This window comes from Salipiger aestuarii, assembly GCF_003259905.1.
In the GTDB taxonomy this organism is placed as follows: domain Bacteria; phylum Pseudomonadota; class Alphaproteobacteria; order Rhodobacterales; family Rhodobacteraceae; genus Salipiger; species Salipiger aestuarii.
In genome coordinates this window covers 1-42862 of record NZ_QLMG01000038.1, presented here as the reverse complement: position 1 = coordinate 42862, position 42862 = coordinate 1, and the positions used below count along the sequence as shown (strand labels likewise).

Annotated in this window: 41 protein-coding genes and 1 pseudogene; 18 read left to right on the top strand and 24 right to left on the bottom strand. The window is 64.8% G+C overall.

What is annotated here, in order from left to right; genetic code table 11:
• Window positions 1–638: 638 nt before the first annotated feature.
• From ATI53_RS16940 to ATI53_RS16895, 10 genes are all read right to left on the bottom strand, one after another.
• Entirely contained in the window at window positions 639–1427 is a 789-nt protein-coding gene (locus tag ATI53_RS16940; RefSeq protein ID WP_111550928.1) for an amino acid ABC transporter ATP-binding protein, read from the bottom strand.
• Window positions 1428–1439: 12 nt separating this feature from the next.
• Window positions 1440–2756 carry an amino acid ABC transporter permease gene (locus ATI53_RS16935; RefSeq protein WP_111550927.1) on the bottom strand — a complete coding sequence of 439 codons (1317 nt, stop codon included), beginning with the start codon at window positions 2754–2756 and terminating at the stop codon, window positions 1440–1442.
• A gap of 28 nt (window positions 2757–2784) precedes the next feature.
• The gene (locus ATI53_RS16930; RefSeq protein ID WP_009506344.1) at window positions 2785–4017 is read right to left on the bottom strand and encodes an amino acid ABC transporter permease; all 1233 of its coding nucleotides are present in this window, start codon (window positions 4015–4017) and stop codon (window positions 2785–2787) included.
• 248 nt (window positions 4018–4265) lie between these two features.
• Window positions 4266–5285, bottom strand: a complete 1020-nt coding sequence (locus ATI53_RS16925; RefSeq protein WP_009506345.1) for an amino acid ABC transporter substrate-binding protein — start codon at window positions 5283–5285, stop codon at window positions 4266–4268.
• A 198-nt stretch (window positions 5286–5483) separates the two neighbouring features.
• Window positions 5484–6197, bottom strand: coding sequence for an ATP12 family chaperone protein (locus tag ATI53_RS16920; RefSeq protein WP_111550926.1), 714 nt, complete (start codon window positions 6195–6197; stop codon window positions 5484–5486).
• Window positions 6194–6874, bottom strand: a complete 681-nt coding sequence (locus ATI53_RS16915) for an HAD-IA family hydrolase (protein WP_009506347.1) — start codon at window positions 6872–6874, stop codon at window positions 6194–6196. The genes ATI53_RS16920 and ATI53_RS16915 overlap by 4 nt, the downstream gene beginning before the upstream one ends.
• Window positions 6871–7929, bottom strand: a complete 1059-nt coding sequence (locus ATI53_RS16910; RefSeq protein WP_009506348.1) for an RluA family pseudouridine synthase — start codon at window positions 7927–7929, stop codon at window positions 6871–6873. The genes ATI53_RS16915 and ATI53_RS16910 overlap by 4 nt, the downstream gene beginning before the upstream one ends.
• The gene (gene crcB / locus ATI53_RS16905) at window positions 7926–8303 is read right to left on the bottom strand and encodes a fluoride efflux transporter CrcB (RefSeq protein ID WP_009506349.1); all 378 of its coding nucleotides are present in this window, start codon (window positions 8301–8303) and stop codon (window positions 7926–7928) included. The genes ATI53_RS16910 and crcB overlap by 4 nt, the downstream gene beginning before the upstream one ends.
• A gap of 69 nt (window positions 8304–8372) precedes the next feature.
• Window positions 8373–9692: a replication-associated recombination protein A gene (locus ATI53_RS16900; protein WP_009506350.1), complete on the bottom strand. Its 1320-nt coding sequence runs from the start codon at window positions 9690–9692 to the stop codon at window positions 8373–8375.
• Window positions 9693–9695: 3 nt separating this feature from the next.
• A complete protein-coding gene (locus tag ATI53_RS16895) occupies window positions 9696–11084 on the bottom strand; it encodes a trypsin-like peptidase domain-containing protein (protein ID WP_009506351.1) in 1389 nt (462 codons plus the stop codon).
• Between the two features lie 121 nt (window positions 11085–11205).
• Here ATI53_RS16895 and ATI53_RS16890 point away from each other — a divergent pair, with 121 nt between their 5' ends.
• Window positions 11206–11661, top strand: coding sequence for a host attachment family protein (locus tag ATI53_RS16890; RefSeq protein ID WP_009506352.1), 456 nt, complete (start codon window positions 11206–11208; stop codon window positions 11659–11661).
• A 68-nt stretch (window positions 11662–11729) separates the two neighbouring features.
• Here the strand turns inward: ATI53_RS16890 and rplQ are convergent, their stop codons facing one another.
• The 4 genes from rplQ to rpsM form a co-directional block, all read right to left on the bottom strand.
• Window positions 11730–12152 (bottom strand): 50S ribosomal protein L17, encoded by a 423-nt coding sequence (rplQ, locus tag ATI53_RS16885; RefSeq protein WP_009506353.1) that lies wholly within the window; start codon window positions 12150–12152, stop codon window positions 11730–11732.
• Between the two features lie 138 nt (window positions 12153–12290).
• Window positions 12291–13307, bottom strand: a complete 1017-nt coding sequence (locus ATI53_RS16880; RefSeq protein WP_009506354.1) for a DNA-directed RNA polymerase subunit alpha — start codon at window positions 13305–13307, stop codon at window positions 12291–12293.
• Window positions 13308–13422: 115 nt separating this feature from the next.
• Window positions 13423–13815, bottom strand: coding sequence for a 30S ribosomal protein S11 (rpsK, locus tag ATI53_RS16875; protein WP_009506355.1), 393 nt, complete (start codon window positions 13813–13815; stop codon window positions 13423–13425).
• A 15-nt stretch (window positions 13816–13830) separates the two neighbouring features.
• Window positions 13831–14199: a 30S ribosomal protein S13 gene (rpsM, locus tag ATI53_RS16870; protein WP_034453323.1), complete on the bottom strand. Its 369-nt coding sequence runs from the start codon at window positions 14197–14199 to the stop codon at window positions 13831–13833.
• A gap of 277 nt (window positions 14200–14476) precedes the next feature.
• Between rpsM and ATI53_RS16865 the strand changes: the two genes are divergently transcribed.
• Window positions 14477–14884 carry a BLUF domain-containing protein gene (locus ATI53_RS16865; RefSeq protein WP_111550925.1) on the top strand — a complete coding sequence of 136 codons (408 nt, stop codon included), beginning with the start codon at window positions 14477–14479 and terminating at the stop codon, window positions 14882–14884.
• Between the two features lie 78 nt (window positions 14885–14962).
• Here the strand turns inward: ATI53_RS16865 and ATI53_RS16860 are convergent, their stop codons facing one another.
• The 4 genes from ATI53_RS16860 to ATI53_RS16845 all read right to left on the bottom strand — a co-directional run bounded on the left by ATI53_RS16860 (window position 14963) and on the right by ATI53_RS16845 (window position 17879).
• Complete coding sequence (locus tag ATI53_RS16860; RefSeq protein ID WP_009506358.1) at window positions 14963–15541, bottom strand: adenylate kinase; 579 nt, start codon at window positions 15539–15541, stop codon at window positions 14963–14965.
• Window positions 15538–16905 (bottom strand): preprotein translocase subunit SecY, encoded by a 1368-nt coding sequence (gene secY, locus ATI53_RS16855; protein WP_009506359.1) that lies wholly within the window; start codon window positions 16903–16905, stop codon window positions 15538–15540. The genes ATI53_RS16860 and secY overlap by 4 nt, the downstream gene beginning before the upstream one ends.
• Window positions 16906–17015: 110 nt before the next feature.
• A complete protein-coding gene (rplO, locus tag ATI53_RS16850) occupies window positions 17016–17486 on the bottom strand; it encodes a 50S ribosomal protein L15 (protein ID WP_009506360.1) in 471 nt (156 codons plus the stop codon).
• 147 nt (window positions 17487–17633) lie between these two features.
• Window positions 17634–17879 (bottom strand): accessory factor UbiK family protein, encoded by a 246-nt coding sequence (locus ATI53_RS16845; protein WP_009506361.1) that lies wholly within the window; start codon window positions 17877–17879, stop codon window positions 17634–17636.
• A gap of 96 nt (window positions 17880–17975) precedes the next feature.
• Between ATI53_RS16845 and lgt the strand changes: the two genes are divergently transcribed.
• The 5 genes from lgt (at window position 17976) to ATI53_RS16825 (ending at window position 22026) form a co-directional block, all read left to right on the top strand.
• Window positions 17976–18863: a prolipoprotein diacylglyceryl transferase gene (lgt, locus tag ATI53_RS16840; RefSeq protein WP_111550924.1), complete on the top strand. Its 888-nt coding sequence runs from the start codon at window positions 17976–17978 to the stop codon at window positions 18861–18863.
• Complete coding sequence (locus ATI53_RS16835; RefSeq protein WP_111550923.1) at window positions 18860–19936, top strand: class I SAM-dependent methyltransferase; 1077 nt, start codon at window positions 18860–18862, stop codon at window positions 19934–19936. The genes lgt and ATI53_RS16835 overlap by 4 nt, the downstream gene beginning before the upstream one ends.
• Window position 19937: 1 nt before the next feature.
• Window positions 19938–20693: a peptidoglycan editing factor PgeF gene (gene pgeF / locus ATI53_RS16830; protein WP_009506364.1), complete on the top strand. Its 756-nt coding sequence runs from the start codon at window positions 19938–19940 to the stop codon at window positions 20691–20693.
• Window positions 20694–20842: 149 nt separating this feature from the next.
• Window positions 20843–21004, top strand: coding sequence for a hypothetical protein (locus ATI53_RS23390; protein WP_009506365.1), 162 nt, complete (start codon window positions 20843–20845; stop codon window positions 21002–21004).
• A 341-nt stretch (window positions 21005–21345) separates the two neighbouring features.
• Window positions 21346–22026: a Hint domain-containing protein gene (locus ATI53_RS16825; protein WP_111550922.1), complete on the top strand. Its 681-nt coding sequence runs from the start codon at window positions 21346–21348 to the stop codon at window positions 22024–22026.
• Here the strand turns inward: ATI53_RS16825 and ATI53_RS16820 are convergent, their stop codons facing one another.
• Window positions 22027–22527, bottom strand: coding sequence for an Lrp/AsnC family transcriptional regulator (locus ATI53_RS16820; protein WP_009506367.1), 501 nt, complete (start codon window positions 22525–22527; stop codon window positions 22027–22029).
• Between the two features lie 204 nt (window positions 22528–22731).
• On the opposite strand from ATI53_RS16820, the gene trxB reads away from it, so the two are divergent.
• From trxB to ATI53_RS16780, 7 genes are all read left to right on the top strand, one after another.
• Window positions 22732–23736: a thioredoxin-disulfide reductase gene (gene trxB / locus ATI53_RS16815; protein ID WP_009506368.1), complete on the top strand. Its 1005-nt coding sequence runs from the start codon at window positions 22732–22734 to the stop codon at window positions 23734–23736.
• Window positions 23737–23973: 237 nt separating this feature from the next.
• Complete coding sequence (locus ATI53_RS16810; RefSeq protein ID WP_009506369.1) at window positions 23974–25692, top strand: bifunctional sulfate adenylyltransferase/adenylylsulfate kinase; 1719 nt, start codon at window positions 23974–23976, stop codon at window positions 25690–25692.
• Window positions 25693–25980: 288 nt separating this feature from the next.
• Complete coding sequence (locus ATI53_RS16805) at window positions 25981–26340, top strand: VPLPA-CTERM sorting domain-containing protein (protein WP_111550921.1); 360 nt, start codon at window positions 25981–25983, stop codon at window positions 26338–26340.
• A 797-nt stretch (window positions 26341–27137) separates the two neighbouring features.
• A complete protein-coding gene (locus ATI53_RS16795) occupies window positions 27138–27875 on the top strand; it encodes a class II aldolase/adducin family protein (protein WP_009506373.1) in 738 nt (245 codons plus the stop codon).
• Window positions 27876–27994: 119 nt separating this feature from the next.
• Complete coding sequence (locus tag ATI53_RS16790) at window positions 27995–28513, top strand: flavin reductase (RefSeq protein WP_111550919.1); 519 nt, start codon at window positions 27995–27997, stop codon at window positions 28511–28513.
• A 168-nt stretch (window positions 28514–28681) separates the two neighbouring features.
• Entirely contained in the window at window positions 28682–29968 is a 1287-nt protein-coding gene (locus tag ATI53_RS16785) for a flavin-containing monooxygenase (protein ID WP_111550929.1), read from the top strand.
• 16 nt (window positions 29969–29984) lie between these two features.
• Window positions 29985–30401, top strand: a complete 417-nt coding sequence (locus ATI53_RS16780) for a RidA family protein (RefSeq protein WP_009506376.1) — start codon at window positions 29985–29987, stop codon at window positions 30399–30401.
• A 78-nt stretch (window positions 30402–30479) separates the two neighbouring features.
• Here the strand turns inward: ATI53_RS16780 and ATI53_RS16775 are convergent, their stop codons facing one another.
• The 3 genes from ATI53_RS16775 to ATI53_RS16765 form a co-directional block, all read right to left on the bottom strand.
• Complete coding sequence (locus ATI53_RS16775) at window positions 30480–31427, bottom strand: LysR family transcriptional regulator (protein ID WP_111550918.1); 948 nt, start codon at window positions 31425–31427, stop codon at window positions 30480–30482.
• Between the two features lie 96 nt (window positions 31428–31523).
• The gene (locus tag ATI53_RS16770; RefSeq protein ID WP_111550917.1) at window positions 31524–36320 is read right to left on the bottom strand and encodes a translocation/assembly module TamB domain-containing protein; all 4797 of its coding nucleotides are present in this window, start codon (window positions 36318–36320) and stop codon (window positions 31524–31526) included.
• Complete coding sequence (locus ATI53_RS16765) at window positions 36317–38119, bottom strand: autotransporter assembly complex protein TamA (protein ID WP_009506379.1); 1803 nt, start codon at window positions 38117–38119, stop codon at window positions 36317–36319. The genes ATI53_RS16770 and ATI53_RS16765 overlap by 4 nt, the downstream gene beginning before the upstream one ends.
• 344 nt (window positions 38120–38463) lie before the next feature.
• On the opposite strand from ATI53_RS16765, the gene ATI53_RS16760 reads away from it, so the two are divergent.
• The gene (locus tag ATI53_RS16760) at window positions 38464–39363 is read left to right on the top strand and encodes an NAD-dependent epimerase/dehydratase family protein (protein ID WP_240778618.1); all 900 of its coding nucleotides are present in this window, start codon (window positions 38464–38466) and stop codon (window positions 39361–39363) included.
• A gap of 6 nt (window positions 39364–39369) precedes the next feature.
• Here the strand turns inward: ATI53_RS16760 and ATI53_RS16755 are convergent, their stop codons facing one another.
• Window positions 39370–41145, bottom strand: a complete 1776-nt coding sequence (locus ATI53_RS16755) for a DNA polymerase III subunit gamma/tau (RefSeq protein ID WP_111550915.1) — start codon at window positions 41143–41145, stop codon at window positions 39370–39372.
• A 34-nt stretch (window positions 41146–41179) separates the two neighbouring features.
• On the opposite strand from ATI53_RS16755, the gene ATI53_RS16750 reads away from it, so the two are divergent.
• Window positions 41180–41848, top strand: coding sequence for a protein-tyrosine phosphatase family protein (locus ATI53_RS16750; RefSeq protein ID WP_311136007.1), 669 nt, complete (start codon window positions 41180–41182; stop codon window positions 41846–41848).
• 42 nt (window positions 41849–41890) lie between these two features.
• On the opposite strand, the gene ATI53_RS16745 is transcribed toward ATI53_RS16750, so the two are convergent.
• Window positions 41891–42073: an integrase core domain-containing protein gene (locus ATI53_RS16745; RefSeq protein WP_276613122.1), complete on the bottom strand. Its 183-nt coding sequence runs from the start codon at window positions 42071–42073 to the stop codon at window positions 41891–41893.
• Window positions 42074–42227: 154 nt separating this feature from the next.
• On the opposite strand from ATI53_RS16745, the gene ATI53_RS23660 reads away from it, so the two are divergent.
• A complete protein-coding gene (locus ATI53_RS23660) occupies window positions 42228–42383 on the top strand; it encodes a hypothetical protein (RefSeq protein WP_190323962.1) in 156 nt (51 codons plus the stop codon).
• 217 nt (window positions 42384–42600) lie between these two features.
• Window positions 42601–42862, top strand: a pseudogene (locus ATI53_RS24465) (hypothetical protein); the annotation flags it as partial.

Below are 42862 nucleotides of genomic sequence, written 5' to 3'. Positions count from 1 at the left end.
TCGCAGTCGGCATTCCAGCCTCCTGCTCCTTGATCATTCCAATGATTTGCGCCTCGGTGAAACGGCTCTTTCGCATGTGTCTGCTCCTTCAGAGTCGGCGCAGACTCTACATCACGGTGACGGATTTCGCGGGGGGCAGGTCAGGTGCAGTAAATGCTATCAAAGGAGCGGCATCAAACCGCGACAGGTCCAGAGCGATACACAAGGCTCGGCTTGTCGGGGTAGGTATGAAGATTGTGCCGCGAGGCAAAAAGGGTATCCGACGCGTCCTGTTGGGGCATGCGCGTGATCGCGGGCGCTATGGCAACGGGGCGGACTTGGAACGGCTGCGGTGCGTTCTTGATCCTGCGGCATTGCGATGCTTGCCGACGAGTGCCCCGCTCGCCAATGATGACTGCCCGGAGCCGGAATTTTCAGGCTGTTTCACGATGACGGGCTGGTGGCGCCACCGGATAATGCAGTTCGATCGGAACGTTGTAGCCGAACGCGCTAAGTGGTTGCGCTTCGTGGCAAATGTGGATGCCAATCCTTCGGCTTTTCGCGAGCATCCGCTTGCCAGCGCCTGGCAGGCAAGCCGATGCTCGCGACAACATTGGCGCCGAAGGGGGGGGGCGCCGCGCCACGCCCGCCCCCCTTTGTCAGTGACCGAGGATCTGACTCAGGAACAGCTTTGTCCGCTCGTGCTGCGGATTGTTGAAGAACTCCTTCGGTTCGTTCTGTTCGACGATCTGGCCCGCGTCCATAAAGATCACCCGGTTCGCCACCGCTTGCGCAAAACCCATCTCGTGGGTCACGCAGAGCATGGTCATGCCTTCTTCGGCAAGGCTGACCATCGTGTCGAGCACCTCCTTGATCATCTCGGGATCAAGCGCCGAGGTCGGCTCGTCAAACAGCATGATGCGCGGCTTCATGCACAGCGACCGCGCGATGGCGACGCGCTGCTGCTGTCCGCCAGACAGCTGACCCGGGTACTTGTTGGCCTGCTCGGGGATCTTCACCTTTTCCAGAAAGTGCATCGCCGTTGCTTCGGCTTCCCTTTTCGGGATCTTGCGGACCCAGATCGGCGCCAGCGTGCAGTTTTCCAGGATCGTCAGATGCGGGAACAGGTTGAAGTGCTGGAACACCATCCCGACCTCGGAGCGGATCTTGTCGATGTTCTTGAGATCCGACCCCAGTTCGGTGCCGTCCACGATGATCTTGCCGGCCTGGTGTTCCTCGAGCCGGTTGATGCAGCGGATCATCGTCGATTTTCCGGACCCGGACGGGCCGGCGACGACGATCCGCTCGCCGCGGTGCACCGTCAGGTCGATGTCGCGCAGCACATGGAAGCTGCCGTACCACTTGTTCATCTTGGTGATCTGGATGGCAATTTCATCGGAGACCTGCATGTGGCTGCGGTCGACGGTCTCGGTCGCTTGATTTTGCATTGTCAGGTGTCCTTAGCGGTGCTCACGACGGAGCTTTTTCTCAAGAAAGAGCGAATAGCGGCCCATGCTGAAGCAGAAGATGAAGAAGCACAGACCGATGAACACGAAAAGCTCCCAGTAGATGCCGTTCCATTCCGTGCTGGCGCGGATGGCGTTGGACAGCCCGATGGGGTCCAGAAGGCCGATGAACACCACCAGGGTGGTATCCTTGAAGAGACCGATAAAGGTGTTCACGATGCCCGGTATCGAAATTTTCAGGGCCTGCGGCAGAACCACAAGCCGCATGGATTTCCAGTAATCCAGGCCAAGCGCGGCGCCGGCCTCGTACTGGCCCTTGGGCAGGGCGGCGAGACCGCCGCGCACGACCTCGGCGATATAGGCCGAGCTGAACAGGGTCACCATGATGATCACCCGCAGCATAAGGTCAAAGTTGGTGCCCGGCGGCAGGAAGTAGTTCAGCAGCAGGGACGCGGTGAACAGCCAGACGATCAGCGGCACGCCCCGGATCACCTCGATAAAGATCACCGACACCTTGTTGATGAGAAACAGATCCGACTGCCGCCCCAGCGCCAGCACGATGCCCAGAGGCAGCGACAGCACGATCCCCGCGATGCCGATGATCAGCGCCAGCATGAACCCGCCCATGTCGCGCGACGCCACCTGGTCCAGCCCGATGGGCAGGATCGCCGACAGCCCCGACGCCAGCGGCCCCGCGATCACCACCCAGTACAGAACCGGCACCAGGATCGCGAGCAGGATGCTGCCCAACGCGCCGATCCGTGGCCCGGCAACACGGATTGCCGCCCAGCCGATCACAAACCCCAGCGCGATGCAGATCGGTGCCCAGACCGTGCCGCCCCAGATCAGCCAGAACATCACGAACGGCGACGCAACCGTCAGCCACAGCATCTTGCGCGGCAGCGAGGCGAACAGGATGGGCGCGATGGCGGCGATAAACAGCGCGAAGGCCAGCACCGGGCGCCAGTAGCCTTCGGGCGGGTAGAACCCGAACAGCAACTGCGGCCAGCGTTCCGAGATCACCGCCCAGCAGGCGACCGACGCATCGGCCCCGTAGATCTCAGTCCGGATGGCGCGGCATGCGCTCAGGCTGTCGGCGTTCCAGATCCCCAGGACCGCCCAGGGCAGGACGTGGCTTAGAACCGACCAGATGACCCAGAGTGACCCGATCGTCAGGATCACGTTCAGCGGGGTCGACAGCATGTTCCCGAGGATCCACTTGTAGGCTCCGGTTTGCGAAAGCGGAGGTTCGCGCTGTTCGGTCATGGTGTCGCGAACATAGGCGACGGTTTGTGCATGGGTGTCAGACATCACTGCGCTCCTTTGTACCGGCCATGACTCACCGCTCCTTCAGCTTTACGGAGGTGTTGTAGACGTTCATCGCGCCCGAAATAACGAGGCTGAGCACCAGATAGAACAGGCCCAGCAGCAGCATGCCTTCCAGTTCGCGCCCGGTCTGGTTGATGGTGATGCCGCCCAGGGTGGACCGCGCATCCATGTAGCCCACGGCGATGGCGAGCGAACTGTTCTTGGTCAGGTTCAGGAATTGCGAGATCAGCGGCGGTATGATGACGCGCAGCGCCTGCGGCAGAACCACAAGCTTCATCGTGGTGCCGGGGCGCAGGCCCAAGGCAAAGGCCGCCTCGGACTGGCCCTTGGAAACGGCAAGGATGCCGCCGCGGACGATCTCGGCGATGAATGCGCCGGTATAGAGCGACAGCGCCAGCCACAGCGCGATCAGCGAGCCGCGCAGGTGGATGCCCCCCTGAAAGTTGAACCCCTGAAGCGAGGGCAGGTCCAGAAAGGCGCCCATCAGCGCGAACAGGATCGCGACGGGCAGCACCAGGATGCCCAGCGTCAGATACCAGGTGGTGGGGCGGTCGCCGGTCGCTTCCTGCTTCACCGCGGCCCAGCGAGACAGCCGTTTGACGGCAAAGACCGACGCCGCAAAAGCGATCAGCACGATCAGCCAGTTGTAGAGGCCGTTGTCAAAGAACGGCGCTCCGAAATGGATCGCGGGGATGTAAATGCCCCGGTTGGTCACCGCCACACCGTCCAGCAGCATCGACGCGCTTGGCGTGTCACCCCGGAATGCCGACGGGGCAGGGGTGCTTTCGCTCATCAGCGCAAAGATCAGCACGATCCACAGCAAAAGCGGGACGTTGCGGAACCCCTCGACGTAGACCGCCATCAGCCGCGACACCAGCCAGTTGTTCGACAGTCGCAGCACGCCCGCCACGACGCCCAGAACCGTTGCCAGCGCACAGCCCAGAACCGCCACAAGCAGCGTGTTCAGGATGCCCACGACAGCGGCGCGGCCATGCGTGCTTTGGCTGTCATACGCGATGAGGCGCTGGTTGATGTCGTATCCGGATGGCTGCGTCAGGAACCCGAAATCGAAATCCTTGCCAAGCGCGTGCAGGTTGGTGACGGTGTTCGCCACAAGCCACGACACAAGGAGCATCAGCAGGATCATCGCCACGACCTGGATGGTCAGTGACCTGTAACGTGTGTCGTAGATCAGCTGCGACAGCCGGAATCCCTGCCCCGGCGGGTCAGTCATGGTGGTCATTTTGTTCTCCCCGGTGGCTTCCGTTCTTCCCGGGTCTTGCACCGGTTTGTCCGGTGTCGCGCCCCCATTGCGGAAACTCGTGCCAGCCCTTCGGGCCGTGATCTTGATGTCGAGCCCTGTGGGGCCGGTGGTCGTTCAAACGTGGTCTGTCAGGTGGTGCCGCGGACTGTCCCCAGGCTTCGGACGCACCAGCCCGAAGTGGTCGGGGCGCGGGGATTGATCCCCGCGCCCCGTATGTCTGGTGCCGATCAGCGGAACGGCGGGCTGTAAAGCAGACCGCCTTCGGTCCACTGCGCGTTCAGGCCGCGCGACAGGCCGATCGGGGTTTTTTCGCCGATGGTCTTTTCAAAGATCTCGCCGTAGTTGCCGTTGGCCATGATGGCTTTCTTGGCCCAGTCGGGTTCGAGACCCAGCATCGCGCCCAGTTCGCCTTCGGCGCCCAGCAGCCGGTTGAGCTCGGGGTTGTCGCCGGCCGAGGCCGACAGTTCTTCGATATTGGCCGAGGTCACGCCGTATTCCTCGGCCGCGACCAGCGCGTTGAAGGACCAGCGCACGACGTCGCCCCATTCGCTGTCGCCATGGCGCACCAGCGGGCCAAGCGGCTCTTTCGAGATGATCTCGGGCAGGATGACGTGATCGGTGGGTGCCTCGAACGACGCGCGGGTGGACGCAAGGCCGGACGCGTCGGTGGTGTAGACATCGCAGGCACCGGCAAGGTACTGCTGCTGCGCCTCGGCGTTGGTTTCGATCGGCACCGGCTCGTAGTTGATGTTGTTGACGCGGAAGAAATCGGCAAGGTTCAGTTCGGTGGTGGTGCCGGTCTGGATGCAGACGGTCGCGCCATCGAGTTCCTTGGCGGAGGACACGCCAAGCGCCTTGGGAACCATAAAGCCCTGACCGTCGTAATAGTTCACGCCGACAAATTCGAACTTCAGGTCGACATCGCGCGAAAAGGTCCAGGTGGTGTTGCGGGCCAGGATGTCGATTTCGCCCGACGCAAGCGCGGTGAAACGGGTCTGCCCGGTGGTCGGCACGAAATTCACGGCCATCGGGTCGCCCAGAACGGCAGCGGCGACCGCGCGGCAGACGGCGACGTCAAAACCCTGCCAGACACCGTTGGCGTCGGGGGCCGAGAAGCCGGTCAGACCGGTGGACACGCCACAATTCAAGGTGCCACGCGCCTTGACATCGTCAAGCGTCGCCGCACCGGCGGTACCGGCCGCCAGACCGGCGACGGTGAGCGCGCCAAGGAGTACGGTGTTCTTCATATCAACCTCTTCCTGTTGTCCGGCCCTTCGTGGACCGGTTTTCACGGCCCTTCGGGGGCCTGGAACCATGGGATGGGAGCTCCCCCCTCAGGTGGGGCGAGTTTGTTAGGATTCCATTTGGGAGGTCAACCCGTTCCGCCGCGAAAAACGATGTCGAATGCTGAAGAAAAAGGCAGCCGGGCCTGCGGCGCCAGCGGTTTAGTCAGCGCCGGACAAGACAAAGAACCGATGTGCGTGAAGAAAGGCCGCGCGTTTGTGCAACGCCAACGCCTGCGCTTCTTCGTCGACGCCCCAGGTTTCTTCTTGCCAGCATTCATCCAGGCGGGACAGCGACCACAGGTCGTCGGGGTCGTGGTCCGGCCCGGTGGCCGCGAATCCCAGGATCAGCGAGCCGGAAACCGCAACGAGATCGTGAAACGCCGCGAGTTCGAACTCGGTCATCCTGTGCACACGGTCTGCCAGATTTTTCAGCGCCATGGCATCCTGCGGCGCGTGCATGATGCCGGTAACGGGCACAAGCCGCGCGCCAAGGCTGGCGGCCGCCCAGTCCAGCATCGGGTCCCACAGATCCGCTTGCCGCCGCACCAGCGCATCCGGTTCGGCCGCGCGGTAGCACAGCAGGTCGCTGTCGCCGTAGTCGGCCAGCATCTGTGCCACGGCGTCCTTTTGCGGCGCCACTTTTTCGATGGCGCTGTTCGCGGTGCGGGTGAAGGGCATCGAACCGGGGTCGATCTTTTCGCCCTGCGCCTGCCATTCGGCGGCGATCGCTTCGGCCAGCGCACGGCTGGGCACCACCAGCGCGGATTTCCCCGGCGTCATGACCCGGTGGCCATCAAGGGCGATGCCATAACCGCCGGAGGTTTCGGTCGGGGTGGCCTGTTCGTAAAATCTGCGCGGGGTCCATTCGCTCATGCCGTCAGCCTCCAGTGGTCGCGCAGCAGAGCGGGCAGTGCGCGGATGTCGTCGATGATACTGGACGCGGCGGCCAGCCGACCGGTCGGATGATAGCCCCAGCTGACGCCGATGCCGCGAATCCCGGCGGCCTGCGCCATGTCCATGTCGAACGACGTGTCGCCCAGCATCACGGCGTTATCCGCCTCGATGCCCGCCTCGCCAAGCGCTGCCAGCAACATCGCCGGGTGCGGTTTGCTGGGGTGGTCGTCGGCGCATTGGTGGGTGACAAACAGCGGGCGCAGCCGATGCCCGTCCAGCAATTTGTCCAGACCGCGCCGGGATTTCCCGGTGGCAATGCCCAAAAGCACCTGAGGGATGGCGTGCAGCTCGTCCAGAACGGCGCGCACATGGGGATAGAGCGGCGAACTCTGCGGCGTCCCCTTGGCGATACGCAGCCCTCTGTACGACGTCTTGTAGGCATCGACCATGCGGTCGCGGTCGGATGCGGCCAGACCGGGCACAAGCTGCGACACCGCAAGCGGCAGGGACAGGCCGACGATCGACAGCATGTCGGCGCGCGAAGGCGCCGCTACGCCGATGGCTTCGAACGCCGCGCGCATTGAGGCGACGATGTCGGTCTGGCTGTCCACCAGCGTGCCGTCGACGTCAAAGATCACCAGCTTGAGGTCGCTCATTGCAGGCTTTCGAACGGGTCGCCCTCGGCCAGGTCTTCGGTCCAGCCGAAGGTGTCCCAGGTGTGTTTCATGTGGTCGGGCAGGGGCGCGGTGACGGTGATGGTCTTGCGCGTCCTCGGGTGTTCGAAGCTCATCGACCGCGCATGCAGGTGCAGCTTCTTGCTGATGACGCCGCCCAGCTGCGCGCCCCATCCGTCGCCCATGTTTTCCTGCCCCGATCCGCCGTATTTGCCGTCGCCGATGATCGGGTGGCCGATTTCGGCCATATGGGCGCGCAGTTGATGGGTGCGCCCGGTCAGCGGCTCAAGCGCGACCCAGCTTGCCCGGCTCGCGACGCGGTAGAGCGTTGCGTAAAGCGTATGCGCCCGCTTGGCGCCTTCGGTCGTGCCAATGTCGCGCGGATGGACGCAAACCATTTTTTCCGCCTCGCCGCCCTTGCCGTGGCCGCGCGCCTTGACCAGACCGTACCGGATTTCGCCAAGGTACGGCGTGGGCACACCCGCGACGACCGCCCAGTAAATCTTGCGCGTCTGCTTGTGACGCAGCGCGGCGGTCAGCGCTTGCGCGGCCTCGCGGGTGCGGGCCAGCAGCAGCACGCCTGACGTGTCCTTGTCCAGGCGGTGCACAAGGCGCGGCTTTTCATCCATGCCAAAGCGCAGTGCGTCGGCCATGCCGTCCACATGGCGCAACTGGCCGCTGCCGCCCTGCGTCGGCAAGCCCGCGGGCTTGTTGATCGCGATGACGTGGTCGTCCTTCCACAGCACGCAGGACTGGATCAGCTCGACGTCCTCGGCGTTGACCCTGGGCGGTGTGCGCGGCAGCAGCGCCTTGGCGCGGGCCTCGTCGGGGTCGGGCAGGGGCGGGATGCGCACCTGTTGACCGACGCTCAGACGGGTGGACGCCTTGCAGCGCCCCCCGTCGACGCGCAGCTCGCCCTTGCGGCACATCTTTTCGATCGGGCCCTGCCCGAGATGCGGGAAATGACGCTTGAGCCAGCGGTCAAGACGCTGGTCGCCATCCCCCGGCCCGACGGTTACGGTCTGAACTTGGCTCATGCGAAAAAACTCCTGGCGATGAAAAGACCGGCGAACAGTGCCAGGATCGACGCCACGACCGACACGCAGACATACCCAAAGGCGATGGCCACGTCGCCCCGTTCGTACAACGTCACGACATCCAGCGAAAAGCTGGAAAACGTGGTGAACCCCCCAAGAAAGCCGATCGCAAGCAGCGGCGCAAAGCGCGTGGCCGACATCTGCCCCAGGACCGTGACGAGCACCCCCATCAGGAACGAGCCAAGGATGTTCACCGTCAGCGTGCCCCACGGAAACGACTTGCCCAACACCGCCGTCATCGCCACGCCGGTAAGATAGCGCGATGACGCGCCCAATGCGCCGCCAACGGCAACCTGGAGAAGGGTCAGGATCATCCTCGCGCAATGTCGCGGGCGCGGCGGGTTGTCAAGCGTGCAGGGCCCCCGGGGGCGTCCATCACGCGATCACTTTTGCCGGTCTCGCCGAAGTTTGGCAAAATAATCCGTGCGCTTCTTGAGGTCCCGTTCGAATCCGCGCTCGACCGGGGCGTAGAATTCGGTGCGCCCCATGTCTTCGGGGAAATAATCCTGCCCGGAAAAGCCGTCTTCGGCGTCGTGGTCGTAGGCGTAGTTCTTGCCGTAGCCGACATCCTTCATCAGGCGGGTGGGTGCGTTCAGGATGTGTTTCGGCGGCATCAAGGAGCCGGTCTTTTTCGCCGCCGCGCGCGCCGCCTTGTAAGCGACGTAGGCCGCGTTGGACTTGGGCGCTAGCGCAAGATAGATCACCGCGTTGGCCAGCGCCAGCTCGCCTTCGGGCGAGCCGAGACGTTCATAGGTCTGCCAGCAATCCATGCAGATCGCCTGCGCCTGCGGGTCGGCAAGGCCGATGTCCTCGACCGCCATGCGGGTCAGGCGGCGGGCAAGAAAGCGGGGGTCCTCGCCCGCCTCCAGCATCCGCGCGAACCAGTAAAGCGCCGCGTCCGGGTCCGATCCGCGCACCGATTTGTGCAGCGCCGAAATCAGGTTGTAATGCCCGTCGCCCCCCTTGTCGTATTGCGCCGCGCGCCGCATCAGGCGCTGGGTCAGCTGGTCCGTGCCGAGCGGAGCAGAGGGTTTCCACGCCATGATCTGTTCGACAAGGTTCAGCAGCGCGCGCCCGTCGCCATCGGCCATTTCCAGCAGCGCCCGACGCGCCTGTGGGTCCAGCGGCAAAGGGCGGCCCAGATCGTGCTCGGCGCGTTGCGCCAGCCGGTCCAGATCGGCGGGGGCCAACCGTTCCAGCACCAGAACCTGGGCGCGGCTCAGAAGGGCGGCGTTCAGCTCGAAGCTGGGGTTTTCGGTGGTCGCGCCCACCAAAAGGATGGTGCCGTCTTCCATATGGGGCAGAAAGCCGTCCTGCTGGGCCTTGTTGAAGCGGTGAATTTCATCGACGAACAGCAGCGTGCCCTGCCCGTTGGCGCGCCGGTGCCTGGCGGCATCAAACACCTTGCGCAGGTCCGGCACGCCGGTGAAAATCGCGCTGATCTGAACGAAATGCAGATCGGTCGCATCCGCCAGAAGCCGCGCGATGGTGGTCTTGCCCACGCCCGGCGGACCCCAGAACACAATGCTGGACAGCGACCCCGCCGCCAGCATCACGCCCAGCGGCGATTCTTGTCCCAGCACCTGTTGCTGACCGATCACCTCGTCCAGCGTCCTGGGGCGCAGCCGGTCGGCAAGGGGGCGGGGGGGCATGTCTTTGCCTGTATTGTTGCCCGAGGGGGGATCGCCGAAGAGGTCCGCCATGGCTCAGGCCCTGAACCGCAGCGAGATGCGCGATCCGCCGCGCTTGATCAGCATCGTGATCCTTGGCGCGGCACGAAGCAGCAGCGCTCCGATCTCGGCGGGGGCGGTCACGGCCCGATCGCCGATGGCCAGCAGCATGTCGCCCGCCCGCAATCCGATCCGTGCCCCGTAAGGGCCGGGATCGGTCACCACCACGCCATCCTCGCCGTAGGTCCTGCCCAGTTCGGTTTCCACCGCCGGGTTGATCCGCGACGCCGAAAGGCCGGGCAGCACGTCTCGTTCGGTCAGCGTGACACTGTCGCGGGGGGGCGTTTCGGGGGCCATAATCATCATGGCGCGGACGCGATGCTGCATGCCCTGGCGCAGGAAAAGCACATCGGCGGGATGTCCAGGACCCCGAACCGACATTCGGAACAGCATTTCGGGCGGAGTGTTCACCGGGTGGCCGTCGACTTCGATGATGACATCCCCGACCTGAAGCCCGGCCTGCGCAAACGGGCTGGCGGGGTGAAGCGCCGCGATCAGCACGCCGTTGGGCAGCCCCAGCCCCAGGCTTTCTGAAATGTCCGAGGTTACCGGCTGTCCGGTCATCCCCGCCCAGGGGCGTTCGAACCGGTCGTTGCCGGCCCGTGCCTGTTCGACGAACTGCGCGACAAGCGCCGCCGGGATCGCGAAGCCGACGCCATTGGACCCGCCCGAGCGGGTCATGATCGACGTGTTGACCCCGATCAGCCGGCCCGACGTGTCGACCAGCGCCCCGCCCGAATTGCCCGGATTGATCGGCGCGTCCGTCTGGATGAAATAGCCGCGCGCGTTGCCGGTCGCGACGCCGGACCGTGCCAGCCCCGACACGATACCCGACGACACGGTCTGCCCCACGCCGAACGGGTTGCCGATGGCCAGCACCAGTTCGCCCACTTCGACCGTATCGCTGTCGCGCAACGGCAGGTGGGGCATTCCGGCCGCGTCGTCCAGTTGCAGGATGGCCAGGTCGGATTCCTCGTCCGCCAGCAGCACCGATGCGTCGTGTTCGGCCCCGTTGTTCAGCACCACGCGGATTTCGGTCGCCTGTCCGACCACATGGTAGTTCGACACCACGATCCCGTCGTCCGACAGAATGACCCCGGACCCCAGCGAATTCTGCACGCGGGGCCGGGCGGCGAAATCGCGAAAGATGCTGCCGAACAGCGGATCGCCGGCAAAGGGGCTGCGCGATTCCACCACGCGACGCGCGTAGATATTCACCACCGCGGGGGTCGCCTGTTTCACCAGCGGCACGAAACCACGCGAGATTTCGGCCTGGCTTTGCGGCACGTGCTGGGCGTGCAGCGGGGCCATGGGCAGGCTTGCAACGGCGAGGGTAGCGAGGGCAGCGAGGGCGGTGCGCAGCATGGGCGGTCTTTCCTTTGGCCCTCTGGATATGACCCGAGGTGCAGGGCAGATCAAGGCGGCGGAACGGCGGGGCAGGGCAAAGCGTTGTCGCAGCAGACACAAGAGTTGAAAGGAGACCAGGATGGTCGAACTGAAACAGGGAACCTGGGTCGTGGTGACGGACAGCGAAAAGGCACTGTTCCTGCGCAACCTGACCGATCACGAAAACCCCAACCTGGAAGTCTTTGACGAAGAGGCGCAGGCCAACCCCTCCGATCGTGAACAGGGCGCCAACCGTCCCGGTCGGATGCATGACGGCGGGGTCGGCCAGCGGTCGGCCCTGGATGACACCGACTGGCACGATCTGCAAAAGGAACGCTTTGCCGCAGATCTGGCCGACCAGCTTTATGCCGAGGCGCACAAGGGCGCGTTCGACCGGCTTGTGCTGGTGGCGTCGCCGTCGGTGCTGGGCGATCTGCGCAGCGAACTGCACAAGGAAGTCTCCGATAAAATCGTGGCCGAGGTCCCCAAGACGCTGACCAATCACCCGCTGCGCGATATCGAAAAGCTTGTTAAGAAAGAGCTTGAGAGCTTCTGAAGACGGAAAAAGGACGCTGTGGGAAAACCCCGCAGCGCCCTTGATCCGTCTCGCTTGCGCGCGATGCGTTATTCGGCTTCGGCGGCCTCAAGCGCGGCAACGCGGGCCTTGTCGGCGGACCCCTTGGCGTCGACGTCGCGGTCGACCAGTTCGATGATCGCCATCGGCGCCATGTCGCCGTAACGGAAACCGGCCTTCAGCACACGGCAATAGCCGCCCGAACGCTCGGCGTAGCGCGGCCCGAGGATTTCGAACAGCTTGGCGACGTCTTTGTCTTCTTTCAGCTGCGACCCGGCCTGACGGCGAGCGTGCAGGTCGCCGCGCTTGCCCAGCGTAATCAGCTTGTCGATGATCCGCTTGAGTTCTTTTGCCTTCGGCAGGGTGGTCTTGATCTGCTCATGTTCGATGAGCGAGCCGGCCATGTTCGCCCACAGCGCCTTGCGGTGCTCGTGGGTGCGGTTCAGGCGGCGGTAACCTTTTGCGTGGCGCATTTTCGTATCTCCAGATGTGCCCTCTACGGGCTGTTTTGCTTTGTCAGGCGGCCCATGCGGTGCGGGTCGCTCTCCTTGGGGCCGATCCGGCCCGGTCGTCCGGGCCGACGACAAGTCGCCGGCCCGTAATTTTCGCTCTTAGAACTGGTCTTCAAGCTTTTTGGCGAGATCTTCGATGTTGTCGGGCGGCCAGTCCTCGACATCCATGCCAAGGTGCAGGCCCATGGCCGACAGCACTTCCTTGATCTCGTTCAGCGACTTGCGGCCGAAGTTCGGGGTGCGCAGCATCTCGGCTTCGGTCTTCTGGATCAGGTCGCCGATATAGACGATGTTGTCGTTCTTGAGGCAGTTTGCCGAACGGACAGACAGTTCCAGCTCGTCCACCTTCTTGAGCAGAAGCGGGTTGAATTCCAGACCGTCGTCGTCATCCTGACGGCTGGCAGCTTCGGGTTCGTCGAAGTTCACGAAGATCGACAGCTGGTCCTGAAGGATGCGGGCCGCATAGGCGATGGCGTCGTCAGGCGTGACGGAGCCGTCGGTCTCGACCTTCATGGTCAGCTTGTCGTAGTCCAGAACCTGGCCTTCGCGGGTCGGCTGCACTTCGTAGGAAACGCGCTTGACGGGCGAATAGATCGCGTCGATCGGAATCAGACCAATGGGCGCATCTTCGGGCTTGTTCTTGTCGGCGGCGACGTAGCCCTTGCCGGTGTTCACAGTCAGTTCGACAAACAGATCGGCACCATCGTCAAGGTGACAGATCACATGGTCCCTGTTCAGAACCTCGATGCCGTTGCTTTCGGCGATGTCACCGGCGGTCACGACGCCCGGACCCTTGGCGTTGATCGACACCCGCTTGGGGCCTTCGACTTCCATGCGCAGGGACACGCCCTTGAGGTTCAGCACGACATCGGTCACATCCTCGCGGACGCCGGCGACGGACGAAAACTCGTGCAGCACGTTGTCGATCTGTACGCTGGTGATGGCCGCGCCTTGCAGGCTCGACAACAGAACGCGGCGCAGCGCGTTGCCCAGAGTCAGACCGAAGCCGCGCTCCAGCGGTTCGGCGACCACGGTGGCGACCCGAGACGGATCGGCGCCGGGGCGAACCTCCAGCTGGGTCGGCTTTATAAGTTCAGCCCAGTTCTTGTGGATCATGCGTCCCTCCATTCCTGTCCGTGCCCCATGTCCTAAAGGCGCAGACGCCCGAGGTTGAAATGACGACAGCAGGGCCCCGCTGAAAAGCAGGGCCCCGCCATGTTGAAATTACCGATCAGACGCGGCGACGTTTCGGCGGACGGCAGCCGTTGTGCGCGATGGGCGTCACGTCGCGGATCGACGTGATGTTGAAGCCCGCGGCAGCAAGCGCGCGCAGTGCGGATTCACGGCCCGAACCGGGCCCCTGAACTTCGACTTCCAGCGTTTTCACGCCGTGTTCCTGCGCCTTCTTGCCCGCGTCTTCGGCAGCGAGCTGAGCGGCGTAGGGGGTCGATTTCCGCGAACCCTTGAAACCCATGGTGCCGGCGGACGACCATGCGATCGCGTTGCCCTGCACATCCGAGATTAGGATCTTGGTGTTGTTGAATGACGAGTTCACATGCGCCACGCCAGCGGCGATGTTCTTGGAGACCTTCTTCTTGCCTCCGCGACGAGTATCACGTGCCATTGATGCAGCCCTCCCTTACTTCTTCTTGCCGGCGATGGCCTTTGCGGGGCCTTTGCGCGTGCGAGCGTTGGTGTGCGTCCGCTGACCGCGAACAGGAAGGTTGCGACGATGGCGCAGGCCGCGGTAGCAGCCAAGGTCCATCAAGCGCTTGATGTTCATCTGCGTTTCGCGACGCAGGTCACCTTCGACGGTGTAGGTCGCGTCGATGTGCTCGCGGATGGCGAGAACTTCGGCGTCGGACAGTTCGTTCACGCGGCGGGACGCGTCGATGCCGACCGCCTCGCAGATGGCTTTCGCCGAGGTGTGACCGATGCCGGTGATGTAGGTGAGGGCGATGGGCACCCGCTTTGCAGTCGGGATGTTGACGCCGGCAATACGTGCCAAGTCCATATTCCTTTTCGTTGCGGTTCCGTAGTGCCAGAACCTTTTTTCACAACATGGGCCCGTGACGCGGACGTCCGGGCTTGCCGCTGCTGAGGTGATCTGCGGCAAGGCAGAGCCCGGCCACGAGAAAACGAGTCTCTGATAAGAGATGGGGGTGGGTATGAGGATTCGCATGGGGCGTCAAGCCCCTTCGGGAACCTTGCGCCGCCATCATGCGTTTTTATGGCCAAGGGCATGCAACCGCTGCCTTTTGATCCCGAAAGGACCTGTCCGGTATATGCTGACCCAATTGTTTTACACAAGCCTCTGTCGCAGCTCGCGGGGACACTGGAGCGATTTTGTGATCCTTAAGGATGCGCTCGAAAACAATGCACGGGCCGGGGTCACCGGGTATCTGCTGCGCGACCGTGCGCATTTTTATCAGGTTCTGGAAGGGGCGGCATCGGTGGTCGATGCGCTTTTCGACCGTATCAGCGCCGATGACCGGCACAGCAATGTGACCGTTCTGATGCGCCGGTCGGTGCCCGAACGCAGTTTTCTGGGCTGGTCGATGGGCTATGCCGATCTGTCGGCCGAGGATAACGCCTGGTTCGGCAGGTACCTGCGCACGCGGACGTCTGGCGTGGTCGTGCAGTTCAACCGACTGGAACGGCGGGCCCGGCAGCCCACGCTGCGGGCAAATTGACGCAAGCGCCATGAGCATCACGCAATGGGGCGGCCCCGTGACAGGACCGCCCCCTGTATGTTCCGGCTTGGGCCGGACCTAGCTGTCGATACGCTCGGCAAGGGCGGCCTTGACCTCGGCCATGCTGCCCATGCCGTCGATGTGCGAATACAGCCCCTTGGCGTAGTAATACCCGACCAGTGGCGAGGTCGTCTTGTAATACGCCATCAAACGGGTGCGCAGCGCCTCTTCGGTGTCGTCGGCGCGCGGGGTCTGCCCGGCGGCCCTGGCTTGTTCGGCGCGGCCGACGATACGACCCACGAGCGCGTCGTCATCGACGCGCAGCTCGATCACCTTGTCCAGCGATTGCCCCATCTCTTCAAGCAGCTCGCCAAGGGCATCCGCCTGATGCAGGGTGCGCGGGAAGCCGTCGAAGATAAAGCCGGACGCCTTGGTCGTTGTCAGCTTTTCGCGGATCAGGCCGATGACGATCTCATCGGTGACAAGCTCGCCGCGGGCCATGACATCGGCGACCTTCTTGCCCATCTCGCTGCCGCTGGCCTTCGCCTCGCGCAGCATGTCCCCGGTCGACAGTTGAACCATGCCGCGATCCTCGACGAGAAAACCGGCCTGTGTGCCTTTGCCCGCTCCCGGCGGTCCAAGTAGAATGATGTTCATCGGCGTGCAGGCCCTTTCCGCTTCGCTTTGGTCTTTCCCTTGCCACGCAGCTGCGACTTCTGAATAAGACCTTCGTATTGATGCGCCAGCAGATGGCTCTGGACCTGCTGGACGGTGTCCATGGTGACCGAAACGACAATCAGCACCGACGTGCCGCCGAAATAGAACGGAATCGCGAACTGCGCCCGCAAAATTTCCGGAAACAGACAGACCAGTGCAAGATAGCCCGACCCCAGAACAAGCACACGGTTGACCACATATTCCAGATGCTCGGCGGTGCGCTTGCCCGGACGGATGCCGGGGATGAACCCGTTCTGGTTCTTGAGGTTGTCGGCCACGTCATCGGGTTTGAATGACACGTTGAACGTGTAGAAATAGGCGAAAAAGATGATCATCGCGGCGAAGAACAGCAGGTACAGCGGCTGTCCGGGGCCGAAATAGGCCAGGATCGTCGACAGGATCGGCGATGTGCCCCCGGTCTGGCTGAAGGTCGCGATGGTGGTCGGCAGCAGCAGCAGCGACGAGGCAAAGATCGCCGGGATGACGCCGGCCGGGTTCACCTTGACCGGGAGGTGCGACGACTGCGCCTCGGTCATTTTCATGCCGACCTGACGGCGCGGGTACTGAATGGTGATCTTGCGCAGGGCGCGTTCCATGAACACCACGAACATGATCACCACGACGACCATGACAATGGCCCCCAGGATCACCGCGGGCGAAACCGCGCCCGACCGGCCGGAGGCAAAGAACTGCGCCAGCGCGGCGGGAATTTCCGCAACGATGCCGACAAAGATGATCAGCGAGATACCGTTGCCGATGCCGCGCGCGGTGATCTGTTCGCCCAGCCACATCAGGAACATGGTGCCGCCCACCAGCGTGATGACCACGGCCGCGCGGAAATACCAGCCCGGATCATGGGCAAGGTCACCCGCTTCCAGCGAGACCGCAAGGCCATAGGCCTGGAACAGCGCCAGAAACACCGTGCCGTAGCGGGTGTACTGGTTCATCTTCTTGCGGCCCTGTTCGCCCTCTTTCTTCAGCTGCTCCAGCGCGGGCACCATGGCCCCCAGAAGCTGCACGATGATCGAGGCCGAAATATAGGGCATGATGCCAAGCGCAAAGACCCCCATGCGCCCCAGCGCGCCGCCGGTGAACATGGACACCATGCCGCCGATGCCCTGGCCGGCCTGTTCCATGAACTGACGCAGCGCCGCCCCGTCGATGCCGGGCACAGGGATATAGGTGCCCAGCCGGTAAACGATCAGCAGACCGAGGGTAAACAGAATGCGATTGCGAAGGTCAGTCGCCTTGCCGAGTGCCGCCCAGCTGGTGTTGGCGGCCATTTGTTCCACAGCGGATGCCATGCGGGTCCTCTATTCAAGAGAAACGCCGCCGGGGCGCTTTCCGGCTCCGGCGGCGTTCGTGGAAAACATGGGGTCTTGTGTAAGCGGCGCGCTCGCCGCTCACAACCCGCTTATTCGGCGGCCGCCGCAGCCGTGATCTTGAGAGCACCGCCGGCTTTCTCGACCGCCTCGATGGCGGCTTTCGATGCGCCGGTGGTTTCGATGGTCAGCGCGCCGGTGATCTCGCCCTTGGCAAGGATGCGGATGCCGTCCAGCTTGCGGCGCACCAGACCCGAGGACACGAGCGTCTCTTCGGTGATGGCGCCAGCCTCAAGCTTGCCCGCGTCGACGAATTTCTGGATCAGGCCAAGGTTCACAACAGCATATGCCTTGCGGTTCGGCTTGTTGAAGCCGCGCTTGGGCAGGCGTTGGTACAGCGGCATCTGGCCGCCCTCGTAGCCGTTGATGGCCACGCCCGAACGGGATTTCTGACCCTTGATCCCACGGCCACCCATTTTACCTTTGCCCGAACCGGGGCCACGGCCAATGCGTTTCTTGGTCTGGGTTGCGCCGGGATTGTCGCGCAGTTCGTTGAGTTTCATATCGCTTCTCCATTGCCGGACGTGGCCCCCGAAGCGAATGGGCCAGACTCGGCGTGCGTGTTGATGAATCAGTGGCACAAAGCCACCGGGGGGCCTATAGCGCCCGATAGCCGGTCATGCAAGGAAAACGGCCCCGAGGGGCGCGGGTCAGGATGCGCCCTTTTCCAGCGCGTCAAGACGGACCTTCAGCGCCTCGTTCTCTTCGCGGGCCTTTTGCGCCATGGCGCGCACCGCGTCGAATTCTTCGCGGGTGACGAAATCGCGGTCGGCCAGCCAGCGGTCGATCATCGACTTCATCGCCGTTTCGGCCTCGGTCCTGGCACCCTGCGCCACGCCCATGGCGTTGGTCATCAGTTGGGAAATGTCGTCGAACACCTTGTTGCGCGTCTGCATGAAAGCCTCCTGATACGCTGTCGTGATCTATATGGGCTGCCTGGCCTTCGGTCTCAAGGTTGACTTCCCCGCTGCGGCCATATCAACCATGCGCCCATGATCGCAGCCATCCCCTTTCCGCCGCTCTCGCCCGAGCTTTTCACGATCTCGATCGGAAGCTTCGAATTCGCGCTTCGCTGGTATGCGCTTGCCTATATCGCAGGCATCCTGCTGGGCTGGAAGCTGGCCACCATGGCGGTGAAGCGCGCCGCCCTGTGGCGCTTTGATGCGCCGCCAATGGCGCCCGCGCAGGTCGAACAATTCGTCACCTGGGTGATTTTGGGCATCATTCTGGGTGGGCGCCTGGGGTTCGTGCTGTTCTATCAACCGGCCTATTACCTGGCGAATCCGGGCCAGATTCTGATGATCTGGCAGGGGGGCATGTCGTTTCACGGCGGCTTGCTGGGGGTGATCGTGGCGGTGCTGCTGTTCTGCCGCAGTATCCGCGCGCCGCTGGTGCCGGTGGCGGACATGATGGCGCTTTCGGTGCCGCCGGGGCTGATGCTGGGGCGCATCGCGAATTTCGTGAACGATGAACTTTGGGGGCGGCCAACCGATCTGCCCTGGGGCGTGATCTTTCCCAGCGAGGCCGCACAGGCCTGCGGGCAGGCGGCGGGCGAGCTATGCGCGCGGCACCCGTCGCAACTGTATGAGGCCGGGTTAGAGGGGCTGATCCTTGGCGGTCTGCTGCTCTGGATGGTGTTCCGGGGGGGCGCGCTGAAACGGCCCGGCCTGGTGACGGGGACTTTCTTCATCGGCTACGGGCTGGCCCGGTTCGCGGTGGAGTTCCTGCGCCAGCCGGATGCGCAATTCGTGTCGCTGGGCAACCCGCTGGGGCTGGCGTGGCATGTAGGGAGCTGGGGTCTGACCATGGGGCAGATCCTGTCGTTGCCGATGATCGCGGTCGGGCTTGGCTTTCTGCTGGCGGCGCGGCGGCGGGCATGACGCCGCTGGCGCAGATTCTGCACCGGCGCATCGCGGCCGAAGGTCCGATGACGGTGGCCGAATACATGGCCCTGTGCCTGTTGCACCCCCGGCACGGCTATTACACCACCCGCGATCCGCTGGGCGCGCAGGGCGATTTCACCACCGCGCCCGAGATTTCCCAGATGTTCGGCGAGCTGATCGGCCTGTCGCTGGCCCAATCGTGGATCGACCAGGGGCGGCCCACACCGTTCGTGCTGGCGGAGCTGGGGCCGGGGCGGGGCACGCTGATGGCGGATGCCACCCGTGCGATGGGGGCCGTGCCGGGAATGCTCGACGCCGCGACGCTTTGCCTTGTCGAAGCTTCGCCCGCCTTGCGCGCTTGGCAATCGCGGTCGCTGCAAGGGTTGGCTCCGACGTGGGTCGACAGCGTCGCCGATCTGCCCGAGGCGCCGTTGTTCCTGATTGCCAACGAATTCTTCGATGCGCTGCCGGTGCGCCAGTTCATTCGCGCGGGCGAGGGCTGGGCCGAACGGGTCGTCGGCCTGTACGAGGGTGCGCTTGCCTTTGGCCTGACCGAGCCTGCGCCGCAGGCGGCGCTGATGCCATTCCTTGCGACCCCAGAGGGCGACCTGATCACCACCTGCGCCCCCGCCGAAGGAATCGTCGAAGACCTGGGCCGCCGCATTTCGTCCCATGGCGGCGCGGCGCTGGTGGTGGATTATGGCGACTGGGGCGCCCATGGCGATACGTTCCAGGCGGTGCAGTCCCATACCAAGGTGCCCCCGCTGGCGGCCCCCGGACAGGCCGACCTGACCGCCCATGTGGATTTCCGCGCGCTTGCCGCCGCCGCGCCCTGCGCCCATACCGCGCTGGTCCCTCAGGGCGTTTTTCTGGAAACGCTGGGGATCACCCGGCGGGCGCAGCGGCTGGCAGACGGGCTGACGGGCGCCGCGCGCGATGCCCATGTCGCGGCACATCGCCGGTTGACGCACCCCGGCGAAATGGGTTCGCTGTTCAAGGTGCTGGGATTCGTTCCCGAGGGCGCGCCGGTGCCGCCGGGGCTGCTGCCCGCAGATCGCCGCGAGGGGTGACATGACGCTTGAAATCATCACGTCCGACAGTCTTGGACCGTTTCGGCACGGCTTTTTCACCCGCAAGGGCGGGGCGTCGTCCGGGGTTTTTGCCGGGCTGAACTGCGGCAATGGCTCGACCGACCAGTCCGAAATCGTGGCCATCAACCGGTCCCGCGTCGCGGATGCGATGCAGGTGCCGGTGACTCATCTTGTCAATGTACATCAGACCCATTCCGCCGGCGTGACCACGGTGAGCGGGCCGCACGCGGGGCCATTGCCCGAGGCCGATGGCCTGGTGACGGCGACCCCCGGCATCGCCCTGGGCGTGCTGACGGCCGATTGCCAGCCGGTGCTGTTTGCCGATGCAGACGCGGGCGTCGTCGGCGCGGCCCATGCCGGCTGGAAGGGTGCCATCGGCGGGGTACTGGAATCGACGGTCGACGCGATGCTGGCGCTTGGCGCGACGCGCGCCGGCATCCGCGCCGTCATCGGCCCGACGATCAGCCAGCATGCCTATGAGGTCGGGCCCGAATTTTTGGAAACCTTCATGGACGAAGACCCCGGCTACGCCCGGTTCTTTGCTCGGGGGCGGGGGGACCGGATGCTGTTCGACCTGCCGGCATTTGGTCTGTTTCGCCTGCGCGACGCGGGGGTCCAGGCGGAATGGACGCGGCACTGTACCTATTCGGATCCCCGGCGGTTCTTTTCCTATCGCCGTGCGTGTCATGAACGCGCCGCCGATTACGGACGCCTGATCGCGGCGATCCGCCTGTAGCTGGCGGAAACAAACCTGCCAAATTCCCTGAATTGTCCCGGCTGCGTCCGGAATTCGCCCGATTTCGCTGTCAGTGTCGGGACAGGCGGCGCAGGAATTGCGCCAAGGCCGGGCCACCCGGGCAAAGCCCGGCAAACAGGAGCATCCTCATGACCCAAACGTGCAACCCAAGACAACAAGGCCGCTTTATCGCGTCCGTCCTTGAGGCCGCAAAAACCGCCGAGACCGATCTGCCCTGGGCACGCGGAGCCCGGCGCGCCGCGATGATCGCGCGTCGCAAGCAGAATGCGGGCAAGCGCAAAACCGCCTGAAAGGAGCGTGCGATTCGATCCCGCCGGGCAAATGTGGCGGATTCGTTGAAAATCCTCCAACAATATGCCGGGTCGCCTGGGATTGGGCCTGCGGGACGACTCAAATCCGGTTTAATTTTGACAGGGCAGCGGCATTGGGGCCTGTTCGTGCTTAACGAAACCGCGAATGTCCTTCTGTCGTTGTTGGTGGGGGCCAACTTCGGATGTGACCGACCTTTAAGAGGTGTCACATGTCCAGTCTCCAGCAATCCGTCCGTCTTCGGGGCAGCGCGGTTCCGATGCCTACCGCTCGCGATACCGTTTCTCTCCGGGACGGGCGGCCTCGGCGCGCATCCTCTCTCATGCGCAAGTACGAGGCCGCCGCGCTGCTGCCGGATCTTTCCATCGCCTATGACAGCCACGTCGCGCCCGCAGTGGCGCTGTTTGAAGAGGCAACCACCGCCTTTGCCCGTGGCACGCTGATCCGCACCGTACGCGGTCCCGTCGCCATCGAGGACCTGCTGCCCGGCGATTACGTCGAAAGCAGCGAAGGCACCCAGCCGGTGCTGTGGATCGGATCGACCACCTATGTGCCGGGGATCACCGATGACCGCTCGACGCTGGCCTCGCTGGCGCGGATCACCGCAGAAACCTTCGGGCCGGGGCGGCCGATGGCAGACGTGCTGGTCGGACCCGCCGCCCGCATGGTGATGCGCCGCGATCGCCTGCGCGCGCTGATCGGACAGGACAGGGTGCTGGTGCCGGTGGCCGATTTTGCCGACGGGGACCGCATCGTCCAGGTGTCGCCCGGAGGCCCCGTGCAGCTGTATCACCTGATGCTGCCGCGCCACGGGACGTTGCCCATCGGCGGCATCGAGATGGAAACCTATCATCCCGGCAAGGCGATCAGCAAACCGCTGCCCGACGCGCTGCGCGGGCTGTTCCTGGGGATGTTCCCCAACGTCGGACTGATGCAGGATTTCGGCGAACTGATCATGACGCGTACCACGCGCGACGTGCTCGACGGCCTGATTGCGATGTAATCAGGCCGAGCGGCTCAGCCGCTCTTCGAGCACATCGAACGGCACGCCGGGCTCATCCTTGGCGCCCCGGATCACCAGCGAGGTCTTGACCGACCCTACATTTTCGGCGGTCAGCAGGTCTCCGGTCAGGAAACTCTGAAAGGTTGACAGATCGGGCGCCACGCATTTCAGGATGAAATCGACCTCGCCGTTCAGCATGTGGCATTCGCGCACAAGCGGCCAGGCCCGGCAGCGATCCTCAAAGATGCGCAGATCGCTTTCCGCCTGACTTTGCAGGCCGACCGATACGAACACCTGCACCTCGAACCCCAGTTCGCGCGGATCGACATCGGCGTGGTAGCCGCGGATGAACCCCTGCTCTTCGAGTGTGCGAACGCGCCGCAGACAGGGCGGGGCGCTGATTCCGACGCGCCTGGCAAGCTCGACGTTGGTCATGCGACCGTCCGCCTGAAGCTCGGCGAGAATCTTGCGGTCGATCGGATCGAGCCGGTTGCCGGGCATTGCGAGACCTCTTGCTGAATTCCCGATTATTATAGCACGACCCGCGGTCGGCGCAATAAAGTTTCGCAGATACGAAATATTCTTAGCGGATCGCGCATTCCAGCCCGGCATTCCTGCCGGGGGTTTGCGCATGTCGCCCGCATCTTTATATGCAATGCGATCCGACGAGATTCCAGAACGAAACGCAGCTGCGAGGCTTTCCCCATGTCCGACACACGCCACACCAAGGTCCTGATCATCGGCTCCGGTCCGGCGGGCTATACCGCGGGCGTCTATGCGTCGCGCGCCATGCTCTCGCCGATCCTCGTCCAGGGGCTGGAACCCGGCGGGCAATTGACCACAACCACCGAAGTCGAAAACTGGCCCGGCCACACGGAAATCCAGGGCCCCGAGCTGATGGTGACCATGGAAGCCCACGCCAAGGCGATGGGCACCGAAATCATTTCCGACATCATCACATCGCTCGATTGCGGCGTCCGGCCGTTCGTGGCCAAAGGCGACAGCGGTACGACCTACACCGCCGATGCAGTGATTCTGGCAACGGGCGCGCGTGCGAAATGGCTGGGGCTCGCCTCGGAAGAGGCGTATAAGGGCTTTGGCGTCTCCGCCTGCGCCACCTGCGACGGTTTTTTCTATCGTGGGCAGGAAATCGTCGTGGTGGGCGGCGGCAACACCGCCGTCGAAGAGGCGCTGTTCCTGACCAACTTCGCCAGCAAGGTGACGCTGATCCACCGCCGCGACGAACTGCGCGCCGAAAAGATCCTTCAGGACCGCCTGTTCAAGCACCCCAAGATCGAAACGCTGTGGTTTCACCAGCTTGATGAGGTGGTGGGCGAAGACAATCCCAAAGGCGTGACTGCGGTGCGGGCCAAGAACGTGCAGACCGGCGAGATCATCGAAATCCCCTGCAAGGGGGCGTTCATCGCCATCGGTCACGCCCCGGCGAGCGAGTTGGTCAAAGACCAGCTTGAAACGCATATGGGCGGCTATGTGAAGGTCCGGCCTGGCACGACCGAAACTTCGCTGCCCGGCGTGTTCGCTGCAGGCGACCTGACCGATCACGTCTATCGCCAGGCGGTGACCTCGGCCGGGATGGGCTGCATGGCGGCGCTGGACGCGGAACGCTGGCTTGCCGGACAGGGGCTGGACCACGGGCGCGACGAATCCGAGCCGCTTGGATACGGCGCTCCGGTCGACGCGACGCACTGATCGCGACAGCCAGGAATTTTCGTACGAAAATTCCTGGCGACCCCGGTCTCGGTTCAGAAGATTATTCGTCCGAATAATCTTCGTGCCGCAGACTGGCAGGCGAGCTTTCGCCGTGTCTGTGCAACCTTCGTTCTCTTTCGCCTCAAGCGGGTTGAAACCGAACGTCAGTCGTGGCTAAAGCCTAGCCATTCCCGCCCGAGGCAGCCTTTGCCGACCTTCCTGACGAGAGACTTGTTCATGACCATGTCCGCCAACCTTGCTCCGATCACAGAGCTTTATGTGTCCTACGACAGCGCCCAGAAACTGAAAGTGGAGGCGGCGGACCTCGTTTCGCACGATCTGTCACCGCGCCAGATTTGCGATCTGGAACTGTTGATGAATGGCGGGTTTTATCCGCTCAAGGGTTTCCTGCCCGAGGCCGACTACGATGGTGTCGTCGACAACATGCGTCTGGCGGACGGCACCCTGTGGCCGATGCCGATCACCCTGGACGTGTCCGAAGCCTTTGCCGAAAAGATCGAGATCGACCAGGATATTGCGCTGCGCGACCAGGAAGGCGTCATCCTTGCCACCATGACGGTCACTGACAAATGGGTGCCGAACAAGGCGCTTGAGGCCGAAAAGGTGTTTGGCGCCGATGACGACGCTCACCCGGCCGTGAACTACCTGCACAACACCGCCGGAAACGTGTACCTTGGCGGGCCGATCACCGGCATTCAGCAGCCGGTGCATTACGATTTCCGCGCCCGCCGCGACACGCCCAACGAGCTGCGCGCCTTCTTCCGCAAGATGGGCTGGCGCAAGGTGGTGGCATTCCAGACGCGCAACCCGCTGCACCGTGCCCACCAGGAACTGACCTTCCGTGCCGCGCGCGAATCCGAGGCGAACCTGCTGATCCACCCGGTCGTCGGCATGACCAAGCCCGGCGATGTCGATCACTTCACCCGCGTGCGCTGCTACGAGGCGGTTCTTGACAAGTACCCGCAATCGACCACCACCATGTCGCTGCTGCCGCTTGCCATGCGCATGGCCGGCCCGCGTGAAGCAGTCTGGCACGGTCTGATCCGCAAGAACCACGGCGTGACCCACTTCATCGTCGGTCGCGACCACGCGGGCCCCGGCAAAAACAGCCAGGGCGAGGATTTCTATGGCCCCTATGACGCCCAGGACCTGTTCCGCGAGCATGAGGCGGAAATGGGCATCGAAATGGTGCCGTTCAAACACATGGTCTATGTGCAGGAGCGCGCCCAGTACGAGCCCAATGACGAGATCGCCGACAAGGACAGCGTCACGATCCTGAACATCAGCGGCACCGAGCTGCGTCGTCGTCTGCAAGAGGGCCTTGAGATCCCGGAATGGTTCTCTTTTCCCGCGGTGGTCAAGGAACTGCGCCGCACCAAACCGCCGCGCTCGAACCAGGGCTTCACCGTGTTCTTCACCGGCTTTTCCGGGTCGGGCAAGTCGACCATCGCCAATGCTCTGATGGTCAAGCTGATGGAAATGGGGGGCCGTCCGGTGACGCTGCTGGATGGCGACATCGTGCGCAAGAACCTGTCGTCCGAGCTTGGCTTTTCCAAGGAACACCGCGATCTGAACATCCGTCGCATCGGCTATGTCGCATCGGAAATCACCAAGAACGGCGGCATCGCGATCTGTGCGCCGATCGCGCCCTACGCGAATACCCGCCGTGCGGTGCGCGAGGATGTCGAGCAGTTCGGCGCCTTCGTCGAGGTCCACGTCGCGACGAGCATCGAGGAATGCGAACGCCGCGACCGCAAGGGCCTGTACAGGCTGGCGCGTGAGGGAAAGATCAAGGAATTCACCGGGATTTCCGACCCCTACGATGTTCCGCAAAACCCCGAGCTGAGTGTGGAGACTGAGAATGTAGATGTCGACAATTGCGCCCATCAGGTGGTTCTGAAGCTGGAAAGCATGGGCTTGATCGCCGGGCACTAGGGTGCTTGTCGGCATTACCGTCGAAACATCGCCCCGCGCTGGACTTGCGCGGGGCTTTTTTCTGGCACCATGACGTTTGGGCCGCAATCCGAACGCTGGCATGTGAACCGCACCAACGTACTCTTGAACTTGCGGCGCGTTTTCCGGCGTCAGCCTGATCGCCTCGGTCAGCTTTTTCGTATCGGACGAATCCCCCCAGCGGCTTTGCGGACAGCGTCTGCCGGATGCGCCTGTCAACGGCGGCCACTGGGCTTGCGACGATGAACCACATCTAGGGGCTCCGATGCGGTGGTCTTCGACACGATCACGCTGAACGGCGTGCTGGCAGGCGGTTCGGAAATCACTTTCGCCGGTCTGTTCGATTACGTTTCGACGCCGGGTGATCTGCTGATGGAAATGCAGTTTCTCTCGGGCGCACGGATGTCGACGACTCTGAGCTACAACAGAAATTCAAACACCGAAAGGGTATCGCCGCCTCTATGCTTTGACGGCTGCGACACCGGCTATACCCCGCCGGATTATGGAAACCTGACCAGCTTCGAGACCATCACGACCTCGGCCGTGCCGGTGCCCGCCGGGGTCTGGATGCTTGGTCTTGGCCTGGCCGGGCTTGGGGCGCTGCGTCGCGGGCGGCGGCCTTCGGCCTGATCCTTCGCGATACCGCTTCCGGCCTGGGCACCCCCCGCCCGGTCGGGGGCTCGATCACGGTCGCCGTCCTTGACGATTTGCGCTGCGGTTCGGACCTGCGGAAACCCTGTTCGCCGGAAGCCGTCGCCGGTCTGCGGCGTCCCATGGGGCGGCACTGCGCCCGCGTTGCGCACCGCGTTCCCTGATGGGTTCGAGGCCGAGACCGGCACCAATGTCGTGTCGATCGCGCAAGCGTCCATCCCGGCCCCGGATCACGCTGCCGGTGGATGCCGAAAGCTATATCCCGGGGGCGATGACCGCGCCGGACCAGGTCAAACCGCTGACGGCAAGGCCGGAATACGCCGCGCCGCCGGATCCGGGGGACAGGCCGACCTGCCGGAGGGGGGGGCGGAATGTGGAAAGCTGTCCCGGTCGCCGCGGGTCTGTCCGATCATCGGGGCGGGCGCCTCTGAGGCCGGTCTGCGATTTCCCGTCGAAACCGCCGAGGGGGTGTTTGGCGTGGCGATGGGCATCGGCGTTCCCGACCCAGGCCCGCGTCACGCCAGCGATGCGCAAGGCCGGGCTGGCCAGGGCGGTCATCTCCGGTTTCCCGTAAAACGTCGAGGACCTTACCGTTGCCCTGTTTTTGGGCGGTGGGCTGAAAACAACGCTTTGCCCACTGATGCAGGACAGCGTAAACCTGCAAACGACACCGATCATTGCGGCCGCCTCTGTTGTCGTGCTGCGGATCGTGCTGATCTTGTTCGGCGCGACGGAGCTGGCGCAGTCCCGGCGCGCGCCCAGGAAAGGATAAATGGATGGACGCACGCGTAGACATCACTGACGAAACCCAGGCGCGCATCGACCTTGCCGCCGCCCTGCGCATGACCGCGCGGGCCGACATGCACGAGGCGGTCGCCAACCATTATTCCGTCGCGCTCAGCGCCGACGGGATGCGGTTTCTCATCAACCCCAAGTGGATGCACTGGAGCCGGGTCAAGGCATCGGACATGATCCTTGTCGATCTGAACGAGGGCACCGACCATCCGCGCGTCGATCACACCGCGATGAAGATCCACGGCCAGGTGCACAAGCTTTGCCCCGCCGCGCGGGTTGTGATGCACCTGCATCCGATCACCACCACGGCGCTGGCGTCGATCGACCCGCCGGGGATGCCGGCCATCGACCAGAATTCGGCGCGCTATCACAACCGGCTGGCGGTCGATCTGGGCTATGGCGGCATGGCCAATTCCGACGCCGAAGGCGCGCGTCTCGCGGGCCTTCTGGGCAACAAGTCGCGGCTGTTGATGGGCAATCACGGTGTGATGATTACCGCGCCGACCGTGGCCGAGGCCTGGGACGACATCTATACCTTCGATCGCGCGGCCAAGATCGTCGTGGCCGCGATGTCCACCGGGCGCCCGCTGCTGACCCTGGGCGAAGCCGAGGCCGAACAGACCGCGCAGGACTGGGAAGAGATCGTCGACTTCTCGACTGCCCATTTCGAAGAGATGAAGCTGATTCTGGATGCGCAATGCCCGGACTATCGCGAGTGAACCGTTCGACGGCGGGGCATTCCGCGTGCCCTGCTGTATCGCGCGCCTATATGCCAGTATGACGACACGGGGGGCGCCGCCCGACGGGCCCTTCGACACTGGCTGGAAAGTAAAGACACATGACCGACACTGCATCCCCCGAAACCTCCGACCGCGTGACCGTCTCGCAGGCGCTGTTCCGTGACGGCATGGCGCGTCTTGCGGGCGCGGTGAACATCGTGACAACAGACGGGCCGGGCGGCAAGGCGGGGCTGACCGCCTCGGCTGTCTGTTCGGTGACCGATACGCCACCGACGCTGCTGGTCTGCGTCAACCGATCTACCTCGGCCGCGCCTGCGTTTCTGGAAAACGATGCGGTCTGCATCAACACGGTGGGACCGGCGCATCAGGACCTGGCGATGATCTTTGGCGGCAAGAAACCGATGGCGGAACGCTTTGCCGCGGCCGATTTCAGCACCGGGGCATCGGGCGCGCCGGTGCTTAGGGACGCGGCGGTCAGCTTCGATTGCCTGGTGTCCCAGCGGGCTGTGGTCGGCACGCATGAGGTGATCTTTTGCGAGGTGGTCGAGATGACACAAGCCGCCGATGCCACGGGCCTTGCCTATTTCGCCCGCAAATTCCACGAGCTCGGCGACTGAGCGCACGCGGCTTTCATGCAAAACGGCATGGCTTTGGGGGGGGGGGGATGGTTCGGGCTTCGGCTCAGCCTAAGCCGTGCTGCAAGACATATTAATTTTCCTGAGGTCGCCGTACGTTTATGACCGGACTGCCGGGTCCGGGATAACCACAGGAAAGGGATGTGCGACATGCCAGTCGAAACCATTGATACCGTCGTCGTTGGCGGCGGGCAGGCGGGCATCGCCATGTCCGAGCATCTGGGCCGCGCGAACGTGCCGCATCTTGTGCTGGAACGTGCCCGCATTGCCGAACGCTGGCGGTCCGAACGCTGGGATTCTCTGGTGACCAACGGCCCCGCCTGGCACGATCGCTTCCCCGGCGCGCATTTCCCCGGTGGCCCAGAGGATTTTGTTCCCAAGGAAACCGTCGCCGACTATTTCGTCGATTATGCCCATCAGATCGCCGCGCCGATGCGATGCGGGGTCGAGGTTCGCAAGGTGTCCAAACAGCCCGGCCAGCGTGGCTTTCGCGTGGAAACCTCGCACGGCGATTACAGCGCGCTGAATGTGGTCGCCGCAACCGGCCCGTTCCAGAAACCGGTGGTGCCGCATCTGATCGAAGCCGGCGCGCCCGTGCTTCAGCTGCATTCCAACGGATACCGCAACCCCGAGGCCCTGCCCGAAGGCGCGGTTCTGGTGGTCGGTGCTGGTTCGTCCGGCGTGCAGATCGCGGATGAGCTGAACCGCGCGGGGCGCAAGGTCTACCTGTCGGTCGGCCCGCATGACCGCCCGCCGCGCGCCTACCGCGGGCGCGACTTTGTCTGGTGGCTGGGCGTCCTTGGCCTGTGGGATCTCGCGACCCCGCCCGAGGGCGCCGAACACGTCACAATCGCCGTCAGCGGCGCGCAGGGCGGCGAGACCGTCGATTTTCGCCGCCTTGCCAACGAAGGCGTCACCCTGCTGGGCCGCACCGTAAGCTATGCGGACGGCGCGCTGGGCTTTCTGGACAACGTGGCGCAAATGGTGAACGCGGGCGACGCGAACTATCTTGCGCTGCTGGATGCCGCCGATGCCTATGTGGCGCGCAACGGGCTGGACCTGCCCGAAGAACCGCAGGCACGCGTCATCCGCCCCGATCCCGACTGCCTGACCAACCCGATCACCACGCTGGATCTGGCGGGGGCGGGCATCGGATCGGTGATCTGGGCCACCGGCTATGTGCAGGATTACGGCTGGCTGGACGTGCCGACCTTTGATGCCGCAGGCAAGCCGCTGCACCGCCGGGGCGTGTCCGAGGAACCGGGGATCTATTTTCTGGGACTGCCGTGGCAATCGCGGCGGGGGTCCAGCTTTATCTGGGGCGTGTGGCATGATGCGCGGCATGTGGCCGATCAGATCGCCATCCGTCAGGCCTATTTCGATTATCATGCCAGCGCCGACGCCGACGCACAGACCTCCGCCGCGGCGCAGGCCTGACACACAGGAGACCCAAGTGGCACACACGCGCATCCGCAAGTTCAATACCAGCGACACCTACCCCGAACAGAACCTCGACAATGACCTGTGTCAGGCCGTTGTGACGCAAGGCGGCAAGACGGTGTATCTGCGGGGGCAATGCCCGCAGAACCTGGACGATGCCAAGACCATCGAAAGCCATGATCCGGTGGAACAGACCCACAAGGTGATGCAGAACATCCGCCAGCTGATCGAAGAGGCGGGCGGCCGCATGGAGCATCTGGTCAAGGTCGTCGTCTACATCACCGACGTGCGCCACCGCGAGGCGGTGTACCGGACCATGGGCGAATACATCAAGGGCGTGCACCCGGTGTCGACCGGCCTTGTGGTCACTGCGCTGGCCCGCCCCGACTGGCTGGTCGAAATCGACGGCACGGCGGTCATTCCGGACTGACCGACCCGCATCGCAAGCGCCCGTTCCGCGCCCCTTCAAAGGCGGGTTCGGCCGCGTCTGCACGGGAGGGCCGCCGGCTTAGCGCACCCGCCTGGGGTCCAGGATCGGCGGTTCCATCCCGGGAATGTAGCCATCGGAAATCAGCGCGGCGCAATGGTCCATGAAGGTGGACACCAGCCGCGTCGGCGCCTGCCGGGCGACGCGCAGCAGCCCCAGCCGCACCGGCTTGTGATCGCCCGCGATGCGCAGCCGACGCACCGACTTGCCGTCCAGCGCCAGCGTCGATCTGGGCCGGATGTTGGCGATGGAATAGCCAAAGCGGTTTGCCACCATGGTGCGGATCACGTCCTGCTGTTGCAGGCGGGCTCCGATCCTGGGGGTCAGCCCCATCCGGGCAAACAGCGCTAGGAAATAGTCGCGCGAGATCGGCAGGTCGAGCAGGATCAGGTTCTGTTCTGCCAGCTCTTGCAGCGTGACGGCGGTTTCCTGCGCCAGCGGGTCGTTTGCGCCGATCAGCGCGTGGGGGGGAAGTTCGGCCAGTGGGACGAATTCGTATTCGTCCGGCAGGTGCAGATCGTAGCTGAGCGCGATGTCCAGCTCGGCCCGTTCCAGATCGTGCAGCAGTTTTTCGTGGTCGCTAACCTGCGGCATCACCCGCACGCCGGGATACTCGGTGGAAAAACTGTGCGTCACCTCGGGCAGCACCATCGGCGCAAAGGTCACGAGGCAGCCCAGCGACAAGGTGCCGCGCACCGTATCCGTGGCCTCGGATGCGGCGAGGTACAGGCGCTGCGCCTGATCCATCAGCTGTTTTGCTTCGACCAGAAGTTCGCGCCCGGTCCGGGTCAGCGACAGGCCTTGCGCGTGGCGGCGCAGGAACAGCTGCGCGCCAAGTTCGGCTTCCAGTTGCGAAATCGCCGTGGAAATCGACGGCTGCGAGATATTGATCCGCTCGGCCGCAAGGGTGATCGACCCCGCCTCGGCGGTGGCGATGAAATATTCGATCTGTCGCAGGGTGTAACGCATGCGGTCTGGATGCGCCTTTGGCACGGCTCGGGCAAGGGCAGAATGGCCCCGGCGGGGCAGGGGCAGGGGGCGGTCTGGCGCGTCCGCCCCGCCCGTTCAGTAGTCTTTCTCGTAGAACACGCCGACGCCGCTGTTCCCGGTCGATGACACGATGCCGCGCGCCTTGAGATTGCGCCGCAGCTGGATGTTGAGATTGACCGAGGTTTCACCCGAGCTGTCCACTTCGACATCGGTATAGATCTGGTCGGTGATGTACTTGCCAAGGCTCAGCGCCGCATTGCCTTCGGCGTCGGTGGTCACGTCCAGATCGTCCAGGCCGAACCCCTGCCGGAGGTTGCCCACAATGCCGGCGCCGCCCTTGCCCGCAAGAGTGTTGACCGCCGCCGCGATTTGCAGCGCCTGAAACGCCGACAGCTCGCTGACGTCGCGTCCGAAGAGCAGAAGCGCCAGCACCTCTTCCTCGGGACGCGAGGGGCTTGAGCTGAACGCGACCTCAGGCGAGGTCGCCTCGCCGGTGACAGACACGGTGATGTCGACGTCATTGGCCTGCGTGGTTGCCTCGACGTCGATGGTGGGGATGAAATTGCCGGTCATGCGCAGGATCGCCTTGTCCAGCGTCAGGCGCTGCCCAAGAATGTCCAGCCGGCCCCGGATCAGGTCGAACCGACCGTCGGGGATGATGTCGGCGGTGGTGCCGCGCAATGTGAGCGTGCCCCCCAGCTCCGCATCCAGCCCGCGCCCGCGTACGAAGATCTGCGAGGGCGCCCGGATCGTCAGGTTCAGCGGCAACACATAGGCAGGGCCCTGTCTGTCGCGCTGGGCCTGGTCCAGCAATCCGGCGCGGTCGCGGGTCCGGCGTACATCGGCGGGTTCGGCGATATGCGTCAGGGTAAAGCTGCGGCTGCCCGGCCCAAGGCCGGTCTCGGGAATGCGGATTTCGGCCTGTTCGATCAGAATGTCGCCGCCGATGGCGGGGCCAGTCAGCAAGGGCCCCTGAACGGTGACGGTGCCGCCCGCTGTGGCCTGATACAGGCGTCGGTCCTGCAACAGCAGGTCGTTCAGTTGCACAGCAAGGTCGGCGCGGTAGGGGGCGGTCAGCCCGATGGTGCCGGTGGTGGTGAACGTGCCGCTGGTGGACAACCCCCCGTTCAGCGTCAGTTGCACCTGCCCGCCGCCAAGCCGCGCGGCCAGATCCAGCCCGGACAGCGACAGCGCTGGACCCGGCAGGACCATATCCGCACCGTTCACCGTGACGGTGCCCGACAGCGACGACACCGCCAGCGGGCCGTTCAGCGCCAGGTTCAGCTGCGCGGTGCCGCTCAGCAGATTGGGCTCGATGAAGGTATTGGCAAGGTCCAGCGGCGCGGTCCCGTCGATATCGAGGTTGCCGCTGTCAAACGCCCGCGCAAGGCTGCCCGAGATCGTGGCCCGCGAGCCGCCCGGTGCGGTGATCGACGTGTTCACCTGATACGGGCCGCTGCCCGTCGCGCCGATGGTGCCTTGGGCGGTGGCCCGGCCGGGCAGTTGCGGCACGATAACGCCCAGATTGGCCAGGGCCAGGTCAAACGTCAACTGGCTGCCTCCCTGCGCATCCAGACTGCCGCTTGCGTTTGCGGTGATCTGTCCGGTGGTCACATCCAGCCGGTTCACGGTGATGGTGCCCGCAGCGTCCCGGCTGGCCGATACGACGGCGCGTCCGCTGCCGCCGATCAGCGCATCCGCCGCCGCAATGCCCAGCCCAAGGTCCTGCGTCGTGATGGCGCCGTCCGCGCTGAACGCCCCGCTGGCGGGGGTATAGCTGCCGGTGCCGTCGAAATTAAGCGACCCGCGCAGGTTCTGACCCGTCAGCGGCGCCAGCGCCGACAGCCTGTCCGCCCCGGCGGTGCCGTCAAAGCCGACGGTGCCGATACCACCCGCGTCGGTCTTGGCTGCTGTCACCGTGCCATTGGCGCGGGTCTGACCGGGACCCGATGCGGTGAAGTCCAGCAGGTAGGCATCCGCGCCTTCGGTCAGCGTGCCCATGACATTGGCACTGCCCGACGTGCCGGGGGCGGCAAGGGACAGATCTGGCAGCGTCAGGTCGAAGGTGGCGCGCGAGGCGCCGGTGGCCACAGAGCCTTCGGCGGTCATCCTGATGCCCGGCCCGTCCACTTGCGCCTGGTTGATGACGATCCCGTCCGCGTCGCGCACCACGTCCACCTCGGCGGTGGTGGTGCCCGCAAGCAGGCCGTCCACCTGGGAAATCCCGACCCTGAGGTCGGCGGTGACAAGCGAGCCTTTGCTTTCGAAGAACCCGTTGGCGAACGTATAGCCGCCTGTTCCATCGAAGCTGAGACTGCCGCCAAGCTCGCGCCCGACCAGTTCGGAAAACGCGTCAAGGTCGTGCGCATCGGCCTTGCCGTCGAAACCGACACGCGCGATCGACCCGTCGGCCGCCTTGTCTGCGGTCACGGTGCCGTCGATGCGGGTGTCTCCGGGGCCGGCCGCGGTCAGGTCCAGCGTGTAGGTGCCGGCGTCCTCGATCAGCGTGCCCTGCGCGGACAGCACCCCGGACGCGCCGGGCGCCACGATGGACAGGTCCGGCAGTGTGATGTCGAAACTGGCGCGGCTGTCGCCGGTCAGGATCGTGCCGCTGGCGTTGGCGCGGATGCCGGGGCCGGCGATGCGCCCGGTGTTGATGATGATGCCGGTTTCGTCGCGCAGCACGTCGACCTCGGCGCGGGTTGTTCCGGTCAAAAGCCCGTCGACCTGCGGAATGCCGACCGCCAGATCCTGCGTCACGAGCGATCCCCGGGCGTCGAAATATCCGCTGCCGAACGTGTAGCTGCCCGCGCCGTCAAAGCGCAGCGCCCCGTCCAGATCGCGCTGCGCCAGCGCGGCAAAGGCCGACAGGTCGTCGATCACCGTGTTGCCGGTAAAGCCCGCGCCGCCGATGCTGCCGTTCTCGGCCTTGGCCGCGGTCAGCACGCCATCCATGCGCATGCCGCCCGGCCCGGCGGCGGTCAGGTCGAGCGCATAGGCGGCTTCGCCTTCCTGAATCGTGCCCTGCGCGGACAGAGCGCCGCTGGCGCCGTCCTGCACCAGCGACAGGTCTGGCAGCGTGATGTCAAAGCGTCCGGAACTTTGCCCGGTAGCCAGCCGCCCGCTGGCGTCCAGTTGGATCGCCTGACCGTCGATCACGGCCTGGCGGACCGACAGGCCGGATTCATTGCGCGCGACGGCCAGATCGACCGCGACCTCGCCGGTCAAAAGCCCGTCAAGCTGCGCGGTCCCGGTCACCAGATCGGTGGTGATGCCGTTTGCCGTCAGGTCGAACCGCCCCGAGACCGGTTCGTAATCGCCCGCGACGGCAAGGGTCGCAGCCCCGCCCAGCGTGCGGTTGGCCAGGCCAGAAAACCGGTCCAGCCCCTGGATGTTGGCGCGCAGGTCGGGCGAAACCGTCGGGTCCGCACCCTGCGTGAGCCCGGAGAACTCCACACCGCCTTCGATGCGCACGCCCGCGCCGTTCAGGTCGATATCTGACAGGCGCAGCGGCGCGCCTACCTGCCAGTCGATATCCAGACGGCCGGTCAGCACATCGCCCGCCGCCTGCGACAGCGACGCATCGGCAAAGTCCAGCCCGGAGGCATCAAGGGTCAGACGACCCGCGACCTGTCCCGGCAGGGGGCTGTCGGTGTTGGGCGACAGGGTGGCGATCAGGTCGATACGGGCCTCGTTCAGGGTCATCTCGGGGCGCTCGACGCCGCTTGCCCGCACCGATAGCACAAGGTCGTCGCCCTGCGCGCGGTCATAGCTCAGCGTCAACGTGGCGCCATCCACCCGCGTGACATCCGAGGTGAACGCAAGCGTCACCGGTTGGCCGTCATCCGATGCGATGCGCCCGTCCAGGTCCAGCCTTTCCGGCCAGCCGTCCGCACCGATGCGGATGGCGCCGTCCAGCGTCATCTGCGCGGCGGTCAGTTGCAGCCTGTCCAGATCCAGCGCGCCGGCAGAGTCCATCATGCCGCTGGCCACAAGCGTCTGGGTTTCGCCGAGAATGGCGCGTTGCTCTTGCGGCAGAAAGGGGCGCAGATCGCCGGACAGATCCGCGGCAAAGCGGCGCCCGCCATTGTCGGCGCCCTGCAGCCTGACCTGACCTGTCAGCCGGTCGGTGCCGTCCGAGGCAAGCCGGATGTCGGCGGCGAAATCGTCAAGCGGGCCGTTACCCTGCACGTCAAGCAGCAGGGCGGGGGCGCCGGGCAGGCCCAGCCTGGTGGCCAGCAGCCCGCCCGCCGCCTCGTCCAGCGTCAGGTTCAGCGAAAGCACCTCGGTTTCATTGGCATAGCTGCCCGAGAGCTGGACAGAATCCGATCGTTCATCGACACGCTGAAGCGACAGCTCGACCGTGCCGTCACCGCCCGCAAGCTGCGCGGCACCTTCGATCCGCGCGGCCAGCGCCTCGCCGATCACCGGCTGTCCCAGTTCCAGCCGGTCGATGGCAAACCGCCCGATATTCACCGAAACCGGCAGATCGGGCAGCGAAAACGCGGTGCCCGATGCTTCGGGGTCGGGCAGATCGCCGTTGCCCGCAGGCAGCCGGTCGATCGCCAGCCGCGCGGCGGACAGTTCCTCGACCTGGACGCGACCGGTCAGCAGGGCCGTGCGCGACCAGTCCAGCGTGGCGTTTTCCAGCGTCAGCCATATGCCCTGGTCGTCCGCGATGGTCATCCGCTCCAGCGTCGCCTCGGAGCTGAGCGCCCCGCGAAAGCCGCTGACGTTCACGGTCATGCCATCCGAGGACAGCGCGTTTTCGATCAGCCGCTCAAGCGCGGTGCCACCGTCGTCGCCATCCTGCGCCAAGGCAGGGGCCGACAGGCAAAACAGCAGGGAAAGAAGAAGAAGGAACCGTTTCAAAATGCCTGACCTATGCCAATGTAAAGTTGCACGCCCTTGCCGGTGTCGCCCGATGTCGGCCCCGCGACATCGACACGCAGCGGTCCGATGCCGGTCTTGTAGCGCAAGCCAAGGCCCGCGCCCGAATGCCAGTCGCCGTCGCCCCCCGGCGCGGTGCCCTCGCCGATGAACCCGGCATCGGCAAAGGCCACCATCTGAAAGTTGTCGCCCACGTCCTGGCGCAATTCGCCTGACAGCCCCAGGAAACTGCGCCCGCCGGTTTCGTCGCCATCGCCCAGATCGACCGTCAGCGACTGGTAGGGCTGGCCGCGCACCGACCCGGCGCCGCCCGAATAGAACAGGTATTCGGGCTGGGTGTCTTCCAGTTCCGGCCCCATCACCGACCCGACCTGAAGCCGGCCGGCCAGCACCGTGCCCTCGTCGGCGCCAAAGCCGTAATAACCCCGCATGTCGGAATATAGCCGCGCCCCGTTGCCGGAGCCGGTGAGGTTGACGAAGGGCGTGAAGTCTGTATCGGCGTACCAGCCCGATTTCGGGTCCAGATCGTCGTCGCGGCGGTCCCAGGTCAGCGAGGTCGGCACGGTGAACAACAGGAAATCGCGGTAGCCCAGATCGTCGTCGACCTCGGAATAGCGCAGCCCAAGCCCCAGCGAGCCGGTCAGCTCGTCGCTGAAACGCCGTGAGATGCCCGCAGACAGCTCGACGCTGTTGGCCAGATAGGCCGGTTCGTTTTCAGACGACAGTTCGAACTGGAAATAGGCGGTGGTGTCGGGGTCCCAGATCGCCACGGCGGCGGGGATTTCAAGCCGCGCGGTCAGGCTGGCGTCGATCTGGTCGGTCTGGTTCGAGATGTCCGAAACCTCGGCATCGACCCGGAAGCGCTCGGCCCCGCCCAGAAAATTGCGGTGCAGCCAGTAGGTCGTCAGCGCCAGCCCCTCAAGCGACGACACCTCGGCGCCAAACCCGATGCGGCGGGGCTTGGCGTCTTCGACGCTGAGCAGCATGTCGAGCGAGCCGTCGGCGTTTGGCGTTTCCGCCTCGCGCAGGGTGACGGTGCTGAACGCGCCGGTGGTGGTCAGGCGGCGCACGGCGTCGTCGACCTCATCGGGGTCGAACACCTCGCCCGTGGGGAGGCCGGCGATACGGCGGCGCGCGGCGTTGCGCACGTTGCTGTCGCTGATGCTGCGAAGCGCGCCGAAGGTCAGGCGCGGGCCTGGGGCGAGGGTCATCGCAACATCCAGTCGGCTGGCGCGGTGGTCGGCGGTGACCTGCTCGCCGGCGATCTCGGCCTTGGCATGGCCAAGCTGGCGCCAGCCCTCGATACCCGCGTCGGCGGCATCGCCCACAACCCCCGCCCGCGCCACTTCGCCGGTGGCAAACCCGTCCGGCAGGTCGGTTTCGGGCGCGATCGGCGCGATAACGGCCCGGCCGAAATCAAAGCGCGGCCCCTGATCGACCCGCACCAGAACCTTGCCCACGGTGCCGGGGGTTTCGAGCAGGGGAATATCCGACGCCTCGCGCCCGTCGATGGTGATGCTGACGGTGCCGCCGTAATACCCGGCGTCATAGAGCGTTTCAATCAGGATGCCGTAATCCGACAGCGCCGCAGCCACGATGTCCTGCCCGGTCACCCGTTCTTCGTTCTCGGCGGCGGACAGCGCGGAATAGGCCTTGATGTCCGCCCTCAGGTCCTCGTTCATTCCTGGTGTGGAATATTCCAGATCGTCAAGAGCGGCGGCGGGGCCGGTGACAAGAGCGAGGGTAATGCCGAGGGCGGCATGGCGGCGCCTGGGGGTCACTGCGGTCGTCCTTTGTAGGGCCCCGAAATGGGCGTGGCGCGCCGGGACAGGCGCAAGGAGTGAGTCTAGGCCAGACATACGGCCATTTCCAGCATCGGCGCGAAGATGGCGCGGCGCGCCCTGCTTGCCGGTGCCGGCGTCGCATGCACGACACAGCACGATCACGGCGCCGCGACTTGCCTGCCCTCACAGGGCGCAGTATCCCGGCACGGCGGGGCAGGCCCGCGGATTTCACGCCGCAAACCGGCAGGAGGCGCCATGCCTGACATTATCGTGAACGGACGCCGCCGGACCCGAACATGCGCGGCGGCGCTGTTCCGGCCGGTCGGCGGGAAGCCGGCGGCATGACCGTTTACGTCACCGGCAGTTCGGGGGTTCTGGGCTTCGAGATCCTGTCGCATCTGCACGATGCCGGGATTGCCGCAAGCGGCGTGGCGCGCAAGCCGCTGCCGCTGCGCAACGGACAATTGCGCCAGATCTCGACCCCCGAAGTGCTGCGGGCAGGCTGGCTGCCCGGACGGGCCGATGCCACCATCGTGCATTGCGCGGGGCTGGCCAGCCCGCGCGTGCATTTCAACGATTTCGCCGAATTGTCGCGGCGTGACATCGAACCGCAGATCCGCTTTGCCGAGCTGCTGGTGGCCAAGGGTTGGCGCGGACACATGATTTATCTGTCCTCGGCGGGCGTTTACGGCGACAGCGCCAGCCTGCCGATCCCCGAGGACACGCCGCTGGCGGCCAAAAGCTGGTACGCGTTGCAAAAGATGTCGGTCGAGCAAGGGCTTTCGCTGCTGGCACAACGCCATGGGTTCCGGCTGACGATTCTGCGGGTGGCCAATGTCTACGGGGCGGCGCTGGCCGGGCCGACGTTCGGCGTGGTGACAATTCTGCTGGACGCGCTGCGCACGGGCAAGGCGTTCCGGCTGTTTGGCGGGGGCACGTCGCTGCGCGACTACATCCACGCCTCGGACTTCTGCGCGGCGGTGGAACGGTGTTGCCGCACACCCCCGCGCGGCCCGGTCACCGTGCTGAACCTTGGCACGGGCGAGGGCACTTCGCTGGCGTCCCTGATTGAATTGCTGCCACGCGTCGCGGGCGGGACGCTGAACATCGTGCATCAGCCCCAGGACGGCGAAGTTGCGTCAAGCGTGCTGGACATCTCGCGCACGCGGGCGGTTCTGGGCTGGGCGCCGGCGGTCGGCCTGGAAGAAGGGCTGCGCCGCACGGTGGCGGTCACGCGCTGACGGCTGTCAGTCTTCTTCGAAGGGGTCCCACTCGTCCTCGACCTCGGGGAGGGCCTCGGCAACGGCGGCCTGGCTCACGGCCTCGGGGGTGCGCACGCTGAGGATCTCGGCGTCGGGAAAGATCGCAAGCGTCGCCCTGACCAGCGGATGGCCCGCGGCCTCGGCCTTGAGCGCAAGTTCTTCGGCGTGGTCCTTTTCATAGATCGTGGGCGTGTCGCAGCCGTTGACCAGCGTGACGGCCCAGCGATTGCCGGTCCAGCGTTGCAGCGCGCTGCCAAGACGCTGGGCAAGGTCGGCGGGGGCGCCGTCCGCCGGGGTGAATTCGATCCGTCCGGGCTGATAGGAGGCAAGCCGGACATGGCGTTCCACCTGCGCCTGCAGCAGCCCGTCGCGATTGGCGCGGATCAGCTCGATCACATGTTCAAAACTGGGGAACCGCGCCAGCGACTGATCGGCGGCAAGCGCCCTGACGGCGCCGCCGTGATGGGCGACGGGCCCAGAGGGGGCAGGATGGGTGGGCACGGGGCCGCCCATGGCGGTGGTCCCGCCCATCGCAGTCGTCGTGGCCTGTCGGGTGCCGCCATCGGGGCCGGGGGCCGGCGGAACGGGCGTGTCCTGCAACTTGCGGATCAATTCTTCGGGTGACGGCAGTTCGGCCACATGGGTCATGCGGATCACCGCCATTTCGGCGGCCATCATGGCATTGGGGGCCTGCGCGACCTCGTCAAGCGCCTTGAGCAGCATCTGCCACATGCGCGTCAGCCCGCGCATCCCCAGATTGGCGGCAAGCGTCTGGCCGCGCAGCCGTTCATCCGGGCCGATGGTCGGGTCGTCGGCGGCATCAGGCGTGATCTTGACCACCGAGATCCAGTGCGTCAGTTCGGCCAGATCGCGCAGCACCGCCAGCGGGTCGGCCCCGTCGGCATATTGTTCGGACAGTTCGGTCAGCGCGCCGGGGGCATCGCCGCGCATGATCTTTTCGAAAAGATCCATGACCCGGCCGCGGTCGGCAAGCCCCAGCATGGCGCGCACCTGTTCGGCGCCGGTTTCCCCGGCGCCGTGGCTGATCGCCTGATCCAGCAGCGAGGTGGCATCGCGGGCCGACCCTTCGGCGGCGCGGGTGATCAGCGCCAGTGCGTCATCGGTGATGTCGGCGGTTTCCGACGTGGCGATCTTGCGCAGCAGGGCGATCATCACCTCGGGTTCGATCCGCCGAAGGTCGAACCGCTGGCACCTGCTGAGCACGGTGACCGGAACCTTGCGGATCTCGGTCGTGGCAAAGATGAATTTCACATGCGCCGGGGGTTCTTCGAGGGTCTTGAGCAGGGCGTTGAACGCGTTGGTCGACAGCATGTGCACTTCGTCGATGATATAGATCTTGTAGCGCGCCGACGCCGCCCGGTAGTGCACAGAGTCGATGATCTCGCGGATGTCGCCGACGCCGGTGTTGGACGCGGCGTCCATCTCCATCACGTCGACATGGCGGCCTTCCATGATCGCGCGGCAATGTTCACAGGTCCCGCAGGGTTCGGTGGTGGGGCCGCCGGTGCCGTCGGGCCCGATGCAATTCATACCCTTGGCAATGATCCGGGCCGTGGTGGTCTTTCCGGTGCCGCGGATGCCGGTCATGATGAAGGCCTGCGCGATCCGCCCGGCCTTGAAGGCGTTCTTGAGCGTGCGCACCATGGCGTCCTGACCGACGAGATCGGCAAAGGTCTCGGGGCGGTACTTGCGGGCAAGAACCTGGTATCTGGTACCTTCCTGGGGCGATTGCTCGGACATGGGGACCTTCCGGGTGACGGGACAGGCCCAAGGTATGCGCCCCGAGGGCAGAGGTAAACCGGGCGCCACGCAAATAGCGAAGATGCAGGACAACGGTCAGGGGACCGGCGAAAAGGGTTCGCAAGGCAGCCCGAATCGTGCAGCCTGTGCCGACCCTCGTTCGGAAAAGGCGCCCCAAATGTTCATGCTGCACGCGCTGCGGGTTTCCGACGGCATCCTTGCGCTTTCAGCCCTGCCCGGCGGCGACGGGGATCTTGCCGGGGACCTTCAGCATGTGTCGGACTGGCAACCTTCTGTGGTGCTTGCCTTGGTGACGGCGGATGAACTTGCCGCGGCGGGCGCGCGCGATTTCGGGGTCTTCGTCGCCGATCATGGTGCCAGATGGGAGCACCTTCCCATTCGCGATTTTGGCATACCCGACGATGTATTCGAGCAGCGTTGGACGGGGGTAAGCCGCGTCATTCACAACGTTCTTGAAGGTGGAGGGCGGGTGTTGGTGCAGTGTCGGGGAGGCTGCGGTCGATCCGGAATGGTCGTGTTGCGGCTGATGACCGAGGCGGGCGAAGCGCCGGGTGATGCGCTTGCCCGTCTGCGGTCGGTTCGCCCCTGTGCCGTCGAAACCCAGGAGCAGATGACCTGGGCGATGGCTATCCCCCGAAAAAACGGTGCAGTTCCTGCGAGGCCGCGCCTGAGCCTGCTCTGACCCCAAATCCGGCGCGCCGGAAGCTGGAGTTTTCCGGCCGTTTCACGGTGACGCGCTGGCTGCGCCATCGGGATAATACATGGTGATCGGGACGTTGTATCCGGTCGCGCTATGGGGGAGATCTTTGTGATAATGTCTGCGCCAATCCCCCAGATTTTCGCGCGCATCTGCAAGGCTCATGAACAGGTGCTCATTCCGGCACTCGGTCTTGGGGAGCAATTGCACCAGGCCACCATCGGGCTGTTCGCGGTCCCGCAGCGTCAGCGCCCGTTACATCCTGAGCCACGGCTTCGTCAGAAAGGGCGGGATCGCCGACATTTGCGTCCGTCACCTGCGTGTGGACGTCGAACCGACCACCCGCGAGCGCGCAGAGCGGGTCATGGCGCAGCGGGATCTGGCGCAGCGGGATCCGGATATATCCGACACGGTGCCGAGGAAATCCGGGGGCTTCAAAGCCGTCCAGGCCCTGTGTCACGCCAGGCGCCGCAAGCTTGTCCGGATGATCGAACAGCGCATGGGCATGGCCCGCGGATGATGCGGTTCCGTTGCGCGCCGTTGCCAATATCCCCTCCACGACGTGCTGACCGGTGAGGCTAGCTGTTTAGTCCCAGCGTGTGATGGTCTACTTATCTGTGACCATGGGAAGGACGCCTTATGGGACAAATTCTTCACGGCAGCGCCACGCACTGTTACCCGGCAGGCGATTTGCAAGGCAAATCTGCCGAGAGGGCACGCACGCGGTCCGAGCAGCGATACAGCGATCCATTGGCTGGCAGTCGTTTGCGCAGCACAACGATGAGAAGCGCAAGCTTCGCTCGCGCAGCTGAGCATGGAGTTGGGCATCACTCCCAAAACCGTCGCGAAGTGGCGTAAGCGTGCGACGGTGGAGCGCCTGAAGACCGATCCAAAGAAGCCGCGTTCAACCGTTCTCACTGAAGCTGAGGAGGCAATTCCTCGCATTCCGACGGCACACGCTGCTGCCGCTGGACGATTGCCTCTATGCCCTTCAGCCAT

Coding starts and splice junctions, on each gene's coding strand:
- lgt (WP_111550924.1), top strand. CDS start 17,976: ATGATCGCAGCCATCCCCTTTCCGCCGCTCTCGCCCGAGCTTTTCACG.
- trxB (WP_009506368.1), top strand. CDS start 22,732: ATGTCCGACACACGCCACACCAAGGTCCTGATCATCGGCTCCGGTCCG.
- ATI53_RS16760 (WP_240778618.1), top strand. CDS start 38,464: ATGACCGTTTACGTCACCGGCAGTTCGGGGGTTCTGGGCTTCGAGATC.
- ATI53_RS16750 (WP_311136007.1), top strand. CDS start 41,180: ATGCGCCCCGAGGGCAGAGGTAAACCGGGCGCCACGCAAATAGCGAAG.
- ATI53_RS23390 (WP_009506365.1), top strand. CDS start 20,843: ATGACCCAAACGTGCAACCCAAGACAACAAGGCCGCTTTATCGCGTCC.
- ATI53_RS16790 (WP_111550919.1), top strand. CDS start 27,995: ATGACCGACACTGCATCCCCCGAAACCTCCGACCGCGTGACCGTCTCG.
- ATI53_RS16775 (WP_111550918.1), bottom strand. CDS start 31,427: ATGCGTTACACCCTGCGACAGATCGAATATTTCATCGCCACCGCCGAG.
- ATI53_RS16910 (WP_009506348.1), bottom strand. CDS start 7,929: ATGAGCCAAGTTCAGACCGTAACCGTCGGGCCGGGGGATGGCGACCAG.
- ATI53_RS16845 (WP_009506361.1), bottom strand. CDS start 17,879: ATGCAGACGCGCAACAAGGTGTTCGACGACATTTCCCAACTGATGACC.
- rpsK (WP_009506355.1), bottom strand. CDS start 13,815: ATGGCACGTGATACTCGTCGCGGAGGCAAGAAGAAGGTCTCCAAGAAC.
- ATI53_RS16895 (WP_009506351.1), bottom strand. CDS start 11,084: ATGCTGCGCACCGCCCTCGCTGCCCTCGCTACCCTCGCCGTTGCAAGC.
- ATI53_RS16825 (WP_111550922.1), top strand. CDS start 21,346: ATGCGCAAGTACGAGGCCGCCGCGCTGCTGCCGGATCTTTCCATCGCC.
- ATI53_RS16890 (WP_009506352.1), top strand. CDS start 11,206: ATGGTCGAACTGAAACAGGGAACCTGGGTCGTGGTGACGGACAGCGAA.
- ATI53_RS23660 (WP_190323962.1), top strand. CDS start 42,228: ATGGCGCAGCGGGATCTGGCGCAGCGGGATCCGGATATATCCGACACG.
- crcB (WP_009506349.1), bottom strand. CDS start 8,303: ATGATCCTGACCCTTCTCCAGGTTGCCGTTGGCGGCGCATTGGGCGCG.
- ATI53_RS16880 (WP_009506354.1), bottom strand. CDS start 13,307: ATGATCCACAAGAACTGGGCTGAACTTATAAAGCCGACCCAGCTGGAG.
- ATI53_RS16820 (WP_009506367.1), bottom strand. CDS start 22,527: ATGCCCGGCAACCGGCTCGATCCGATCGACCGCAAGATTCTCGCCGAG.
- rplQ (WP_009506353.1), bottom strand. CDS start 12,152: ATGCGCCACGCAAAAGGTTACCGCCGCCTGAACCGCACCCACGAGCAC.
- pgeF (WP_009506364.1), top strand. CDS start 19,938: ATGACGCTTGAAATCATCACGTCCGACAGTCTTGGACCGTTTCGGCAC.
- ATI53_RS16865 (WP_111550925.1), top strand. CDS start 14,477: ATGCTGACCCAATTGTTTTACACAAGCCTCTGTCGCAGCTCGCGGGGA.
- ATI53_RS16810 (WP_009506369.1), top strand. CDS start 23,974: ATGACCATGTCCGCCAACCTTGCTCCGATCACAGAGCTTTATGTGTCC.
- ATI53_RS16860 (WP_009506358.1), bottom strand. CDS start 15,541: ATGAACATCATTCTACTTGGACCGCCGGGAGCGGGCAAAGGCACACAG.
- ATI53_RS16835 (WP_111550923.1), top strand. CDS start 18,860: ATGACGCCGCTGGCGCAGATTCTGCACCGGCGCATCGCGGCCGAAGGT.
- rplO (WP_009506360.1), bottom strand. CDS start 17,486: ATGAAACTCAACGAACTGCGCGACAATCCCGGCGCAACCCAGACCAAG.
- ATI53_RS16935 (WP_111550927.1), bottom strand. CDS start 2,756: ATGTCTGACACCCATGCACAAACCGTCGCCTATGTTCGCGACACCATG.
- secY (WP_009506359.1), bottom strand. CDS start 16,905: ATGGCATCCGCTGTGGAACAAATGGCCGCCAACACCAGCTGGGCGGCA.
- ATI53_RS16925 (WP_009506345.1), bottom strand. CDS start 5,285: ATGAAGAACACCGTACTCCTTGGCGCGCTCACCGTCGCCGGTCTGGCG.
- ATI53_RS16920 (WP_111550926.1), bottom strand. CDS start 6,197: ATGAGCGAATGGACCCCGCGCAGATTTTACGAACAGGCCACCCCGACC.
- ATI53_RS16900 (WP_009506350.1), bottom strand. CDS start 9,692: ATGGCGGACCTCTTCGGCGATCCCCCCTCGGGCAACAATACAGGCAAA.
- ATI53_RS16930 (WP_009506344.1), bottom strand. CDS start 4,017: ATGACCACCATGACTGACCCGCCGGGGCAGGGATTCCGGCTGTCGCAG.
- ATI53_RS16795 (WP_009506373.1), top strand. CDS start 27,138: ATGGACGCACGCGTAGACATCACTGACGAAACCCAGGCGCGCATCGAC.
- ATI53_RS16755 (WP_111550915.1), bottom strand. CDS start 41,145: ATGTCCGAGCAATCGCCCCAGGAAGGTACCAGATACCAGGTTCTTGCC.
- ATI53_RS16940 (WP_111550928.1), bottom strand. CDS start 1,427: ATGCAAAATCAAGCGACCGAGACCGTCGACCGCAGCCACATGCAGGTC.
- ATI53_RS16915 (WP_009506347.1), bottom strand. CDS start 6,874: ATGAGCGACCTCAAGCTGGTGATCTTTGACGTCGACGGCACGCTGGTG.
- ATI53_RS16785 (WP_111550929.1), top strand. CDS start 28,682: ATGCCAGTCGAAACCATTGATACCGTCGTCGTTGGCGGCGGGCAGGCG.